Below are 57301 nucleotides of genomic sequence, written 5' to 3'. Positions count from 1 at the left end.
TTACCGAGCATCTGATTCCTGTTTTCCGGCGCCGACTCTCCGGTGTTGATGCTTTGCCGCAACTGGCCGTGCTTGGCCTGCTGTCCGGTTTGATAACCGGGGGCGTGATCCTGGTTTTTCGGCTGGCTATCGAATGGCCGCTCGAGCATTTCCTGCCCGGGGATGGTTCAGAATCCTTCGAACAACTGGACCTGATTACCCGCGGGCTCCTGCCCCTGGCTGGCGCCCTCGGTCTGGGGCTGCTGATGCATCGTCTGGCCACCCATGACCGCAAGGTCGGGATTGTGCATGTGATGGAGCGCCTGAACTACCACCAGGGCTACATTTCCATGCGCAGCGCGATCGTGCAGTTCATCTCGGGCGTTGCCACCGTGGTCAGTGGTCAGTCGGCGGGTCGTGAGGGGCCTGCCGTGCACCTGGGAGCGGCTTTTTCCAGCCTGATGGGCCAGTGGATGCGGCTTCCGAACAACAGCATCCGGACACTGGTGGCCTGCGGTTGTGCGGCCGCCATTTCAGCCTCTTTCAACACGCCGATCTCCGGCGTCATCTTCGCCATGGAAGTGGTGATGATGGAATACACCATTGCGGGTTTTACACCGATCATCCTGGCCTCTGTCAGTGCTGCCATCGTTACCCAGGCGGTCTATGGCACAGAGCCGGCCTTTAACGTGCCGGCGCTGACCATGAACTCGCTAACGGAAATTCCCTGGATACTCGCCATAGCGGTGATTATCGGCATTTCGGCCGCGCTGTTTATCCAGCTGGTTGACACTATGGGCAAGCATCACCATCGCCCCGTTCTGTTGCGCATCACGTTTGCGGGTCTTCTGATGGTGCCATTCGCCATTTTTATTCCGGAAACCATGGGTATCGGTTACGACACCGTCAACGAAACCATCAACGGCGAACTCGGGTTCTGGCTCCTGCTCGGAGCCGGCGCCGCCAAACTGGTGATTACATCGCTCTCCATCGGGCTGGGCATGCCAAGTGGCGTGATCGGCCCCACCCTGTTTATGGGGGCAACCCTGGGCGGCGCCATGGGGCTGATTGGCGCCCAGATCATGCCGGAGCAAGCTTCCTCTGTTGGCTTCTACGCCATGCTCGGCATGGGAGCCATGATGGGCGCCGTACTGCAGGCGCCACTCGCGGCCCTGATGGCATTGATGGAGCTCACGCGTAACCCCAACATCATCCTCCCGGGCATGCTGATCATCACCACCTCGAGCCTGGTGACCAGCGAGGCGTTCGGGAAGAGGTCACTGTTCCTGACCATTCTCAAGAACCAGGGGCTTAGCTATCAGAATTCCCCGGTGATTCAGGCGCTGCGGCGGGTATCGGTTGGCGCAATCATGGATCGCAGTATATTGCGCACCGAACGGCACCTGACAGTGGAAGAAGCCCGGAAAGTACTGAAATCCGAGCCAAAGTGGCTGGTGGTTGAGGGCAGCAGCGGGCCGACCGCCCTGTTGCCGGCCGTGGATCTCGCCCGATATCTGGAGGACACCGAAAAGCTGGTGTCCGAGGAAGAGATCGAACCGCCGGAGTCCATTGACCTGATGGACATACCTGCGAACCGTCGCGACGTGGCCCCCGTGCAATACCAGGCCACCCTGGAGGAGGCATTAAACGAGTTCGATGCAACCAATGCCGAGGCCCTCTACGTACAACGTCACGTCGCGCCAATGATCCAGCGGGTATACGGCGTGGTGCTGAAAGCCGATATCGAGAGTTACTACCAATACCGACGGAGCTGACGAATGCTGTGGGTGAAAGCCTTCCATATTATTTCACTGGTGTGCTGGTTCGCCGGCATTTTCTATCTGCCCAGACTGTTCGTCTACCACGCGGCCTGCGAGGACGAGCCCGGTCGTGAACGCTTCAAGATCATGGAGCGCAAGCTTTACCGGGGCATTACCACCCCTTCAATGGTCGCCACCGTCGTCTTCGGTGTCTGGCTGATCAGTTACAATGCCTCCGGCTATTTCAGCCAGGGCTGGATGCATGCCAAGCTGTTTCTGGTGGCCATTCTGATCGTTTACCATTTCTATTGCGGGCACCTTGTAAAGGTCTTCCGGGACGACCGGAACACCAGAAGCCACGTATTCTACCGGTGGTTCAACGAACTGCCGGTGCTGATTCTTCTGGCCGTTGTAATCCTGGCTGTTGTCAAACCGTTTTGAGGAGCTGAGTCATCAAACGCTACACCCGACCACAGGTTCTGATTCTTTCCGGCCTTGATCCGTCCGGCGGCGCCGGCATTCAGGCCGACATCCAGGCCGTCACCTCCCTTGGCTGCCATCCCTTGCCGGTTCTTACCTGCCTCACCGTGCAGGACACCCGTAACGTGTATGGCGCCGAGCCCGTATCGGCTGACCTGATCCGAAAACAACTCCAGTGTCTCGCCGATGATTCCCCGATTCATGCCATCAAAACCGGTGCCTTGGGCAATGCTGCGGTGGTGGATGTGCTCGTGGATTTCATCCGTGAACATCCGGGCATTCCCGTGATCACCGACCCGGTGATCAAGGCCGCAGGCGGCGGTGATCTGGCCGACGACGAACTGGTCAGCGCGATGAAGGAGAAGCTCTTTCCCGTGGCTGAAATGATCACGCCCAATGGCGTCGAACTGGCCATGCTCGGCAACAGTGAGGACGCCGATCAGGCCGCCGACAATCTGCTGAAGGGCGGCTGCGAATCCGTCCTGGCCACTGGTGGACACGGCACCGGCATTCACATTATCAACACGCTCTATAACCACGCCCCTGAGCCCATGCGCTGGGAAATTGAACGAATCGGTGGTGAGTACCATGGCACCGGCTGCACCCTGGCAGCGGCCATTTCTGCCGGCAGGGCCTCCGGGCTGTCGCCCCGCGCCGCCATTTCCCAGGCCCAGAACTACGTTCATCGCGCCATACTCCACGCCCTGGAAGTCGGTAAAGGCCAGCCGGTGCCGGATCGAGGTATTCTGTGGGAGCGATGAGTAAAGGGCTGCGCCCGGGGCTCTACGCCATTACCGACAGCGTACTGACACCACCCGAGACACTGATCGAATCGGTTGAGGCTGCGCTTCGGGGCGGCGCGGTCATGGTACAATACCGCGAAAAGAGCGCGCCGATGGCTGAACGGATTTCCCAGGCGGTCAGTTTGCAGGCTGTATGCCGAAATGCGGGCGTTCCGTTGCTGATCAACGACGATCCCGATCTCGCAAAACGGGTCGGGGCTGCCGGCGTACACATGGGTCAGACGGACGGCTCAGTGGCAGCGGCCCGCCGCCTTCTCGGTGATGAGGCCATAATCGGCATAACCTGTCACGCCGATCTCGCACTTGCACAGGCTGCTCTGGGAGCGGGCGCGGACTATCTGGCGTTCGGGCGATTTTATACGTCGTCGACCAAACCCGGCGCCCCGGCAGCGCCTCCCGGTGTCCTGACCGACGCGAAGCGTTTCGGCCTCCCGATCACCGCCATCGGCGGGGTAACCACAGACAACGGCGAACCTCTTATCCGTGCCGGGGCCGACATGCTCGCCGTGGTAGGCGGCCTTTTTGGCGGCGACACACATGACATTGAGATGCGAGCCAAAGCGTTCGAGCGCCTGTTCGCAAGCCATCATCCACTTTTTTCACTTCCGGAATAACAGGAGCCCAGATCCATGACGCACTCCGAAACCCTGTTCGAGCAGGCCCAGAAATACATCCCCGGTGGCGTGAATTCTCCGGTCCGGGCCTTTCGAGGCGTTGGCGGCACGCCGATCTTCTTCAAGCACGCCCAGGGCGCCTATCTTTACGACGAAGACGATCAGCGCTACATCGATTACATCGGCTCCTGGGGCCCCATGATTCTTGGCCACGGTGACCAGCGCATCAAAGACGCCCTGCATGCGCAGGTTGATCTGGGCGTTGGCTATGGTGCGCCGACCGCCCTCGAAACCGAGATGGCCAAGAAGGTGTGCGAACTCGTGCCATCCATCGAACTGGTCCGCATGGTGAATTCAGGTACCGAGGCCACCATGAGCACTGTCCGCCTGGCGAGGGGCTACACCGGTCGCGACAAGATCGTGAAGTTCGAGGGCTGCTACCATGGCCACGTGGATTCACTGCTGGTCAAAGCAGGCTCCGGCGCCCTCACCCTGGGCGTGCCGAATTCCCCGGGCATCCCCGCCAGCCTGGCTGAGCATACCATCACGCTGACCTACAACGACATGGACAGCGTTCGCGAATGCTTCCGGGAGATGGGCGACCAGATCGCCGCGATTATCGTAGAGCCGGTCGCTGGCAATATGAACTGCATTCCACCGGTCCCCGGCTTCCTCGAGGGGTTGCGGGAAGTGTGCGACGAGCACGGCACCGTGCTGATCTTCGACGAAGTAATGACCGGGTTCCGGGTTTCCCTCGGCGGCGCGCAGGGGATGTATGGCGTAACCCCGGACCTCACCGCACTGGGCAAGGTGATTGGTGGCGGGCTTCCGGTCGGCGCCTTTGGCGGCAAACGGGAAATCATGGAACACATCTCACCATTGGGACCGGTTTACCAGGCAGGCACCCTGAGCGGTAACCCCCTGGCCATGTGCGCCGGCCTGACGACACTGAACGCAATCTCCGAGCCCGGTTTCCACGACCGGCTGACCGAGAAAACCAATGCCGTTCGCGACGGCCTGAAAGAAGCCGCTGACGCCACTGGCATCCCGTTGACGGTCCAGAGTGCCGGGGCCATGTTCGGATTCTTCTTCACCGAGGAAAGCTCTGTTACCCGCTTTGACCAGGTGATGGGCTGTGATGTCGAACGGTTCAAGAAGTTCTTCCAGGGCATGCTTAAAGAAGGCGTATACCTGGCACCATCCGCCTTTGAGGCTGGCTTTACGACAGCGGCACTGTCCGAACAGGACATCGCCGATACGGTAGCGGCGGCCAAAAAGGTCATGGCCACGCTCTGATACTTCCGCTGTCCCCATCGCTGCCCCGCAGGTCAGAACATGTCCTGCGGGGCCACCGATGTGATGGGCATCACAGTTCCACGGCGAACACCCCTGCCTGGCCTCTTGTGCCGTTGACTTACCATCCAGCCTGATCAAATGTTGATCTAATCTCTACCGAGATGCTCTGACGGCACCAATCTAACAAACACAAAAATCAAGTCAGCGCACGGAAGCACTCGGTCTGCCTACAGGCAGATGCAGTACGAGCAGGAAGTCTCTGGAGCAACCCGTTAGGTTGAGCCGCAGTTTGAATAACAAACACAACATCAAACTGTAGGAACGACAATGAAACTCTGGATCCAAGCAATGGCCCTGGCCCTGACTGTGGCCTGGTCGGCCCCCTCCGCCGCCTGGTGGTGGGACTCTACCCCTTCAAACTATACGGACACTCGCTACCCGGTTGTGCTGGTGCATGGCATGTTCGGCTTTGATTCGATTGCCGGCGTGGACTACTGGTACGGCGTCGCCGAGGATCTCCGCAAATACGGCGCCGATGTCTACACCACTCAGGTGCCCGCCCTGGACAGCACCATTGCTCGCGGTGAAGCGCTTCTGCCGCAGGTACAGGCGATCGCCGCGGTGCACGGCAAGGTCAATCTGATTGGCCACAGCCACGGGGGCCCCACGGCCCGTTACATCGCCAGGGTGCGGCCAGATCTGGTCGCCTCAGTGACGTCCGTCGGCTCGCCCCATAAAGGCTCGCCGGTCGCCGACCTTATCTACGGCTCCCCTGCCGAAAGCCTGGCGGCCAGTCTGGGGAATGCATTGGGCGGGCTTATCGATCTGCTGTCCGGTGGCGGTTATAACCAGGACCTGCGGTCAAGCCTGGAATCCCTCACCACTCAGGGCAGCGCCGAATTCAACAACTTTGCCCCTGCCGGGATTCCAACCACCGCTTGCGGTGAAGGCGCCTACTCGGCAAATGGTGTCCGCTTCTACTCCTGGGGTGGCACCGGTGTTCTGACCAACGTACTGGATCCGTCCGACGCGTTGTTGGGCACCACCAGCCTCGCCTTCGGCTTCAGCCAGAACGACGGTCTGGTAGGCCGCTGCAGCAGCCGGTTTGGCAAGGTTATCCGGGATAATTACTTCATGAACCATCTGGATGAAGTGAATCAGGCGTTGGGCCTGCATAGCCTCTTCGAAACTGATCCAAAAGCGGTTTTCAAACAACACGCCAACCGACTGAGAAACGCAGGACTGTAACGGGTAGCCGGCCTTCTGGCTTTGCCTTGCAGAGCTAGAAGGCCCCTTCCAGGGTGAACATCAGCGTCTGGCGCTGATAGTCATACTGCGACAGACTGCTTCTGTTATCCCGAACCAGCCACTCCCCCCGGGCCAGCCAACGGCTGTCCAGGGACTTCTCCGCCAGCAACCCGATCTCGAGGCGGTTATCTGTTCTGCGACCGCTCTCGCCTTCCCCGGACACCAACTGATGGGCGTCCCGGTATCGACTGTGGCGAACAGAGCCCGTTGTTCCGAATACGATATCTGGCCGCCAGCGGTAGCGACCGGCAAACTCCAGTGTGTGGTGGGTAGGTGAGACACTGATAAACTCACTGGTTGTTTGCAGATCCCGCCGGTCATTGATTTCCAGTGAGTAGTCGCCGTCCAATCGCCAGGGTCCCAGGTACTTCCGCGCATGAACGCGTGCCCGATACCACTGTCCGTCATAGGCCTCGAAGCCTGAACCACCATTCACGGTAGCCGCCGCCAGGGCGATTCCGCACTGATCCGGGGCTACGGGTAGCGAACACTCACGCCAACGATAAAACCCCTCGATGCCGTATCGGGTTTCAAGGGATTCGCTGCCAAACCAGGACTTCACCAACGACACCAGAGCGCCGCGTTCACCTGCAGCTAGGGTCTCAGACCAGGCCAGTCGTCCCTGCAACACCTGAGTGTCGTATTCTTCATCGGACGGATGTTCCCGGGAGTAGGCGGCAGCATCGAGGGCAAGCCGTGAGCGGGTACCGACTGGCCGCTCGTAGGTTCCGGCAGCCAGCGCCTCGAGGAAGCTCCCACCCTCACTCGACGCCGTATCCTCGGGCAGGCCGGCAATATTGGAATCGTAACCGCCAGAGATACCCAGATAGCCGCGAATGGAGGGCTGGCGGGCCAACCGGGGCGATCCACCATCCAGTATATTCAGTTGCGCCCGGGCCAGTGCCCGGATTTTATCCGGAGCGCTCTCGGCCGAGGCCTGCTCGAACCAGCGACGGGCTTCGGCAGACTCCTCCGTGGCAAGCGCGACCAGACCGAGGTTATAACGCGCCAGGGCGCCATTGGAGCCGTCGAGCAAGGAACGGAAGGCAGATTCAGCGGCGCCGTAATCGCCCAGCTGATAGCAGACAACACCGAGGTTATAGAAAAGCGAGGGAGATCTCAGGCCAGCATCAACGGCTCTCTGGAAGCGCTGTTTCGCGGCGTTCAGGTCTCCTGCTTCAAAGGCTTCAACGCCGGCACGGAAATCCTCCATGCCGGCTTTCGTTTCAGCCGCCTGAAGAATCATCGTGGGAATTAACAACAGGATCAGGGACAGGGCGCGCCAAAATACCAGCAAACAGGTTTCTCCGGGTTAATCCACGCAGGGGAGGCCCGGTTACGTACCCGGCTTCAGCGATCCAGCCCTGGTGCATCCGGCAGCTCTGGGCGTTCCGGCCGCTCCGGTAACTCAGGCTTACCCTTGATCAGCTCCCGGGATTGCCTGGCTTTTTCGGACATGGACTCACCAAACTCGCGCCCCCTTTCTCGGGCTTCACTCGCCGTATCCAGCCCTCGAGAGCCAGACTCACCCGGATTCTCGGGTTTTTCGATAGCGCGGGGCAACTCGATTTCCCGCACGACCGAATCGGTGAGTTCTGCGTCGTCAGTCACCATACGCATGGTAACATCCAGATCATCATTAGCCAGTGTTGTTGCCGGGACCCAAAACCCCAACATCAGCAATCCGACCAGCCTGGCACTCAATAAGAACCTGCAACCTGTCATGATTCGGGATCCTCGACCGGGCGTTGTGGATATTCGGGAATCGGGGCCCGAAAGGTTTTCTGGCGATCTCCGGTGTCCAGTCGGGCCACCAACTCACCGGCACCGGGAAAGAGGAGCTTCAGGGGCAGCGACAAAACGTTCTCCCCGGCATTCAGGCTCACCTGCCAGCTAAGCTCCCGATGCCCTGGCCAGGAAGCCAGTTCCACATTCGGTGGCAGCTCAAGGGTAAGCGTAACGTTTTCCAGAGCCTCGCCCGAACGGAAGGCAAGGCGCACGGTTTTCTCAACAGGTTCGGCAATCCCGTTTGCCGACTCTTCAGCGGCACTCTCCGAGGACGCCGAGGACGCGACAACAGGCTGGGCGCTGTCAGTCGCATCATCGGGCTGGAACAGAAAGCCCAGGCCGATACCCAGGGCAAGAGCCGCCGCAATGGCACCACCCAGTGCCCCGTGACTCCATCCGGACTCCGGTCTGGCTTCGCCTCGGACAGAGGACAAAACACGGCTTTGAAAATCAGGGGAAGGCCCAGGGACTCTGAATTGCTCCTGCAACGCCCGGTTCAGAGACCGCTCCGAGGCAAGCCTCTCTCTGCACGACGTGCAGGCAGCAACGTGCTCCTGCACCCGGTCACGGGCGGGGGCGGAAAGCTCATTGTTGATGTAGGCGGGTAGATCCACCCGGATTTCATTGCAGGACATTGTCTTCACCTCACTCCCCCACACGTCCGGCCGGCTCGGTTGGTTCCAGCTCCCGCTGCAATTTCTTTCGCAGGGCGGCCCGACACCTGTGCAATCGCGATTTCACGGTTCCCAACGGGATGTCCAGCACCGCCGCGATGTCTTCCTGGCGCCAGCCGTCCACATCATGAAGCAACAAAAGAGTTCGCTGATCGGGCGTCAGAGTCATCATGACCCGATCCAATGCCGGTCCAAGGCGCGACTGCTCCAGTTGCAGATCCGGGCCAACACTGTCGGATTCGAGGCTGTCCAGCCAATCGGCCTGGCTTTCACTGCCGACCAGCTCCGTCAACGGGCGGTCACTCTGTCGGTTCTTACGCCGCACCTGATCAATAAACTGCCTGTAGAGCACCCGATTCAGCCAGGGCCTTAGCTGGTCAACGCTTTCCAGCTCATCAAGCTTTGGGAATAGCTTGACCACCACATCCTCAACCAGATCCTCAGCATCCTGTTGCTGACCCGCCAGACGGTAAGCAAACCGGTACATCGCATCCAGATGGGGCCGCACCAGAGCGTCAAAACGCCGGGACTTCGAGGGCTTGAAAGGAAAAATTGCCAAAGCCGTTGTTTACCTGCGTGGGTTCATGCCAGCGGCGCAGTCTATCTCAAGTCGCCGGGCCGATGCATTGGCCGCGTTCCCGATCTGACGATTCAACGGTTGCCCGGACATTAGGGAACGTTAACAAAATTTCCGGAACTCTGCCCTCTACCGCAGCGTGAGGGTGGAGTCAGGTAGCGATGTTGCTTCGCTATGAGTCCAGCAAATAAACCTTGGAGGTTTATATGAAACGTTCGGTTCAACTTATTGCCATTTCAACTCTTGCTGCGGGCATGGCGGCCTGTGGTGGGAGTGGTAGCGACAGTTCAGCGTCCTCGGGCACCGGAACAGTGTCCTTTGGTATTACCGACGCCCCGGCCATGGACCTGAGCAATGTCACCATTGCTTTCACGGAAATTCGTTTAAAACCCGAGGAAGGACAATGGGTGGAATTTCCCCTTGAAGGCTTCGAACAGGTGAATCTGCTGGATCTTCAGGGTGGCCTGAGCGAACCTCTGATTACAGATGAAGAAGTACCTGCCGGCACATACACCGAGCTTCGACTGATTGTCGACACGGATAACTCGTTTGTGAAGCGCGAATCTACAGGCGACAGCGAGTACTCACTGGCAGTTCCGTCTGGCGAGCAAAGTGGCCTCAAGCTTAAGGGTGAATTCCTGGTGGCCGCAGACACAACCACCAACTTCACCATCGACTTTGACGTGCGCAAGTCCATCGTTAACCCGCAGGGTAATGCCCTGGCCGACTATATGCTGAAACCGTCCCTGAGACTGGTCAACAACCTTGAGGTTGGCTCTATCAGTGGCCAGGTCGATGTTGCCCAGATAACGTCCACCCGTATGGCGGATGAGAATCTGGCTGATTGTCAGTACACCGGTGCTGTTTACGTCTTCTCTGGTGAGAATGCCGAAACCTCAGACCTGAACGTCAACAATGAGGAAGGCAACCCTCTAATGATTGTGCCGGTTAAGCTCGATGATGAATCTAGCCTCTACAGCTATACGGCAGCATTCCTGCCAGAGGGTAACTACACCATCAGTTACAGCTGTCAGGAGGACAACAACGAGGAGGATGACAACCTTGACTTCGAGGGAACACAGAGCCTTGAGGTTGTTGCCAACCAGACAACCGAAGCCGAGCTGATTCCTCTCGTCGAATAAGCACCTGTCCTGGCAGTCGGTCGCTGAACAACAGGGACCGACTGCCAGGCAAGAAACAGTTAGAGTGCGGCGGCCCTTTCCTCCGCCTGATCCGCACCAGCCACATTACCTCGAGCCCGGCGAATATCCGCCAGCAACAGCCAGCCGGCTCTCTGCAGCCGAATATCACTTCCCGCCAGGGACAACCCCTTCAGGGTGAACTGCTCCGCTGAGCCCAACTGATTACCCGCCACATAGGCCTCGGACAACTTGAAATACACCTCCGCAGATCGGGGGGCGATCCGCTGTGCCCGTTCGAGGCGTGCGATAGCGCCAGAGACGTTACCTTGGGCCAACAGCTGATCGGCCTCACGTACCAGGCTGAGCGCCGCCGGTGAGAGCCCATCCCCGGTTTCCCGATAGCTAGGGGAGCTGGACCGGGCCGGTTCCCGGGTTTCCGGAGCCGCCTCTGGCTGTTCGCTCTTGCGCCACACGGGGGCTTCGCTTTCTTCGCTATCAGTACTGGTTCTGGGTGGTTCGGGCGCCTTGGCCGGCTCACTGCCGATCGGCACGTAGATTCCGCCTCCTGGCCCGGAAGCACAACCAGCCACGGACAGCAGCGTGGCGATCAGGGCAGTCCTTAACGAAAGTCGGTCAATCATTGAAACAGTCCTTCAAACCAACCCCGGATTCGACGTTCCAGAGTTCCGGAGCATGAAATTGTCTGCGTGGGTTCACTGCCAGCAATGTAGGGCAGCAGGCGGGCATTGTCGCAGTATTCGTCTGTGAGTGCCTGCCGCTCCGAATTCACCCAGTGATAACTGACCCCGTCGGGTACCACCGGCGAGAAGCCGTGCTGGGGAACCTGCGCCATAAACCTCGACCACACCGGCAGAGCGCCACTGGCCCCGGTCAGTGAAGTTGGCCCGTTATCATCCCGCCCAACCCAGGCCACCGCAAGCAGGTCGCCACTGAACCCGGCAAACCAGGAGTCCCTACCATCATCGGTGGTGCCGGTCTTGCCGGCAAGACTGAGCTCTTCAGGCACGGTGTAATAGGCAGAGCGTCCTGTCCCCTCCTGCATGGTTTCCTGCATGGCGTATTGCACCAGGTGCACGGCGGCGGGATCGGCCACTTGCTCAACTTCAAGACTGTAACGGGATAGCGCCTCACCGCCGGCGTCCGTGACTTCACGGATCGTGCGCAGCGGCGTATTGAAGCCGGATGTCGCCAGCCCCTGATAGATCTGCGCCACGGTCACCGGGCTCATGGAAACCGAGCCCAGAAGCATCGACGGGTAACGGGAAATCGGGGTATCGACGCCGAACGCTGTCAGCGTCTCCTGCACCCGATCCACTCCGATATCCAGCCCGACACGCACGGCAGGCAGGTTGTAAGAGTGGGACAGGGCCTTGTGCAGGGGTACTTCGCCCCGCTCCTCGCCATCGTAGTTCTTGGGCTGCCAGCGTTTGCCATCGTCGAATTCCAGGGTAAAGCTCTTATCAAGCACCGGTGTGGTCAGGGTATACCTCTCCGGCTCCTGCAACGCCGACAGATAGATAAACGGCTTGATCAACGATCCGATGGGACGGTTGGCATCCAGTGCCCGGTTGAACCCGGCAAATTGCGGGTCGCGGCCACCCACAAGCGCCAGCACTTCCCCGGAATCCTTCGCAGTGACTACCAGGGTGGCTTCCAGCGCCTCGGCATTCTGCCCACCGCCCAGCCTCGGGAGGGTATCGGTTACCGCATACTCTGCCGCGTACTGAATCGCCGGGTTCAGGGTCGTGAAAATCCGCAAACCTTCACTGCGCAGATCCTCTTCCTTGTAATCGCGGGCAAGGTGTCGCCGGACCAGATCGATGTAGGCCGGGTACCGATTTTCCGAATACGACGGGCGCTCACTGACGCCCAGCGGCAATCCACGAGCCCTGGACGCGCGCCCCGGCTCAATGAGGCCGGCCTGTTCCATTTCAGAAATCACCAGATTCCGCCGCTCGGTTGCGCGCTCCGGGTGGCGGCGCGGATTGTAGTAACTGGGGCCTTTGACCATGCCCACCAGCAACGCGATCTGGTGCACATCCAGATCCTTGAGGGATTCGCCAAAATAGAACTGGCTGGCAAGACCGAAACCATGAATGCTGCGCGTACCGGCTTGTCCGAGGTAGACCTCGTTCAGATAGGTTTCGAGGATATCGTCTTTTTCATAGTGCAACTCCAGGAGCACCGACATCAGGGCTTCGTTGGCCTTTCTCACCAGCGTCTGCTCTCGAGTCAGGAAGAAGTTTTTCACCAATTGCTGGGTCAGCGTGCTGCCACCCTGAACGATGCGCCCGGCCTGGATGTTGGCAAGCATGGCCCGGCCAATAGAAAGTGGCGCGATGCCGAAATGGTCGTAGAAATTTCGATCCTCCACCGCCATCAGAGTGGTGGGCAACAGGGCCGGCACTTCATCCAGCTGAACCAGCACCCGGTCCTCCTTGTGCGCCGGGTAGATGCCGCCAATCTGCGCCGGCTCAAGCCGCACAATCGGGGCATTATCGCCTTCAATCACCGAAAAGCCCTGAACCCGATCGCCAGATATCATCAGTGAGATCCTGCGCCTGGGTTCATCGCCGTCCGGGAAGGAAAAGCCCCGGGTACTGATCACAAAGCGATTGCCCGTGCGCTGGTAACTGCCGGATTTCCTGCCGTCACCCTTACGGAAACCGGAGAGGCTCAGTTCCCTCTCCAGGGCACCGGCACTGACGCTGGCGCCATCGAAAAGCTCCAGAGGGCGCGCGTAAACCCGGGACGGAACCTCGAAACGCCGGCCCTCGAAACGGGAGGTCACCACGGCATCGAGGTAAACCATCCAGCCAGCCAGCAAAACGAGACCGATGGCACATAACCGGAACATAAAACGCCAGAACCACGGCCGGCGACCGTTGTTGGAGGAACGTCTGGAGGGCTTTCGCCTGGGGCTGGAAGATGCTTTGGATTTTTTCATGCCGCGATTATAACGAAGGGAGCGGTGAGGAAGGCAGGCCATCCGTGTGTTATTTCTGTAATCTGCCCGTTATGATAGAGCAAGAAAAATCAATGGGTTCAGGGAACGCGAGGAGAGCACGGTGAGTGAGACATCCCCAGGCAATCTGATTCTGGCCATGCAGAATCCAGACCTGTACGACCATCCTGTCGATGGTTTCCAGGTTATCGAAACTCACATCTCACAGGTGATCCTGACCGGTGACTACGCCTACAAGATCAAGAAGCCCATGGATTTCGGCTTCCTGAACTTCTCCACCCTCGATCGCCGAAAGCATTTCTGCGAGGAGGAGCTCAGGCTCAATCGGCGACTGGCCGACAAACTGTATCTGGAGGTGGTACCCATCACCGGCACGCCCGACAACCCCATCCTCGGTGGGGAGGGAGAAGCCTTCGAATACGCCATCAAGATGCGTCAGTTCGGCCAGGAGCATCTCTTCGATCGCCTGCAGGAACAGGCAAAGCTGACGCCAGAACCACTCACGGACCTGGCCCGTCAGGTCGCGGCCTTCCATGAGCAGCTACCGCCTGTGCCGGACGACAAGCCGCTTGGCACTCCGGAAGCCGTGTTCGCCGCCATGCAGGAGAATTTCGACCAGATCCGGCCGATGATTGACGATTCGCATCTGCTCATGCAACTGGACAACCTCCAGGCCTGGACCGAATCCACCTTCGAGCGCCACCGGGAGCTGATTGCCCGTCGTCGCGAAAGCGGCATGGTGCGGGAATGCCATGGCGACCTCCATCTCGCCAATATCACCCGCTTCGAGGACGCGGTAACGGTTTTCGACTGCATTGAGTTCAACGAACCGTTCCGATGGATCGACGTGATCAACGATCTCGCGTTCCTGTTGATGGATCTGGAGTCCCGTGGGGAAAGCGCCCTTGCCAACCAGGTGCTCAATACGTACCTGGAATACCGCGACGACTTCGAAGCTCTGCCTTTGTTGCCGCTGTATAAGGCATACCGGGCTATGGTGCGCGCCAAGATAGCCCTGTTTACCATGGGGAACCCGGGGCTCACCGATGCGGAAAAAGCCGACCTGATGCAGCGCTATCGAGCCTACGCCCAGCTGGCCGAGGATTACGGCACTATTCCGAATCACTATCTGCTGGCAACCACCGGGCTGTCCGCCAGCGGCAAGACCTGCGTCAGCGCCGCCATGGCCAATGAACTGGGGCTGATACGCCTGCGCTCCGATGTCGAGCGCAAGCGCCTGCACGGACTGGCCCCACTCGACAGCTCCCGCTCACCGACCGGTGGCAATCTGTACACCGAGGAAGCGACAGAGAAAACCTATCAGCGGCTGGCGGAGCTTGCCAGTCACGTTCTGGCCGCCGGTTTCCCGGTGATTGTGGACGCCGCCAGCCTGAAACAGAAAGAGCGGGCCCTGCTGGCATCGATAGCCGAAGATCAGGGTGTGCCCTTTGCCCTGATCCATTGCGAGGCGCCGGAAGATCTGCGCCGGGAGTGGATCCGCAATCGCAAGGGCGATGCCTCCGAGGCAACCGAGGAATTGCTGGACGCACAGCAAACCTGGTTTGAACCGTTAACCGCGGAGGAGAAGAGCCACACCATCCACCTGCACACTGACCAGGAGCATGTGGCAGAGGCGGTGGCCGACCGGATCCGCCAACATCTGGGCATCCCCGGCGGCAAGGCCGACTAAGAACAACAACTGGCTCCCACTGGCGAGCGCGAGGTTCGATATGGACGATAAAAGCGAACACGAAGTACATCAGATCAGTCACCCGCTCTACGATATTCTTCGTAGCGAAGACATGCAGGCGTTCAATGCTGAAAAGGCAAAGCTTGCAGAGTTACCCAGTTTCGCCCATGGCGATTTCCGGGGTCTGGATCTCAGGGGAATGGATGCCAAGGGGCTGGATTTCCGCCACGCCTACTTCCGGGGCGCCGACCTGCGAGGTGTCGACTTCTCGAAATCCCGAATGGAAGGCTCCAGTATTGCCAGCGCCAAGATTTCCGGCTGCTATTTTCCGCATCGTCTGGACGCCGATGAGATCGTCATGTCCCTGAATCACGGGACCCGCATGCGATACACGATCTTGCCGAAATGAGCAGCGTCACGCATTCCTGGCAGCCCGTCTGTCCGGCCCCCGAGCTGACACCGGGCCAATTCTTGGAATTCCGGCTCCGGGAGAAGGCCCGGGAGCCGGCAGGCATGCCGCTGACCGGGTTCCTGTTTCTGGACGGTGGCACGCCCCGCGCCTACCTGAACATCTGCCCGCATCTGGGCGTTGAACTGAACTGGATGCCCGGCCGGTTCATGGATTCCGACAACCTGTTTATCCAGTGTTCCACCCACGGCGCCCTGTTCAAGCCCTCAGACGGCGAATGCATTGCCGGGCCCTGCCAGGGCGATGCGCTCACCCAGCTGGACCTGCGGGAGCGGGACGGCCAGATTGAGGTCAGACTTCCAGAATAACGGGCACCGATTCGGTCAGGGTCAACACACCTGTTGGCGTGCCGTCGCTCTCGCTCAGATCGGCACGATAGGCGATCACTTCCACGCCAGCATCGCAGGCCTCCCGCAGTAACTCACCGTATTTTCGATCAATATGGTCCGCCGGGCGAACGGTTTGAATGCCGGTGTGATTCACCACGAAAAACAGCACCGCGCGATCGCCCTGCTCAACCTGGGCAATCAGCTCCCGCAGATGCTTCTGGCCGCGCACGGTCACCGCATCGGGGAAAAAACCCTGAGCATCTTCCGCCAGCGTGACATTCTTGACCTCCACCCAGGCATCGGCCGCGGTGTCATGGCCGGAAAGCAGCAGGTCGATCCGGCTCTTCTCCGAACCATACTTAACCTCGGCGCGGCACTCGGAATAGCCGGCCAGCTCCACCACGGTGCCAGCTTGTACGGCCGCCCGAGCCTGGCTGTTCGGCCGGGCGGTGTTCACGCAGGCCAGTTGCCCGGGCGAGGTTTCCACCAACTCCCAGGTGTACTGGAGTTTGCGCTTGGGGTTATCGCTACGGCTAAGCCAGACTCGCGCGTCCTCCGGCTGACAGCCCAGCATGGAGCCGGTGTTCGGACAATGGGCCGTAATTTCTGAACCATCCGGCAGACGCACGTCTGCCAGAAAGCGTTTGTAGCGGCGGATAAGCCGGCCTTCAACCAGCGGTTCTGGAAACTTCATGTGATCTCCGTACAAAAGTCGATGTCACAAGGCTGGCACCCCCGTGACTAATCTGCTATTTTCCGCAAATTCCCGTTTCAGGACGAATGCTTCATCCAGGGTACAACCGCGCAGCCACGGGGGCTCACGCGGAGGGAAGCAAACCGTTCTTGTGAAGTACAAACAAGAGGCCGGGTTCAATGGCAACTACTGCAGAACAACCACGCGAACGTTTTACCAACTTCACCCCCTATGAAATGAAGAAGGGTGAAGAGTACATGAGTGCGGAAATGCTCCAGCACTTCAAAGATCTGCTGCTGCAATGGAAGCAGGAGCTGATGGAAGAAGTCGACCGCACCATGCACCACATGCAGGAAGACGCCGCAAATTACGCGGATCCCAGCGATCGCGCAACCCAGGAGGAAGAATTCAGCCTGGAGCTGCGTACCCGCGACCGCGAGCGGAAGCTGATCAAGAAGATTGACCAGACCATCGACCGCATCGACAAAGACGACTATGGCTTCTGCGATCAGTGTGGCGTGGAAATCGGTATCCGCCGCCTGGAAGCTCGACCAACAGCCACCCTGTGCATCGACTGCAAGACACTGGCCGAGATTCGCGAACGCCAGACCGGCATCTGAGCCTGCTACGCAACAGCTGCCGGTTGGGGCTTTTCCCAGCCCCGCCGGCTGACTGACCGCCATGAACAACCCTCAATACCGGGGCCGGTTTGCGCCCTCTCCGACAGGCCCGCTGCACTTTGGCTCCCTCGTTACCGCACTTGCCAGCTTTCTGGAAGCCCGCAGCCAGGGCGGCCAGTGGTTTATCCGCATTGAAGACCTGGATCCTCTGAGAGAGCCGCCGGAGGCGACCGGCCAGATCATTGCCAGCCTTGACGCCCACGGGCTGTTTCCCGACGAGCCGGTACGCTTTCAATCCAGACGTCACGACGCCTATCAGCACGCCGTTAACCGGCTGCTTGAAAGCGGCTACGCGTATCGCTGCCAGTGCTCGCGCAAGGAATTGCAGGCCAATGAGGGGCGCCACCCGAACCAGTGCCGCACTCGCACAGAAATTGACGGTGACCGGCCATTCGCAATCCGCTTTGCCCTCGAAGACGAAGACTGCCACTGGCAGGACCAGCTGCTGGGACCCCAGCACCAGACGGTGCAAGCAGAGCTTGACGATCCGGTCATCCTCCGCAAGGAGGGGTTCTACGCCTATCAACTGGCGGTGGTGGTCGATGACATTGATCAGGGCATCACGGACGTGGTGCGTGGTTCGGATCTCCTCGACATGACGGCGCAGCAGCAACAGATTTATCGTGCCCTGGGTGCTCTTCCTCCACGCTGGCTTCACATCCCGGTCATACTCAACGAGCAGGGTCAGAAGCTGAGCAAGCAGACCCATGCGCCAGCTCTTGATGATGACAAGCCTGTCGACAACCTGTTCATGGCGCTCGTTGCCCTTGGTCAGAACCCGCCTGCCAACCTTGCCAGCGGTTCGCTGGATTCGCTGCTGGAGTGGGGCCGGAGTTACTGGCGACGGGGCGCCATCCACCTGACATCCCGGTGAGGGACATGGTATAAAGCCCTTCTCACACCTCAGCGCGGATAGCATGCCTGATGTATATCTACCGTCTGGTCTTCCTGTTGGTACTGGCCATCTATATCTTTTCGCCCAACATCCTTGACTGGTGGACTTCGCCGGGAAACGTCTGGTACAGCCCCTACCTTATCTGGGCCGGGCTGATCGCCATCGGTTTCTGGCTTGAATGGCGGCGGGACCCCAATGAGTTTTAGTCCCTCCGGCCTGCTGCTCGCCAGCCTCCTGTATCTGATTCTGCTGTTCGGCATCGCCTGGTTTACCGAAAAAGGCATGGTCCCCCGGCGCTGGGTTCGCCACCCCCTGGTTTATGTGCTCAGCCTGGGTGTCTATGCCGGCATATGGGCGGTCTACGGCGCGGTTGGTATGGCCGCCGAATCCGGCTACGGCTTTCTGGCTTACTATCTCGGCATCAGCGGCGCTTTCCTGCTGGCGCCTGTGCTTCTGAACCCGGTCATGAGGATCGGACGCGCCTATCAGCTCACGTCCCTCGCCGATCTGTTTGCCTACCGCTACCGAAGCCAGTGGGCTGGCACCCTGGTCACCCTCTGCTCCGGCGGGGCCATTCTGGCCTTGCTGAGCATGCAGATACAGGCCGTCGCCACCTCTGCCAGCATTCTTGCGCCGGACACATCGCCTGCGGTAATCAGCGTGATGTTCAGCTTGATCGTGGTGCTTTTCGCCATGCTATTCGGGGCAAGGCGCGACCAGAACTCGGAAAACCATCAGGGGCTGGTGCTGGCCATTGCTTTTGATTCGCTGGTGAAACTTGTGGCATTGCTGGTGCTCGGGGGCGTCATTCTCTTCGGGGTCTTTGACGGCATGAGCGGACTGGAAAGCTGGCTGGACAACCGGACGTCGCCGGCCACAACCATGACCCTGAGTATTGACGACGGCAGTTGGCGGGCACTAATGCTGATGTCCTTTGCCGCTGCTCTGGTACTGCCACACATGTACCACATGACCTTCAGCGAAAACCCCTCGCCCAAGGCCCTGGCAAAAGCCAGCTGGGGCCTGCCACTCTACCTGTTGCTGCTCGGCCTGCCGGTGCCCCTGATTCTCTGGGGAGGCCAGGAGCTGGCGGTGACCACAGGGCCCGGATTCTTTGCCATCGGGGCAGCCCAGGCCATGGAAAGCCCGGCACTGACACTGCTGATGTACATTGCCGGCCTGTCAGCAGCCAGCGGCCTGATGATCGTCAGCACCCTGGCACTGGCGGGCATGGCGCTGAACCACGTGGTGTTGCCCCTGAAAACCCCGAAAGACCAGGGCGATATCTACCGGTGGCTGCAGTGGATCAAGCGCCTGCTCATCGCCGTGATCATTTTCCTGGCGCTGCTGTTTCATGAAGTTGTCGGCAAAAACCTCGACCTGTCCATTCTCGGCGCCATTTCCCTCTCCGGCACTTTGCAACTGCTGCCCGGCGCCCTGGGCGTGATTTACTGGCCCGAGGGCAATCGCCGCGGCCTGATCGCCGGCCTTGTTGTCGGGCTGGCCATCTGGGTGGTGACGCTCGTGCTGCCATTCTCGCACACGGCCAATCTGCTGGCCTGGCTGGATGCGCCACTGATACCGGACTACAGCAACTGGCATATCTTCACGTTCGTAAGCCTGACTGCCAACATTACCGTGTTTGCGCTGATTTCCATCCTCAGCACCAGCACCAGTGAGGAGAACAGCGCAGCCCAGGCCTGCTCACTGGGCGCACTGTCCCGTCCGCAACGCCGTGAATTGCTGGCCACGTCCTCCAGTGACTTTGTGAGACAGTTAGCGGAGCCGCTGGGCTACGGTGTGGCGCGGCGAGAAGTGGAGCGGGCACTGGGCCAGTTGAAACTGCCCAATGTGGAGTATCGGCCTTACCAGCTCAGGCGACTGCGCGACCAGGTGGAAATAAACCTGTCTGGCCTGCTCGGCCCCTCCGTAGCCAGGGACATGGTCAAGCGCCATCTCGGCTTCAAGCCCATGGCCCAGGGCGGCACTGCCCAGGACATCCGCTATGTAGAACGCGCCCTCGGCGACTACCAGAACCGATTGACCGGCCTGGCCGGCGAGCTGGACAACCTGCGCCGGCATTACCGCCAGACCCTTCAGAACCTGCCGATTCCTGCCTGCTCCGTGGGCGAGGACGGTGAAATCCTGATGTGGAACCACGCCATGGAGGCGCTCACCGGCATCACCGCCGATGACGTGGTCGGTGCCAGGCTGATGGCACTGCCCGAGCACTGGCACCTGCTGCTTGATGACTTCAACCGTGGCCCGGACCTCCATCGCTACAAGCATCGCCTGGACCTGCGTGGCAAACCCCACTGGCTGAACCTCCACAAAGCAGCCCTGAGCGGACCGGACCACACCGAAGGTGGCAGCATTATCCTGGTCGAGGACCAGACCGAAACCCGGCTACTTGAGGACGAACTGATGCACAGCGAACGGCTGGCATCGGTGGGAAGGCTCGCCGCCGGTGTCGCCCACGAGATCGGGAACCCGGTCACCGGTATCTCATCCCTGGCCCAGAACCTGAAACTGGAAACCGACAACCCGGACATCCTGGACACCGCTGACCAGATCCAGCAGCAGACCCGGCGCATCTCTACCATTTTGCAGTCGCTGATGAACTTTGCCCGCACCGGCAATCATGCCCAGGCCAACCGGTACGAGCCGGTAGCGATTCATCGCTGTGTGGAAGAATCGATCAACCTGCTGTCGCTCAGCGACAAGGGCCTGGGGATTCACTATGTCAACGACTGCCCGCCCTCTTTGCAGGTTCTGGGAGATGAGCAGCGTCTGGTCCAGGTATTCGTCAACCTGCTGGCGAACGCCCGCGATGCCTCACCGGAAGGCGGTACCATCCGGGTCAGTGGAAAGGGCGATGGCTACTCCGCTATCATCGAGGTGGTTGATGAGGGCTCCGGTATTCCCGGGGATCAACTCGATCATATCTTCGAGCCGTTTTACACCACCAAGGCCCCCAACAAGGGAACCGGTCTTGGCCTGTCGCTGGTGTACAGCATTATTGAAGAGCACTATGGCAACGTTCAGGTGGAAAGCCCGGCTAATGCCGACACCGGCCGCGGAACCTGCGTGAGGCTGAGATTGCCAGCCTACGAACCGGAAACCGGCACTATTGCCATCAGCCAGAACCAAAGGTCTTGAGACTGTTATGCCTCGCATTCTGATCGTGGAAGACGAAGACATTATTCGCTCGGCAGTGCGCAAACTGTTGTTGCATGCCGGCTATGAGGTCGCCGATGCGGCCTCCGTTGAGGAAGCCGAGCAGAACCACGAACCCGATCAGTTCGATCTGATCATTTCCGACCTGCGCCTGCCAGGCGCAGCGGGCACCGAACTGATCAATCGCGCACCCAACACGCCGGTGCTGATCATGACCAGCTATGCCAGCCTGAGATCAGCGGTGGACTCCATGAAAATGGGCGCCGTTGAGTACATCGCCAAACCGTTTGATCACGATGAAATGCTGGCCGCGGTCGAAAACATTCTGGCCCGGAAACCCGCCGGCCGGAACTCGGGTGACGACTCGGCACCAGCCCTGGAAACGCCGGAAAGCAGCGATCCTGCCAACATCATGTTCGGCCAGTGTGAGCCGATGCAGCGGGTGTTCACGCTGATCCGTAAAGTAGCACCGACAGAAACCACTGTCCTGATCCAGGGCGAATCAGGAACCGGCAAGGAGTTGGCGGCCCGCGCCCTGCACCTGCTCAGCCCCCGCGCTGCCAAGCCGCTGATTTCGGTCAACTGCGCGGCCATCCCCGAAAGCCTGATTGAATCGGAACTGTTCGGCCATGAAAAGGGCGCTTTCACCGGTGCGGTATCGGCCAGGACCGGCCTGATCGAGGCCGCCGATGGCGGCAGCCTGTTTCTGGACGAAATCGGCGAACTGCCGGCCGAAGCCCAGGCACGCCTGCTACGGGTTCTTCAAGAAAGCGAGATCCGGAAAGTCGGCTCCACCCAGAGCCGTACCGTCAACGTGCGGATGATTGCCGCCACCCACCGAAACCTCAAGGCCATGACGCGTACCGGGGAATTCCGGGAAGACCTCTACTACCGGTTGAACGTCATGCAGATCCGTATCCCGCCGCTGCGTGAGCGCCAGAGCGATATTCTGGGACTGGCCCGCCGCTTCCTGAAGCGCCAGGGCGAGAGAATGGGCAAGCCCGATCTCAATCTAAGCCCCGAGGCCATGCGCGCCCTCGAACGCCATCGCTGGCCGGGAAACGTACGGGAACTGGAGAACGCCATTGAGCGCGCAACCATCCTGTGTGACGGCGACGTGATCACGCCCTCATTGCTGGACCTGGACAGCGAAGGCAGCGACGAATACATCCCCGAGACTCTCGTGGACGGCAACAACGAGCAGACACATACTCGGGAGGTGGACGCGTCCAACGATCTCTCCCTCGAAGATTACTTCCAGCATTTTGTTCTCGAGAACCAGGACCGCATGAGCGAGACAGAATTGGCCCAGAAACTGGGCATCAGCCGAAAATCGCTCTGGGAACGTCGCCAGCGTCTCGGCATACCCCGGAAAAAATCCTCTGGCAACTGAGTCCGGCATAGTATGAATCCGGGCTCAGTTGTTACCCCATGTTCCTGTCGGTAACACTCCTCACGAAAGTAACGTGACCTCAGTAACACTTAGGTTGAATACGGGGTAACACTTATGGCCTACAAAATCGTAAGACTCTGTTAATAAACGAAATTCAAAAACTGGCACATGGACTGCAACCTATTTGGCGCACAACAACAAAAACAAGAGTGACAAAGCAGCGCCAACAACAAGAACAAAAAGCTGCAGGATGCGTTCGGTAACAAAAACAACAACAGAACGTAAGCGAACTGAGTGTTTTGGGTACTTTGCTTTTTAGTGGTCCCACGGCACGTGCGAGTTGTAGATGTAGAGAAGAATCACCTTCCAGGTGACGCTGCAGCTACCCAAGGCCCGCTCGATGTCTCTGACCGCTCTGTGTATTCAAAGCTTTCCGTTTGCACTGCTGAGATGCCCCTGAAGTGGGGATATGCAGTGGGGTACAAAAACCAAGAAAAATCCCGGCAAAAACAAAAACAATGCAGATCGTCAACGCTTTGAGGGCGGATTCGTGAAAACGGATCCGCCTTTTGATTATCTGGGCTCCGAAACGGTAATCCACGGCAAACGTGTGCAAATCCTGCTCAAACCGTTAAACTCTCGGTTTTTGCTCATCGCAACCACGGATTTCAATGCCTAAACGACTTGTCGACAAACTCCGTTCCTTCATGCCCGGCAACGGAAAAAAGAAAGCCCGCACCTACCAGCGACGGGAAATCCCCAGGGACCAGCACAACGTCTCCCGCTCGGTTATCAGCGAACCCGCCAAGAAAGTTCTGCATCGCCTGAACAAATCGGGCTATGAAGCATACCTCGTGGGCGGCGGCGTAAGAGACATCCTGCTGGGCGGCAAGCCCAAGGATTTCGACATCGCGACCAATGCCACCCCCGAGGAAGTGCACGACCTGTTCCGGAACTCCCGGTTGATCGGACGGCGATTCCGGATTGTCCACGTGGTGTTTGGCCGCGAGGTCATCGAGGTGACCACCTTCAGGGGCAACGCTGCCGAAGCAGACACCGACACCGATGATGACGATCGCAGGACCAGTGAACACGGCCTGCTTCTGCGTGACAACGTTTACGGCAACCAGGAAGAAGACGCCCTGCGTCGGGACTTCACCGTCAATGCGCTTTACTACTGCATCCGCGACTTTACCGTAATCGACTTTGCCAACGGTATCGAGGATCTGCGCAACCGCCAGCTGCGACTGATTGGCGATCCCGAGACGCGGTACCGGGAAGACCCAGTGCGCATGCTTCGCGCTATCCGTTTTGCCGCCAAACTCGGCTTTGACATTGAACCGGAGACCGAGGCCCCGATCGGGGACCTGGCCCCTCTGTTAACCCATATTCCACCAGCCCGCCTGTTTGATGAAGTGCTCAAACTGTTTTCCGCAGGCCATGGCGAAGCCACTTACGACCTTCTGACCCGTTACAATCTGCTGGAGCCTCTGTTCCCGGAGACGGTCAGGGCCATTGAGTCGGGTGAGCCGGACGAGCTGATCCGCCAGGCCCTGAGAAACACGGATGCCCGGATTGCCCAGGGCAAATCGGTCACGCCCTATTTCCTGTTTGCCGCCATGCTTTGGCCGGCACTTCAGGCAGAGTGGCATCGCAGGCAGGACAACGGTGACCCGGTCCAGCCGGCATTGCACGGCGCCATTGGAAAGGTGATTGGCCGTCAGGTGCAGGCAACCTCGATTCCGAAACGATTCTCTGGCCCGATGAAGGAGATCTGGGAACTTCAGATGCGACTGCCCCGACGCCAGGGCAAGCGGGCCTTTGCCACCATGACTCATCCACGGTTCCGGGCCGCTTACGATTTCCTGCTGGTTCGCGAGGCGTCTGGTGAGATTGAGCCCGGGCTTGGCCAATGGTGGACCGAGTTCCAGCAGGAAGATGAACGGGGCCAGGAGCGAATGCTCTCACAACTGAGCACCGACGCCCCCAAGAAGCGGCGGCGCCGCCGCAAACCGGTCAAACGCCCAGCCCAGTAATGATGACAGACGTCTTTATCGGTCTTGGCAGCAATCTGAAAGACCCTGCAGCCCAATTGGCCCGGGCAGTCTCGGCCCTGGCCAACCTGCCGGAGACGGTACTGGTGGCCCAATCGCCCTTTTATGCCAGCCGCCCGGTCGGCCCCCAGGACCAGCCTGACTTCGTCAACGGCGCGGTATGGCTCAGAACCTCCCTGCTACCACACCAACTGCTTGACGAACTGCAGAACGTCGAACAACAGCATGGCCGGGAGAGACTTCGCCACTGGGGACCCCGAACGCTTGATCTGGACATACTGATCTTCGGCGATCAGATGTTGGACGACGAGCGCCTCACCGTACCTCATCGGGAACTGCGGAACCGGGACTTTGCGCTCCAGCCTCTGCTGGACCTGAAGGCCGGCCTGACTCTGCCCGACGGCACACCGATTGCCAAACTGCGTAGCCAATGCCCCGACAACGGCTTGCGCAAGCTTCCACCGGCGGATTACCCTTAACACTTCAATGCCGATACCCCGGCACGCCCAGGCCCATCCACCCAAAAGGCAAGGATTCTATGGCTGTTACCATCAATACCCTGCGTGAGTTCAAGCAGAAGGGCGAAGCCTTCGCTGCCCTTACCTCCTATGACGCCACCTTTTCCCAGGTGGTCAGTGAAGCGGGCGTTCACGTAATCCTTATCGGCGACTCCCTCGGGATGGTGCTTCAGGGGCATGACAGCACCCTGCCGGTGACCATGGACCAGATGGTGTATCACGTCAGCTGCGTGGCCAAAGGAAACCGTGGGTCCCTGATCATGGCCGACATGCCCTTCATGAGCTACGGCACGGTCGAGTCTGCCCTGGAGAACGCAGCGGAACTGATGCGCGCGGGCGCGCACATGGTAAAACTCGAGGGCACGGACTGGATGAAAGAAACCATTACCGCTCTGACTGAGCGCGCCGTGCCCGTATGCGCACATCTGGGCCTCACGCCGCAGTTCGTCAATAAATTTGGCGGCTACAAGGTCCAGGGCCGTGACGAGAAAGCTGCGGAGATGATGATTGAGCACGCCTGCGAGCTGGAAGCCGCCGGCGCCGATGCCATCCTGCTGGAGTGCGTTCCCGCGCCGCTGGCGGCACGCATCTCCCAGGCCGTCAAAGCACCGGTCATCGGGATAGGTGCCGGGCCAGACACCGACGGACAGATTCTGGTATTGCACGATATGCTGGGCATTACCACTGGCCGTAAGCCACGATTCGTCAAGAACTTCCTGGCAGAAACAGATTCGGTACAGGAAGCCCTCCAGGCCTACGTGAAAGCCGTAGGCGAGCGCTCATTCCCCGCTGAGGAGCATACGTTCAAGGCATGAGAACCGTACATTCTTTGAAAGAATTGAGAACCATCCTCCGCGGCTACCGGCAGCAGGGCAAAACCATCGGCCTGGTACCCACCATGGGCAACCTGCACGAGGGCCATATCTCCCTCGTGCGCAAAGCAGCGGAGATGGCGGATGTGGTGGTTACCAGCATCTTCGTGAACCCGATGCAGTTCGGAGCCGGCGAAGATCTCGAGACCTACCCGAGAACCCTGGCTGAAGACCAGGACAAGCTCGCCTCGGCCGGTAACACACTGGTATTCGCGCCCTCCGCCGAGGAAATCTATCCGGAAGGGCTGGCAAGTCAGACCCAGGTGGTCGTGCCGGATGTCAGCGACGGCCACTGTGGCGCCAGTCGCCCGGGTCACTTTGAGGGCGTAGCCACGGTGGTCACCATGCTGTTCAATATGGTGCAGCCGGACTTCGCTGTATTCGGCGAGAAGGATTTTCAGCAACTGGCCGTGATCCGGAAAATGGTCCGGGATCTGATGATCCCTGTGGATGTGGTGGGCGGCCCCACGGTGAGAGAGGACGACGGCCTGGCGAAAAGCTCGCGCAATGGTTACCTGACGCCCGAGGAACGGCAAATTGCGCCAGCGGTCTACCAGACGCTGCAGGCCACTGCCGCCAAGATCACCGATGGTCGTACAGACTTCCAGGCCCTGGAAAGCGAAGCTGAGCAGAGTCTCGGGGACGCAGGGCTCAGGCCGGACTACTTCAATATAGTCAACAGTCAGACACTCAAACCGGCCACGGCTGAGGATCGGGAGATTACCATCCTGACGGCAGCTTTCCTGGGCACCACCCGCTTGATCGATAACCTGTCCCTGACCCGATAAGCCAACAGAAAAGGAACCTCTGATGCCCGCACATCCTGAAGTACTGACCTCGAAACCCGAATGGCAGACACTGAAGGAGCAACGGCAACGCCTGGACGGCGTTCTCATGAAGGACCTGTTCAACCAGGATCCCGGGCGGGCAAAGCGTTATTTCATTGAAGGCGCAGGGCTGTCACTGGATTTTTCCAAGAATCGGATCACTGACGACGTGCTCGACACGCTTCTGGCGCTGGCCCGCAGCTGCAACCTGGAAGCACGGCGGGAGGCCTTGCTCAGCGGAAAGAGAGTCAACGTTACCGAAGATCGCCCTGCCCTGCACACGGCATTGCGCAACCCGGGAACCGACGCCATCACCGTTGACGGCGAAGACGTGGTCGCCGAGGTGCAGCGCACCCTGCAACGCATGGAAACCCTGGTGGAGGAGGTGTTGGGCCAACACCGCACCGGGTACACCGGCAAGCCTTTCACCGATGTGGTAAGCATCGGTATCGGCGGCTCCTATCTGGGCCCGAAGCTGGTGGGCGAAGCGCTTCAACCCTACGCCCAGGCCCGCGTTCGCTGCCATTACGTGGCCAACATTGACGGCACCGAGATTTGCGAGGCACTGCGCCAGGTCAATCCGGAAACCACTCTGTTCCTGATCCAGTCCAAGTCATTCCGCACCCAGGAAACCCTCGAGAACAGCAAAGTCGCGAAACAGTGGTTTCTTGATCATTGCGGGGATGAACAGGCGGTTTCGCAGCATTTCATGGCCGTAACGGCCAATGTGCCGGCGGCGCAGGACTTCGGCATCGATCCGGAGAACGTCTTCCCGATGTGGGACTGGGTCGGCGGCCGTTATTCACTGTGGTCAGCCATCGGCCTGCCCATTGCCTTTAGCGTTGGCATGGCCAACTTCCGGGCCCTGCTGGCCGGCGCCCATGCCATGGACCAGCACTTTCGTGAAGCGCCGCTGGCAAAGAATCTGCCGGTGGTGATGGCCATGCTGGGCATCTGGTACAACAATTTCTGGGGTGCCGAGACCCATGCGATCCTGCCCTACGATCACTACCTGCGCAGCCTGCCAGACCACCTCCAGCAGCTGGATATGGAAAGCAACGGCAAGAGCGTTACGCAAGCGGGCGCCCCACTCGCCTGGCAGTCCGGCCCGGTCATCTGGGGCGGCGTCGGTGCCAATGGCCAGCACGCCTATCACCAGCTGATCCACCAGGGCACCCGCCTGATTCCGGCGGACTTCATCATACCTCTGAAAACCCACAATCCGGTGGCCACCCATCACGCCGACCTGTTTGCCAACTGCCTCAGCCAGTCCAGGGCCATGATGGCCGGAAAATCACTGGAAGAAGCCAGGACCGAGCTGAAAGCCGAAGGACGGGATGAAAGCGAGATTGAACAGCTTGCGCCACACAAGGTGATCCCTGGCAACAAGCCAAGTAACACGCTGACCATGGAGAAGGTGACACCCGAGACTGTGGGCGCGTTGATCGCTCTCTACGAGCACCGCACCTTTGTGCAGGGGGTTATCTGGGACGTGGATTCGTTTGACCAATGGGGTGTGGAACTCGGCAAGCAACTGGGTAAAGGCATCCTGCCGCGGCTATTGGGCGAGGAAGATGGCACCCAGGCCAGCGACAGTTCGACCGATCACCTCATCGAGCTGTTCCGCTCAACCGGCAGCGTGTGAAATCTGCCGACCCTGCCAGCTGAAGCCCACCGGCCAGAGCTTCTGGCCGGTGTCGTACTCCCGCCATAGCTGGCCATAGGTTTTGCCGCACACCGGGTGCTCTGCTTGAGGCGCTATGTCGGCCAGTGGCCGAAGCACGAAAGCGTTTTTCAGGATTTCACCCCTTGGCAGTTCAACGCCATCGATGCGCCCGACGGCACTGCCATAGGTGAGAATATCGAGGTCCAGCGTTCGCGCACTAAATTTAGGCACGTCCCGACGCCGGCCGTTGTCCGCCTCCAACTGTTTGAAACGCTTCGAAAGCTCGGCAACCGACAGGGACGTATCCACGCCCACTACGAGGTTCAGGAAGGGCGAGCCATCAAACCCGACCGCTTCGCTGTCGTAGACCGGGGAGATGATCAGCTCGCCAAACCATGCCGAGAGCGCATCGAGCGCTGCCCTGACGTAGCGTTCCCTGTCGACATTGCTGCCAATACTGATGTAAACCCGAACGGCCGCTGCCATCACCGGACTCCCCTCTCGATTTGCACACCCACCGCCTGTGCCGTAGGTACGGCCCCCGGCTTGCGTATCGCCAACCGAAGCCACGTGATGCCAAATTCATCCTGCAAGGCTTTGGCGAGCACCTCAGCGCCGTGCTCAAGCAGTTGCGGCCTGAGTGCCTGCAGACAGGTCTCCACCCGAGCACTGACGGCCGCATAATCCAGGGCATCGGCGACATCGTCTGTTCGACCCGGCACCCGGTTATCCCAGGCCATTTCCAGATCGATCACCAGGTCCTGGGTGACTTCCCGCTCCCAGTCATAAACGCCGACCACAGTTTCCACAACGAGGCCTTCGATCAATACAGTGTCTGCCAAGGGTACTCCGGAGTTCTTCCACTCTTTGGTGATTGAATAACGCACAACCAGGGGATACTGTGAAGAGCATGGCCCGCGTTTTCAGGGCGGGCATTTTCGCACATATTGGTTGTATACGTCTTTGCTTCCGAGCCCACAGCATGTTTCCCAGTGATCCGGTTTTAACGGTTTTACTCTGCGCCGCCGCTTACCTGGCAGGCTCCGTGCTGTTTGCCCTGCCGGTCTGCCAACTCTGGAAACTCCCGGACCCACGGGCGCAGGGTTCGGGCAATCCCGGCGCCACGAATGTCTACCGAACCGGCGGGTGGCCGCCAGCGCTACTCACGCTTGCGCTGGATGCCGCGAAAGGCTGGTTACCCGTTTGGCTGGCCCATGCCGCCGGTCTTTCCGTAATGGTTCAGGCTGTCGTTGCCCTGTTCGCCGTCACCGGCCACATGATCCCGATCTTCTATCGATTCAAGGGTGGAAAAGGGGTCGCGACAGCGCTCGGGGCCGGTCTTGCGCTGGCGCCGGTCACAACGCTGATGATGGCCGCTATCTGGATGCTGGTGATCTGGCGCTGGCGAATATCCGCCCTCGCCTCACTGATAGCCATTGTCTGCGGCCCGCTGATCAGCGCCTTCCTTGAACCGGAAACCCTGCCACTGTTCGGCCTGCTCGCACTTTTGATCGTGGTTCGCCACCGCAACAACCTCATCCGGCTCGCCCAGGGACGGGAAGCCGGACTTTAACGATCAGTCCACCAGACCGGTTGAACGAGTTTCGTTAATGGGCGGCAGCGTGTTCATTGGCCACCGGGGCACTGCCACAATCCGCTCGCCGTCCTGCTGGCCGGCCTTCATGCGCTGGGCACCGGCGTAGGCGATCATTGCACCGTTATCCGTACAGAATTCCGGCCGGGCGTAGAAAACGTGGGCTTTGAGTTTGTCGGCCATTTTTTCCAGGCCCGCCCGTAACCGTTTATTGGCGCTCACCCCTCCGGCTATGACCAGCCGCTTGCAGCCTGTGTGTTCCAGGGCCCGGCGGCATTTGATAGTGAGCGTATCGACCACGGCGGCCTCGAACGCCAGGGCAATATCCGCCCGGGTCTGGTCCGTCAGCCCCTCCGCCTCACGAGCAGCATTCACGGTATTGAGCGTGAAGGTTTTCAGGCCGCTGAAGCTGAAATCCAGGCCGGGACGGTCTGTCATCGGCCTCGGGAACCGATAACGGCCCTCTGTGCCTTTTTCCGCCAGCGCTGCCACCCGCGGGCCACCTGGGTAGTCCAGACCGAGCATCTTGGCGGTCTTGTCGAAGGCCTCACCAGCGGCGTCGTCTACTGATTCTCCCAGCATTTCGTATTCGCCAATACCATCAACCCTTACCAACTGGGTATGGCCACCCGAAACAAGCAGTGCAACGAAGGGAAACGCGGGTGGATTATCCTCCAGCATGGGCGCCAGAAGGTGGCCCTCCATGTGATGCACACCGAGCACCGGCACTCCAAGGGCAAACCCCAGCGAATGGGCAACCGCGCCCCCAACCATGAGCGCGCCGACCAGGCCCGGACCCGCGGTGTAGGCAATTCCCTCTATATCGGCGCGACCTTTACCGGCATCCGAAAGCACCTGATCGCACAGGGGCAGGAGCTTGCGAACGTGGTCCCGGGACGCCAGTTCAGGGACGACACCCCCGTAATCAGCATGCATGTCGATCTGGCTGAACAGGGCGTGCCCCAGCAGGCCCCCTTCGGTGTCGTAAAGCGCAACGCCAGTCTCGTCGCAAGAGGTTTCGATACCTAGAATCAGCATAATTTCGGGCCACATTGGTTGGCGGAAATGAAAACGACGCGCATTTTAGCAGAAACCCGAAACCCACTGGCAGATTCATCGAACAAACATTGACCTTGCCATAACGCAGGCGCTATCATTGCCGCCCTAAAATATGCACTGGTCGAGTTTTAGCCAATCTGACCAGGGATCGAGAACCGGTCTGGCCTCGCCAGACGGACAAAATTGAAACCGAATCTATCAGGTAGGTGATTTTCGAATGCCAGCTGTTAAAGTGAAAGAGAATGAACCGTTTGACGTAGCACTGCGTCGCTTCAAGCGTTCCTGCGAGAAAGCGGGTGTACTTTCCGAAGTACGTCGTCGTGAGCACTACGAGAAGCCGACCGCTGTTCGTAAGCGCAAAGCAGCCGCTGCCGTTAAGCGTCATCTCAAGAAGCTTCAGCGGGAACAGCGCAAGTTCGAGCGTCTGTACTAAGTTTTATCTGACGCCGCTTGACTGCAAAGCACTGATTGCCTGTACAGCCGCAGGCTGCACAGAGCGACTCAAAAATGCCGCCGAGGCCTGGCTTCGGCGGCATTTTTGGCTATTGGCCAACTCCGATGAAGGCCTGATGTGGAGCCCCCATGAGCGGACTGATCCCTCAACAGTTTGTTGAAAACCTGCTGGATCGTATCGACCTGGCGGAACTGATCGGTTCACGCATTACGCTCAAGAAGGCCGGCGCTAACTACAAGGCCTGCTGCCCGTTCCACGACGAGAAAACACCCTCGTTCAATGTCCGGCCAGACAAGGGCTTTTACCATTGTTTCGGGTGCGGCGCCCATGGCGATGCCATCAGCTTTGTCAGGGAGTTTGAAGGCTTGGGTTTTACGGAGGCGGTAGAGGAACTGGCCAAGCGGGTTGGTCTCGAAGTGCCCTACGACCGGGCCGCAAAGCAGGAAATCCAGCAGGCGCGAACGCTAACCGATGCACTGGACTTTGCCAGTCGCTTCTATCAATCAGCGCTCAAAGGCCAGCAAGGTGCCTACGCCCGGGACTACCTGCAACAACGGGGTCTGGATAACGCCATCATCGAGCAGTACCAGGTGGGCTATGCGCCCTCCACCGGCACGGCGCTGTTTGATGTTGCCAGCAAGGACCTGCAGGGTCCGCTGATAGAAACCGGCACGGTTTCCGACAAGTACGGCAAACCCAGGGACCTGTTCCGCAACCGGGTGATGTTCCCGATTCGCAATAGCCGGGGCAGAACCGTGGCATTCGGCGGCCGCACCCTGGGCGACGACAAGGCGAAATACATCAACTCCCCGGAGTCGGATGTGTTTCACAAGAGCCGCGAGATTTACGGGCTTTTCGAGGCCAAGCAGGCCATCCGGCAGCTGGACAAGCTGCTGGTGGTTGAAGGCTACATGGATGTGATCGCCCTTGCCCAGCACGGCATTCACTATGCTGTTGCGACGCTGGGCACAGCAACGAACCAGGACAGTCTCACAGCGCTATTGAAGCAGGTCAGACACATCGTGTTCTGCTTTGACGGCGACCAGGCGGGCTTCCGGGCTGCGGACAGGGCCATGGAAAACGCACTGGAACTGATGGCCGATGGCCTTCACCTCCAGTTCCTGATGCTGCCCCAGGGCGAGGACCCGGACACCCTCGTGCGCAAGGAAGGGCCGGAAGCGTTCCAGAAGCGCATTGAAGGGGCAACGCCCCTATCCCGCTATCTGTTTGACCGGCAGAGTGAAGGGCTGGACCTGCAACTGCCAGAGCATCGGGGCGAATTGCGAGCCAGGGTCGAACCGCTGCTCAACAAGATGCCCAGAAGCACCCTCCGGGATGCCATGTGGCACGAGATGCTCCGCCTTTGTGGTGGCCGGAACCAGTGGCAGAGCCGCCAGCAGGGGCAGAAAGGGCGCTGGAACGGCGAGCGACGGGATCGGGTTTCCGAAGATCGGATCGATGTAAAACTCAGCAAGGACAGCATTCTGTGCCTTGCCCTGCTGGAAGCACCAGACCTGGCCACCGAGGTCACCGAGCTGGCCCGCAGCTCCCGGCAATTCAATCAGGCCCGGAGTTTTGCCGAATGGATTCTGGCAAACGACATCCGGGACAGGAAAACCCTGGTGCGCACGCTGGCACTGGACTCGGGCGCTCGTGAGCGCTTCTACCACCTGTTTGACGGGATCGAACATATCCCTGCGCGGGAAAGCACACTGGCCGCCGCCCGTGAGCTTCTGAGCCCGAACGAAGAGGCATCCCGCCAGCAGCGGCTTGCCACACTATTGAGAAATCTGTCGAACCTCACAAGCGAGGAACGACAGGAGCTGAGAGCCCTGAGCAGCGGCACCGGGGACTAGCAGCACTTGAAACTTGACGCACTGATCACCATCTAACCTTTGAGCCTAGGCTCCTTGGTGGCAGAGCAACTAAGCGACAGCTATAATGGCTGTTTAACTTTTTTCCTTCTAAAAGCGAGTTTACAGGGTGTCTATGTCAGGCAATTCGCAAAAATCACGTTTGAAAGACCTCATTGCACGAGGCAAGGAACAAGGTTACCTGACTTACGCCGAGGTAAACGACCACCTCCCGGAAGACATCGCCGATCCGGATCAGGTCGAAGACATCATTCGCATGATTAACGACATGGGTATCCAGGTGTGCGAAGAAACACCAGACGCCGATACCCTGCTGATGACCGAGGGCGACTCCACCGCTGACGAAGCCGCCGCCGCTGAAGCCGCTGCCGCTCTGGCCGCTGTTGAGACCGACGCGGGCCGCACTACGGATCCTGTTCGCATGTACATGCGCGAAATGGGCACCGTCGAGCTGCTGACTCGCGAGGGCGAAATCGTCATTGCCAAGCGCATCGAAGAAGGCATTCGCGATGTGATGGCCGCCGTTGCCCACTTCCCGGGCACCGCTGGCACCGTTATCCAGGCCTACGACCGCATTCTCGAAAACGAAGGCCGTATCAGCGACATCGTAACCGGCTTCCTGGATCCGGACGACGCCGAGCCGTTCATGGGTGAGGACACCACACCCGAAAGCTCTGATGATTCCGACTCGGATTCAGACGATGACGACGATTCCTCGGAAGAAGAAACCGATAACGGCCCGGATCCGGAAGAGACCCGACTCCGGTTCGAACTGCTCAACGAAAAGCTGGAGGCCGCCAACAAGGCCCTGGCCAAGCACGGTCGGTCCGACAAGAAGACCCAGGAAGCCCTGAACGAGCTGGGTCAGGTTTTCGCACCGTTCAAACTCGCCAACAAGGCCTTTGACGAGCTGGTGAACGTGGTTCGCTCCACCAACGACCTGGTTCGTGAGAACGAGCGCGCGATCATGCAGATCTGTGTTCGCGAGTGCAAAATGCCCCGCAAGGACTTCATCAAGTCGTTCCCGGGCAACGAGACCAACCTGGATTGGGCCGACAAAATTGCCAAGAGCAAGAAGCCTTACGCAGCGCCCTTGGCCGAGCGTATCGACGAAGTCGTTCGCCTGCAGAAGCGGATCCAGAACGTACAGACTGAAGTGGATCTGGACGTTGCCGACATCAAGGAAATCAACCGTCGGGTTTCCATCGGTGAAGCCAAGGCCCGCCGCGCCAAGAAAGAGATGGTCGAGGCCAACCTGCGTCTGGTTATTTCCATTGCCAAGAAATACACCAATCGCGGCCTGCAGTTCCTGGACCTGATCCAGGAGGGCAATATCGGCCTGATGAAGGCCGTCGACAAGTTCGAGTACCGTCGGGGCTACAAGTTCTCGACCTACGCCACCTGGTGGATTCGTCAGGCCATCACCCGCTCTATCGCGGACCAGGCCCGCACCATCCGTATTCCGGTGCACATGATCGAGACCATCAACAAGCTCAACCGCATCTCCCGCCAAATGTTGCAGGAGATGGGTCGCGAACCCACGCCAGAAGAACTGGGCGAGCGCATGGAAATGCCCGAGGACAAGATCCGCAAGGTATTGAAGATCGCCAAAGAGCCGATCTCCATGGAGACTCCGATTGGCGACGACGAAGACAGCCATCTGGGCGACTTCATCGAAGATATCCAGGCCCTCTCCCCGGTGGATTCCGCCACCGCCGAAGGTCTGCGCGAAGCCACCCGCTCGGTACTGGCCGGCCTCACCGCCCGCGAGTCCAAGGTTCTCCGGATGCGCTTCGGTATCGAGATGAACACCGACCACACCCTGGAAGAAGTCGGCAAACAGTTTGACGTTACCCGTGAGCGGATCCGTCAGATCGAAGCCAAGGCCCTGCGCAAACTGCGCCATCCTTCACGCTCCGATCACCTGCGTGGCTTCATCGACGATCAGGGCAATCAGGGATAATTTCCCAAACAGTAGCGGGCGCCACACCTCACCGGTATAATGGCGCCCGCTTTGTTTCCCCCCAGGAAACACCTTTCAAAACAGCATTCGCTGAACGGGCCTATAGCTCAGTTGGTTAGAGCAGGGGACTCATAATCCCTTGGTCGCTGGTTCGAGTCCAGCTGGGCCCACCATTCCCTGTGTTTGTTTTCAGTCCAATAAATGGTCAAGCCGTGACAATCGCTTGTCGATACATGGTTCTGCCGCCCTTCATTTTCGTCAAAAAAGCCAACGTCCCCCAAAGACAAGCCGAATACACTACCTCCTGAACAAAAATACCAGCCGTCCTTTCGCGGCCCGAGTATAAAAACAACGAAGTAATGGAGTGTATCAATGGCTTTTTCCTCCCGTTCCCGGTCAAGGGCACTTTCTCTTGCTATCGCCACCGCCTCTGTCGGTTTCTCCGTTTCCGTTCATGCCAGCATGGGCAACATCGGCACCACTTATGGCGTAATGCCCGTGGATGTTGCTACTGCCCAGTCACTGTCCATGTTCAATGACCAGGTGTCAGCCACCTATTACAACCCCGCCTACCTCACGAAAGACGAGCGGGGGGAACTGACTGCGGGCATTCTGCACGCCGAGCAGGAGTTGCGCTCTGCCAACCCGAATGCCAACGGCGACATTCTGGCCAACTCACCGAGCCAGCACGTGCTGATCGGCATGAAAACCAATCTGGGTTCGTTGACTCGTTTCAAGCATCCGATCTATCTGGGGTTCATTGCCGGGGTCGAGAAATACGGTAAGGAAATGCTGGCGTTCGATTCGCAGACCACGGAGAACGGGCAGTTTCTCAAGTATGGCAAGGAGCCATTGTTCCTGAACATTGGTGGTGCAACGCCACTCTGGCGCGGAATCTCGGCCGGGGCGTCGGTGCGGGTCACACTGGATGCCCAGGCAAATCTTGACGCTGTGTCGACTCTGGGTGGTGAAACCAGCCGCGAGCGCCTTGCAGTCAATGCCGAACCTTCGCTCAAAACGATTCTTGGCACCAACATCGATCTTGGAAGCACCTTTTGCCCTGAAAGCGACTGTTTCCTGAACGGCTGGGAAACAGCATTCACCTATCGCACCAAATCGGCAGCCTCCACGTCGGTGGACTCCAACATCATTGTTACCCAGACCATTCCTGATCCCGGCCTCAGCCTGGCGGTATCGACCATTGATTCCTTCCAGCCGGAAACCTTCGGCTTTGGCGCTCAATACAAGGGCGAAAACTGGCGCGTTGGTGGCAGCTTGGAGCAGCAAAACTGGTCCGAGCTGGAAAACGAATTTTCCTCCGATACGATCAAGGACCAGCAGTCCGTTGCACCGGGCAGCCGGATCAAATTCGACGACGTGCTCGTTCCACGAATCGGCGCCGAGTATGCCCTCAACAAGAACTTTTCCGTGCGGGGCGGCGTTGCCTATGAAGAATCACCGCTCAAGTCTACCCGCAACCCCGAGATCAACTACCTCGATACCGACAAGATTGTCGTGGGCCTCGGCCTGAGCGCCACGTATGACCGCACCCGTCTGCTGGCCTACCCCGTCCGCCTGGACATCGGTTACCAGTACCAGCAACTGCAGGAGCGCGATTTCACACTGGTGGATTTTGACGGCAACGAAACGCCGGTTACTGCAGACGGCGACGTTCACGTTGTCAGCGGCTCCATCACCCTGAAGTTTTAAGGAGGGCACGCCATGAAGTACAACAACACACTGGCACTGATACCCGCCCTGTTACTGGCCGCCTGTGGTGGCGACGAACAGACCATGAATGAGAAAGTCTCCCCCGGCTCGGTGGTGTATTCCTACCCTGCCGATGGGCAGGCAGATGTCAGCCCGAAAGCCGACATTGTTCTGCGCTTCAGCCATGCGTTGACCGATGAGGATGCAGATCTCCAAAACAAAATTCTGCTGCAATCTCAGGAACAGTCACTGCCCTTTTCTATCAGCCGGATTGACGGCGGTAAAAGCCTCATGCTGTCGCCCTCGTCGGAACTCGACACGCTCGGCGACTACACGGTGACGTTCAGCGAACCGCTGGCTGCGGAGGGCGGTCGCCAGATCGACACCCCCAACGCGGTCGGCGATGCCGGCATCCAGTTCGAGACTCGGGGAAGTTTCTCCGGACCAGCAAGCATAACCAACTCGGCCGCGGATTTTGATATCGCCTGGCAGGTTCCGGCAAACAACAGCCCGTTTGAGGCCATGAACTTCTCCACATTCCGCCTGGCCATGACCCACCCGATCCATCCAGACTGGAAGGCTCTCGGCGGTTCCATCCAGCTGCTGGATGGCAGCGGAGAGATTGTTCCAGCGATGGTTCTGGTAAAAGGCAACCGGATAACGGTGGACCCTTGTCTGGTCGAGGATCCCAGGAACTGTGGCAGCAAGGACGATGTCCTGGACACCAGCCAGACCTATACCCTGCGTCTGGAAAACCTGGCCAGCCTGACCTCGCCCGAAGCGGGCCGGTTCAGTGAGGAGATCGCATTCACGCCCCGCGAGACAGGCCCGACGGTCGTACTTCAGCAGTCTGCTGTTGATTCCGGGCTGGCCGCAGGTATTGCGGAGCAAGACGTCACCCGATCCGTCCTGAACGGCCAGGTCATTAACGGCGTCACGCTCAACTCGGTGCTTCAGGGAGAAGCAGGCCCCTCCCAACAGACCGGCGATCTGTTTGCAGAGCTGGCTTATGCGCCGGCATTCGAGGCTGATGAGGCGCTTCCGTTGCGTATCGCCCGGGGCAGCGTGCTGAACAGTACCAGTCTGGATGTTCTGGTGGGCGGCACGGTTCCTGTGCTGGACGCCGCTACCGGCCAACTTCAGACCACCGGCAACATCAAGGTCACCATGTTGTCAGACGCATCCGGCTACCTGAGCCCCAACCCCTACACCGATAACATTAACGCGCCCAGACATATCACGCTGTTTATGGATGTCTCCATGAACACCGAAAATGCCCAGCCCAACGCTGCACTCTCTCAGGATCTGATGGGGGTCGAGTTGCGCGGCATCGCGCTGGTCCAGGATGGCGTATTGACCATCGATGCCATCGGAATGGTGGAACCAAACCTTCTCGGCCAGGAGTACACTGACTCGACCATCGCGTTCCACCTTCAGGCGGCCACCGATGCCGATTCGGTTCTGGATGCCGAGCTACTCCGCGAGCTGGACAGCACTTCGCCCAGCCTGGTCAGCTGGATGCCCGGACCGGACAACGCCGTTCCCGATACGCGCCAGTCCATGCAGCGCCCCGGGGATCCGGTCATTCTGTTCTTTGATGAGCCCCTTGCCGCGGACTCCATTGATACCGGAATTTCACTGTTCGCGGATGGTGTTCCTGTTGAGACACTTGAGACACAACTGGACGGAACTGCCGTTATCCTGAATCCGGGCGATGGTCTGCGCCATGGCGTTGACTACGAAGTCGTCATCGATGGTTTGACCGATCTGGCAGGCAACCCAGCCACCGTGGCACCGTTACAGTTTTCACTGGATGATATTGGCGGCTCCACTGTAACCCGGCGCCCTGCCCTGGCCCTGACCACATATCCAGGCTACCCGTGCGAAACCGATCATAGTCTGCTGGATCTCTCCGCCGGCGTACTGGGACAGTGCTATTCCGATGGTGGTGTGGGTGACACTCTACCGGTCAGCACCATGCCGTCAGATCGTCCCATTACCGTTGTCTTCTCCAAGTCCATGGACCTGAATTCCATTATTCAGGGAGACACCTTCATCGTTGAGAAAGTGAGGCAGGAACCCAATGGTTCGGTCACGGTTGTGGAAAGCAACGTACCTGGACGGCTTGAAAAGAATCTCCAGCGGATCCGGTTCTACCCGGACCAGCCCTGGGAAGCCGACGCACACTATCGGTACACCCTGAAGTCATCGGAGGATGCAGGAAGCTGCTCGACTGGAAGCTACACCTCAATTTGCGATTCCGATGGCCTTGCGCTGAAAACCGACCTGCTTGAAGGGCTTGATGACGGAGGTGGCAACAACGGACCGGACGACATGGTGATCTATTTCACCGGAACCGAGCCTCTGGACAGCGTTTTCACGCCTCTGCGAAACCTGCCAGTTCGCGACACCAATGCCAACTTCATTGTGGACTGTGACTCCAACACCAACCCGGACTGTCTTGAGCCGTTTGACCATCAGGGCAGCGACGCTGAGGGCTGGGCCGCTTCAGCCAATTCAACGAAACTGAGGGTTCGCAATAACGAAGCATCAGCCTCTCCGCCCGTGATTGTGGCCAGTACCGCCGATGCGCGGGTTGGCTGCGAGACCGGCGAGCGTTGCCCCAAAGATAAGTTCATCTACCAGACCTACGCCCTCAACACGGAAGTTATTGGCCCTGGCGTTTATGAGCCAACCGGCGATGAGGGGATTCTGGTGAACCTGTATCCCACGCAGTTGGCGACCACATCGATCAGTGTGTTCACAGAGCTTCGGGTTTTTGGATTTATCCCACTCCAGGAGGAGTCCATTACCAATACCCAGGTCCTCCGCATGCGCTATGCCAAGGACGACCCGGCGTGTTCCGGCCCGGGCTGCAGCCGCTCTGGCCTGATACCCGGGGTTATAACAGAGGGTGAAAATGGCCAGCCGGTCTTCAAGACCCGGGCCGAATTGATGCTCGATGCGCCCGATATGGAAATCCCGCTGGGGGGCCGCCACGACCTGTACGGTCGGGAGTTTGTGCTTGAACTGGAGGGCAATATTACCTTCTTCGATGACGGCCGGATGCAGATTGAGCAACGCAATTCAAACCTGGTCGACATTAATGTCCGGGCGCGGGCGCTTGGGGTGCCTGGCGGCGAAATCGTGACGATTGATCTGCCGCTACAAATCCCCGAACAGGGCGTTTACCTCAACTTCATATCCAACCCGGTCAAAGAGATCCCGACAGAGCATTAAAAATGCTCTGAAACCATTGCAAGGGGCCAGCCTTCGGGTTGGCCCTTTTTGCACAGGGTACAAGCGGTGGTTATTTCCCCATCCAAGCCATTTGCTGCTAATCTGGTTGCAGATTGAAACTGCTATAGCAAAACAACAACCCTTCAGGAGAGCCCCTTCATGGAAAACGGCACCCACTATCGTACCTGTCACCTTTGCGAGGCCATGTGCGGTGTCGCGATCGAAATGAAGGACGGCCGGATTGCTTCCATCAAGGGCGATGAGAATGATCCGCTCAGCCGGGGGCATATCTGTCCGAAGGCGGTTGCGCTTCAGGATCTGCACGAAGATCCGGACCGCCTGAAAAAGCCCATACGCAAAACCGGGACCGGCTGGCAGGAAATGGAGTGGGCAGAGGCGTTTGACCTGGTCGCCGAAAAGCTCCACCAGACCCGCCAGGACCACGGCCGCAACAGCATCGGCGTTTACCTCGGCAACCCGAACGTACACAACCATGGCTCTCTGGTTGCCACCATGCCATTGCTGCGGGCCATCGGAACCCAGAACCGGTTTTCAGCAACGTCCAACGATCAGCTGCCTCACATGCTCGCCAGTCTCGAGATGTTCGGGCATCAGGTTCTGTTTCCCATTCCCGATATCGATCACACGGATCTGTTTATCTGCATTGGCGCTAATCCCATGGCGTCCAATGGCAGCCTGATGACGGTTCCGGACTTCCGCGGGCGACTCAAGGCCCTGAAGCAGCGCGGCGGCAAGATGGTTGTGGTGGACCCCCGCCGCACCGAGACCGCCAAGCTTGCCGACGAATTCCACTTCGTCCGGCCCGGAAGCGATGCCCTTCTGATGATGGCCATGGTGCATACATTGTTTGAAGAAGAGCTTGTGGATCCCGGCCCGGCGGAAAGGCTGGTGAAAGACGCAGACCTTCTACGCCTGGCCGCTCTCAGCTTCACCCCGGAAGCGGTCAGCGCCCACACTGGCATTTCCGCGGAGGACATTCGCGCCCTCACCCGACAGCTCGCCACCACGCGAAAGGCGGCTCTTTACACGCGCATGGGGACAAGCACCCAGACCTTTGGCGGTGTGGCAACCTGGCTGGCCTATTGCCTCAACATCCTGACCGGGAAACTGGACCTGCCCGGCGGCGTTCTGTTCTCGCAGCCGGCAATTGATCTGGTAGAGCTTGGCGCCATGGCCGGTCAGAAAGGTCACTTCGGCAAGCGCCACAGCCGCGTGAAGGGGCTGCCTGAATTCGGCGGAGAATACCCGGCCAGCACCATGGCCGATGAGATGTTAACTCCCGGCGATGGGCAGATCAGGGCCTTTGTCACTGTTGCCGGCAACCCGGTGCTCTCCAGCCCCAACGGGCGGCGTCTTGAGGAGGCTCTGGGCGGGCTCGATTTCATGGTCTCGGTGGATTACTACCTCAACGAAACAACCCGGCATGCGGATATCATCCTGCCTCCGACCGCGGCGCTGGAACGGAGCCACTACGATCTGATTTTCAGCATGTTTGCGGTGCGCAATTTCGCCAAGTACAGCGAAGCACTGTTCGATGCCGGCCCGGGTGCCCGCCATGACTGGCAGATTCTACTGGAACTGGCCCACCGGCTGGAAAAGCTCCGGAAAGGTGGGCAACTGGCCCTGCGGGCGGAGCTCGGCTGGCGCGCCTTCAAGCAGATTGGGCCAGACCCGATCCTTGATCTACTCTTGCGATCCGGCCCCTATGGCGCTGATGCCGGGCGTGCGCGGGGCTTGCTGCAGCCTGCGGTCGATCTGGTGATGGATATCCTGCCGAAACGACACCCGCTTCGTGGACTGGCCAAGCTCAGCCCCCTGAACCGCCACTGGCAGGAGCTACCGAAAGGGCTTTCCCTGAGTGCCCTGAAGGACAACCCGAACGGCGTCGATCTGGGCCCTCTCCAGCCGTCCCTGCCAGAACGCCTGTTTACCCGCGACGGCAAGATCAACCTTGCGCCAAGGCGCTACCTGGACGACCTTGGCAGGCTGCATGAGGCCCTGGCTGCACCGGCCGGCGACTCTCTTCAACTGATTGGCCGGCGCCACGTCCGGAGCAACAACTCGTGGATGCACAACAGTCAGCGGCTGGTTAAGGGCAAGGACCGGTGCACCCTGATGATTCATCCCAAAGATGCCAGCCGCCTGGGTTTGCAGGCCGCTGACTCGGCAGAAATATCTTCGGAATCCAGGCAGATTGTCTTGCCGGTGGAGATTACCGAGGACGTCATGCCCGGCGTGGTATCCATTCCCCATGGCTGGGGCCATGACCGCGAGGGTACTGGTCAGTCAGTGGCAGCTGCCCATGCCGGTGCCAGCATCAACGACTTGCTCAGCGACGGTCGAATTGATCCGCTCTCTGGCACTTCCGTATTGAATGGACAGCCCGTTGCTGTCAAAGTCTGGCGCCTGGAGCGTCAACGCAAACGGGCCTGATTCATAAAAGGAGCCGAAAATGCCCCAGTGGCTGCAGTGGAGTCTGATTATTGCTGGTCTCATCGCCATCGTTCTGCTGGCGGTCTTCATCCGGCGTCAGATGGGGTTGCTTTCGGAAAATCGCAAACGACAGGCCAAAGCCGAGGCGTTCCAGACCAACCGCAGACAAGACATGATCCGCAGTGTTCATGTTATTGCGATGGCGGTTGAAGAGGATCAGATCGAATACTCGGAAGCCTGTCTGAGACTCAAGGGACTGCTCGATCACATTGCTCCGGAGTTGCTGGAGCAATCACCTTTCAGAGTATTCCAGGAAGTGCATGACCAGTTGCAGCACATGCCCACGCACCGGGCACGGCAAGCAACGGAGACAAAGTTCGTGGACAAGATGGACAAGGAACGTTTCGAGGTGGAACAGAAGCATGCCGATGCAATTCGCCGAGCCGCAACCGCTATCCGACACCATTCCTTTTCAGGTTAGCGTCAGCCATTCAAGCATCCAGGGAACTGGTCAGACCTTATTTTTGTAACAATTTGTAACCAGACGGTCGGCAAAAAGGATAATTTAGCTCATCAAATCAAAAGGTTCTGACGCGCTGAAAAACTGACACGGCGATCATTCCTTCCAGGTTACAAGTGTTGACTTTTCTTTTCTCTATCAGGGTCTAAATTGAAAACAGGGAGGCACCTTTCATCTGCGGCAGGTGCCACCTAACGTTGTTTTCTCCTGATAAGTTTGGACGACTCTGCAATAAAGCGGGTGAGCTTGCCGGCCTCTGGGCCGGCTTTTTTGAGTCAAAATATGGGGAATGCTGACCTTACTGGCTCATCATGCCGGCCATGGCCATAACGCTGTCCTTGCTGTTCACCAGCTCGTCGAACTGCTCTTCAACCTGTTCCCGATTCAGCCCCAACTCGTCATAAAATGCCTGGCTGACGTCTTCCCCCGCACCCAAAGCCACGCCACGGGCGGTCAACAGCTGCCGGCCCAACCAGAGCAACCGGGCATAAACGCTATGGCTGCCATCGTAAGACGGGTTTTTCTGATAACGGATCGCCAGGGTAACCTCGTCCGGCATGCCCCAGTTTTCCATCAACTGGGCCGCAATCTGTTCGCGGGTGATACCAAGAAAATAATGCTCGGTGACTGAGGAATCGATATCCGGGTTCACCTCAAGGGAACGGCACACCAGCTTGAAATGGGGAGGAAAAACCTGGGCAAGCACCAGGTGGCCAAAGTTGTGGAGGAGACCGCCAAGATAGGCAAGGCCGAACACCGGCCGCTCGCCCCGGGGCATCATGCTGGCCAGGATGCCGGCTGACTGGGCCTGCCAGATCGCCTGCTGCCAGTAATCCACGTACCCGTCCGGATGATCCTGTGGCTGTTTGAGCGCCCGCCCGAGGGAAAGCCCCATTGCAAGGTTCATCACCAGATCAAACCCAAGTACCCGGGAGACGGCGTCGTGCACAGACTTCACCTGGCCCGCTGCCGCATAGAACGACGACGAGGCCCAGCTTACCACCTGCGCTGCGAGGCTTGGATCGCTCTCCACAATATCCACCAAATCGCCCATGACGGCGTTAGGATTAACCCGAAGATGGATAATCCTCTGGGCGGTTTCCGGCAACGGCGGCAGCTCCAGGGTGTCTTCAAGCCGTTGCTGTATTCTCAGGCTGGTAAACTTTTTAATGGCGGAATGAAACTGCTCCCGGTCCTTGCCGTGGTCATCGAGGTTAACCTTGATGGACTCCGGAGCAACGGCCAGGGAGCGCCTGTCCGCGTTGGCCGTCAGGGCCCGGAAGTCCTCTGCAGGCATGACCATCGCCAGATTCTGCTCGCCCAGTTCCAGGGCAACCGAGGGCAGCTCATCCACGCGTTCATCGACCACGGTTGGCCAGCCTGTCAGTGATGGCAATGCCGGGAGTGCCTTGAGGCCAGCCCTCTCCCGAACCCGCAGCTGCTCGCGACGCTTCATCAGGCGCAGGTCCCGGCCCAGTTGCTTGTTCAACTGTTCCAGGTCAATCAGATCGTCGCGGCGGCAGATTACCTGAAGGTTCCCTTGCTCATCATTGAGCAGAACCATTCGCAACAGTTCTGTCCGGCTCGCCTGGCCTGCATCCCTAAGCGATACACCAGCTGCGGTCTCGCCCAGGGCCTGCTGAACTGCGACAGGTAATTCCATAAAGTTCTCCCGAATATTGCTGCTTTCCGTCGGATAATCCGAGTGAGAAAATCACATTAAGTTCAGTATAGGGCAAAGAAATGGCCCTGACGTTGACTGAACTCTATTTCCAAAGCGATTTCATACGCTTTCGAAGGCTCATTGGACGCCTTCACACGTCGCCATAGCGCGCCCGGTCGCCGAGCCATCGGCGAACCAGAGCCCGGACAATTTCCGGGTGGACCATCAGGCCCGGTGCCATTTTCCGAACTGGTTCAATCCAGCCCTTGTCGCGTTCGAAGTCCGCCAGACGAAATTGCATCATACCGGTTTGCCGGGTACCCAATACTTCGCCCGGCCCCCGAATCTCCAGGTCTTTCTCGGCAATAAAGAAGCCATCCTGGCTGTCCCTGAGCGCCTGCAGGCGGGCCTTGCCATTGGCAGACAGGGGCGGGTGATACATCAACACACAAAAACTCGCCTGCTCCCCCCGGCCAACCCGACCGCGAAGCTGATGCAACTGGGCCAGGCCCAAGCGCTCAGGGTTCTCAATGATGATCAGCGAGGCATTAGGTACGTCAACGCCCACTTCAATGACCGTTGTGGCCACCAGCAGGTCCAGCTCGCCAACTTTGAACTGCTCCATCACCGCCGCCTTTTCCTGAGCCTTCAGCCGGCCATGCACCAGCCCCACTTTCAGGTCCGGCAATCGCTCGGCAAGCTCCTGGGCAGTCACCTCCGCAGCTTGACACTGCAGAGCCTCGGATTCCTCGATCAGCGTGCAAACCCAATAGGCCTGTCGACCTTCCCGGCAGGCGCCCCGAACCCGCTCAATCACGTCTTCCCTGCGGCTGTCGGGAATCACGATGGTTTCGATCGGCTTCCGTCCTGGAGGCAGCTCATCAATCACCGAGGTGTCCAGATCGGCATAGGCGCTCATGGCAAGCGTACGGGGAATGGGTGTTGCGGTCATGATCAACTGATGAGGTGCCAGTGAGCCACCGACACCCTTTTCCCGCAAGGCCAGCCTCTGGTGGACGCCGAAACGATGCTGTTCATCGACGATGACCAGGGCAAGACGATGGAACCTGACGTCGTCCTGAAACAGGGCATGGGTGCCGATCACCACGGCGGCATCCCCTGACTGGACCGCTTCCAGCGTTTCCGTCCGGGTCTTTCCTTTTACCTTCCCGGATAGCCACGCGAGACGGATGCCCAGAGGCTCCAGCCATGCCCGGAAATTCTGAAAATGCTGTTCGGCAAGGATTTCGGTGGGCGCCATCAGGGCTACTTGTGCACCGGCGCCAATAGCCTGCAACGCCGCCAATGCCGCGACGACGGTCTTGCCCGAGCCAACATCGCCCTGAACAAGCCGGAGCATCGGCAGTGGCTGGCTCAGGTCCTGACGGATGTCGGCCAGCACATGGCGCTGGGCACCGGTGAGTGCAAAGGGCAGGGAATCCAGGAAACGCTCGGGCAAATCCCCCGTGGGCAGGAGCGGGAGCGCTTCACGAGCCTGAATCTGTTCACGCACTTGGAGCAAGCTCAGCTGATGGGCCAGCAGTTCTTCCATCACCAGGCGCTGTTGCGCCGGATGGCGTCCTTCCATAAGCAGGTTGACCGGCGCGCTGGCTGGCGGGGAATGCACCAGCTGGACGGCTTCGGTGATTCCGGGCAGCTGATACTCGGCCAGCAGGTTCCCGGGCAACCAGTCACGGATCGGGAACCGGTCAAGATAGCCCAGAGCCTGCTGGCAGAGCGAGCGGACGCGAGGCTGCTGGATGCCCTCTGTCAGCGGGTAAACCGGGGTCAGGGTCGCATCACCTTCCGCTGGCATGGGCGGCGGATTGATCTGGTACTCCGGGTGGTAGAACTCATAACCTGCGCGCCCGGGCCGGACTTCGCCGAAGCAGCGAACCCTGGCGCCCTCGCTCAACTGGTTTTTCTGGGCCGCGTTGAAATGAAAAAAGCGCATCACCAGAAACCCGCTGTTATCCCGGAGAGTTACTTGCAAACTGCGTCTGCGACCCATGATCAGGTCCGCTTTCATAACCTCCCCTTCCACCACGGCCACATCACCGATGCGAAGACTTCCCATGGGTATTACCCGGGTTCTGTCTTCGTATCGGTGAGGCAGGTGAAACAGCAGGTCCTGCAGGGAGGTAATACCCAGCTTGGCGAGCTTTTCTGCCAGGGCGTTTCCTACGCCCTTGAGCTGGGTGACCGGTATGTCATCCAGTGACGTCATAGTCAGGCTCAGGCGCTTTCGGCCACAACCGGTGTGTCTGTTTTCGCCTTTTCGATTACCCGGCACTGGCTGGCAGCCAGGGAGAGCACATCAATAGCCTTGGGCCGCGGGAACGTAACCCGCCAGGCCAGAGCCACTGTGCGGAACGGCACCGGGGACGCAAACGGTCGAACGGCCAGAATGTCCTCGTGGTACTGCATGGCGGTGGCCGCCGAGAGTGGTAAAACTGTGATGCCCAGGCCGGAAGCGACCATATGGCGAATGGTTTCCAGGGAACTGCCTTCGGTCACCAGCGCCGGTGAACCGTTGTTTGCCCGGTGGGTTACGGCTTCTACCAGGGGTGGGCAGGATTCCAGAACCTGATCCCGGAAACAGTGGCCGGGCCCGAGCAATAGCAATTGCTCCTTGGCCAACTCGTCGGCAGTCAACTGCTCCTTGCTGGCCAGCGGATGTCCCGCGGGCAGCAACACAACGAACGGTTCGTCATAGAGCGGCAGGGTAACCACTTCCGGCTCCTCGAACGGCAGGGCAATAATAATGGCATCGAGCTCGGACTGCCGGAGTTTCTGCCTCAGGTTGGCGGTATAGTTCTCTTCGATATAGAGCGGCATTTCCGGGGCCGCCCGCCTCAATTCGGGGAGCAGGTGCGGGAACAGATAGGGACCGATGGTGTAGATCGCACCGACCTTCAGAGGCGAATTGAGCTGGTTCTTGCCATCCTGAGCCATGTCTTTGATCAGGCCGACCTGATCGAGCACCCGCTGGGCCTGCTCGATAATGCGCAGACCGGTTTCGGTCACGCGGATGCTGCTTTTGCTTCGCTCGAACAGAGGGATACCGAGCTCGTCTTCCAGCTTTTTCACAGCAACACTGAGCGTTGGCTGGCTGACATGGCAACGCTCTGCAGCCCGGCCAAAATGCCTTTCGCGGGCCAGCGTAACGACGTATCGTAACTCGGTGAGAGTCATGGTGAGCTCCGGTCAGATAGATGCGGGTCGAAGTTTCACGAATTTATGAGGTAAAGCATAAGGATTGAAATTGTCTATGGCAATCACTGAAAGTCGTAAGACGCCCCGAATTCTCGTTGCCGGTTGCGGCAAACTCGGTGGCGCCATTGCCAGCCGGCTGACAACCTCGGCCACCGTGTTTGGCCTGCGGCGAAATCCCGGGCTTGTTCCCGAGGGCGTTCACGGCATTGGCGCCGATCTGACCAGGCCTGAGACCCTGGCCCGCAAACTTCCAGCTGATCTCGATATCATCCTCTATTGCCTGACGCCCTCCAGCTACGACCAGCAGGGCTATCGCGATGCCTATGTGACTGGCCTGGAAAATTTGTTGGCGGCCGTCGGCAGTCAGTCTCTGAAGCACCTTTTCTTTGTGAGCAGCAGCAGTGTCTATTCACAGGATGACGACAGCTGGGTAGATGAATCCAGCCCCACAGAACCGGCCCGGTTCAGCGGCGAGCAGGTCCTGGCCGGTGAACAGACCGCATTGGAAAGCGGCCATCCGGCGACAATCATTCGATACAGCGGCATTTACGGGCCTTCACGGCGTCGTTTTCTCGAGGAGGTACAGGAGGGGCGCATGAATCCGGCGAAGCCAGCACCGTTCAGTAACCGGATTCACGAGGAGGATGCAGCGGAGGCGGCTGCCCACCTTGTGAAGCTGGCACTTTCGGGAGCGTCACTGGAGACCTGCTACCTTGCCAGCGATTGCGAGCCGGTAAGACTTGATGAGGTAGTAGATTGGGTGCGGCAGCAAACGCCCTGCGCCGATCCGCAGCCTGATGCCCGGAAAGGTGGCCGGGCCGGGAGCAAACGCTGCAGCAACAAGCGACTGCTGGGCACCGGCTTCCAGTTCCGCTACCCGGATTTCCGTGCCGGCTACCGCGCCATGATTGACCAGGGATGAGCCTTCGGCATTAAAAAAGGCGGCCAAGGCCGCCTTTTCTCAATTCAGGTGTTTTCAGGTCTTAGCTGAGCACCATCACCGCTTCCATTTCAATGGGCACTCCCTTGGGCAGCGCCGCGACACCTACCGCCGCTCGGGCCGGATACGGTTCCTGGAAATAGGTGGCCATGATCTCGTTGACCGTGGCGAAATTGGCCAGGTCTGTCATGTAGATGTTCAGTTTCACAATGTCCTTCAGCTCGCCACCGGCGGCCTCGCAAACGGCCTTGAGGTTATCGAATACCTGCCGGGTCTTGGCAGAGAAATCGCCGGCGACCACTTCCATGGTTTCCGGCACCAGCGGAATCTGGCCAGACAGGTACACGGTATCCCCTGCCTTTACCGCCTGGGAGTATGTGCCGATCGCCTGGGGCGCATTCTCGGTCTGAATTACGGATTTGTTGGTCATGACCCTTGGTTTCCTCTCTTCCAAAACGCCAATCCTCGCCCTTGCGTGGCGCGCCTGTCAACCGGGCTTTGGTCGGGGTCAGTGCCGCACACGGCTGATGTGGGTAATCGCACGAATGTTGCGGATCCGGCGCATCACCCGGGCCAGGTGCCGGCGACCATTAACGTGTACCACGAGACTGACAACGCCAAAGCGGGCGTTCTGCTCTTCCACGTTAATGCGCTCGATGTTGCCGTCCGCCATGGCAACCGCATTGGCCATCTCGGCAATCACACCGCGCTGGCGCTCCAGCTCTACCCGGAGCTCCACGGAAAATTCGTCGGTAATGTCCTTGGCCCATTTAAGATGCGTGAGGCGAGCCCGCCCCTCATCGTCCTCGGGCAACCGGGAGCAGGTATCGGAATGAATCACCATACCTTTGCCGGAATCCATCACCCCAACCACCGGGTCTCCCGGAATCGGCTTGCAACAGCTGGCGAACCGGACCAGAAGGCCTTCCGTGCCCCGAATGGTCACCGGGCTATGATTGCCACCCTCGATATCCCTGGGAGCCTCAATGGCTTCGGCAACCTCTGAGCCGCTCGCAAGCTGACGAGCCACCAGATAGGCCATCCGGTTGCCGAGCCCGATGTCACTGATCAGATCATCAAAACTGTTCACCTGATTGTGGTTCACCACGGCTTGCTTCTGGGCGTCGCTGATTTCGGACAGTTTCGCACCAAACCCCTTCAGGGATTTCTTCAGCAGGGTGCGACCGAGCTCCAGCGATTCCGCACGCTTCTGGCTCTTGAGCACGTGCCGGATACTGCTCCGGGCCTTGCCGGTCACCACGAAACTGAGCCAGGCCGGGTTGGGGCGGGCGCCGGGCGCAGTGATGATTTCCACGGTCTGGCCACTCTGCAGAGGCTGGCTGAGGGAACCCAGGTTGCGGTTGATTCGACAGGCTACGGTGGCGTTGCCGATGTCCGTGTGGATGGCATAGGCAAAGTCCACCGGCGTCGCCCCGCTTGGCAACTCCATGATGCGGCCTTTCGGGGTGAAAACGTATATCTCGTCCGGGAACAGGTCTACCTTTACATGCTCGATAAACTCCATAGAGTCATCGGCCCGTTCCCGCATTTCCATCAGCCCCTTCACCCAGCGGTCGACCCGGGCCTGGTTGGCGCTGGTCACGCTGCTGGGTTCATTCTTGTACATCCAGTGCGCCGCAATCCCGTTATTGGCGATATGCTCCATCTCCTCGGTGCGGATCTGGATCTCGATGTTCACGTGCATCCCGAACAGAGTGGTGTGGATGGACTGGTAGCCATTGGCCTTGGGCATGGCTATGTAATCCTTGAAGCGGCCCGGAAGGGGTTTGTAGAGGCTGTGTACGGCACCAAGGATCCGGTAGCAGTCGTCTTCGGTATCGGTGATGATCCGGAACGCGTAAACGTCCATGATTTCATGGAAGGATTTCTGCTTGAACTTCATCTTGTTGTAGATGCTGTTCAGGTGTTTTTCCCGGCCCAGAATCCGCCCCGGCAGGCCGCGCTCTTCAAGCTTCTCCTGCAATTTGCCACGAATATCCTCGATGATTTCGCGGTGGCTGCCCCTGAGCTTGTCCACCGCTTTTGAAATGTATTTCGAACGCATCGGATACAGCGAGGTAAACCCCAGATCCTCGAGCTCGGTGCAGATCGAATGCATACCCAGGCGGTTCGCTATGGGGGCGTAGATATCGAGGGTCTCGGTGGCAATGCGCTGGCGCTTCTCATAGGGCATGGGGCCCAGGGTGCGCATATTGTGAAGGCGGTCCGCCAGCTTCACCAGGATTACCCGAATATCTCTGGCCATGGCCAGAGTCATCTTCTGGAAGTTTTCAGCCTGGGCTTCCGCCCGGGACCGGAATTCGATCTGGGTAAGCTTGCTGACGCCATCCACCAGTTCCGCAACATCGTCACCGAACTGCTCCGCCAGCGCATCCTTGGGAATGCCGGTGTCTTCGATCACATCGTGAAGCATCGCCGCCATCAGGCTCTGATGGTCCAGACGGAGATCGGCGAGAATATGGGCGACAGCCAGGGGGTGAGTGATGTACCGGTCGCCGCTTTTACGCATCTGGCCCTCGTGGGCCTGCTCGGCATAATAATAGGCGCGTCGCACCTGATTGATGCGAGTGGTATCCAGATAGGAACTTAGCTCTCGAGCCAGCCCTTCAACCGTAGCCTCTGCCGACACCGCGCCTCCACGACTTCATGAAATTCAGGGACAAAAAAACCCGAATGCACGCATCCGGGTCCTTCCAGAGTCCTTCCAGCAACGTTCTATAGCTACACTATAAAACCGCGGGGACAGATTTCAATGCTTCTCGCTTGCGGACAGATACTTATATACCCGGGTCCGCAGCTGGATCACTCGTCGTCTTCTTCCTTGAGGAGATCACGAGTAATCTTGCCTTCGGCAATTTCGCGCAGAGCGATAACCGTGGGCTTATCATTTTCTTCAGCCACCATCGGCTCGGCACCCTTGGTGGCGAGCTGACGGGCACGCTTGGTTGCCAGCATTACCAGCTGGAAGCGGTTATCAACGTTTTCCAGACAATCTTCAACGGTAACTCGTGCCATAACTTCCCCGACTCATAAAATGACTGTTTCAGCAGACCGCACAGTTTACTGTGGCCGGTTCAATTTGTATACAGGAAAACCCCGTATCACGCCGGGCCGGACAATCCCGCCAGCAACGCTCGATGCCTTGGCTGCTGCACTTCCATGCGAAGGCGCTGGGCCCGGACAATCGCGAGCAGATCTCCGAGGGCGGCTTCGAAGTCGTCATTGACCACCAGAAAGTCGAACTCCACTGCGTGACGGCACTCTTCCTCAGCCTCGGCCAGGCGCCGCTCCACGACCTCCGGCGCATCGGTACCACGCCCGACCAGTCGCTCGCGCAGCACTTCCGGCGACGGTGGCACGATGAAAATACTGACACACTCGGGAATAAGCCGTCGCACCTGTGCAGCACCCTGCCAGTCGATCTCCAGGATCACATCCTGGCCTGTTGCCAGAGTTTCCCGAACCCATGCCTGGGAAGTGCCGTAGTAATTGCCGAAGACATCGGCGTGCTCCAGAAAGTCGCCCTCGCCAATCATCGCCTCGAACACGGTCCGGCTGACAAAGTGATAGTTCACCCCGTTCTGTTCGCCCTCCCGCATGGAGCGGGTCGTGTGCGAGACGGAAACACCGAGCTTCTCGTCATTGCGGAGCATTTCCGCCACAAGGCTGGTCTTGCCGGCACCGGATGGCGCGGAGATAACGTACAGAGTACCCTGCTCAACTGCCTGACTCATAACCCGAGAACTCCAAACCTGGACACGGCGGCCGCGTATTCCGGCCAGTAAAGCACGAAATTATACGGACTTTGGCAAAACACCGCACCCCACAAGGGCGTCAGCTGATACCATTTGCCTATCCACTGTTCAGCGACCGCAAGAACCCATGCGAACCACCATCGACATCACCGTGAAGCAGCCCGGCAAAGCCATCGACGCCCTGAGCGAGGCGGCCCCCGGGCTTTCGCGTCAGAAAATCAAGGACGCCATGACCAAAGGCGCCTGCTGGTGGACTCACAAAGGCAAACGCCTTCGGCTACGCCGTGCCACAAAGGAGCTGAAACCGGGTATCCGACTACAGCTTTACTACGACGAGAAGGTGCTTGAGAGGAAACCGGAAAAGCCGATTCTCCTGGAGAATGCGGGGCGCTACACCGTCTGGTTCAAACCTCATGGGCTACTGGCCCAGGGCTCCCAGTGGGGCGACCATTGCAGCTTGCTTCGCCTGGCCGAAATCCAGCTTGAGCAACCATGCCACCTGATCCACAGGCTCGACGCCGACGCTGCCGGGCTGATGCTGATCGCCCATGATTCGAAAGCGGCCGGCGCCCTTTCCCAGTGTTTTTCGGGGCGGACCATGACCAAACACTACAAGGCGCGAGTGGCCGGCCTTATGGACGCTCGGGAGCAGCTCGTTGATGCGCCCGTCGAGGGCAAGGCGGCCGTCAGCCGTATATCAACGCTCGAGCTGGACGAAACCGGGGAAACTTCGCTGTTGGAAGTCAGTATCGAAACCGGACGAAAACACCAGATTCGCCGGCATCTGGCGGGCCTCGGCCATCCGATCATCGGTGATCGCCTTTACGGGCGACCGGCCGGCGCACCCTTGCAGCTTCTCGCCTTTTTCCTGGAATTCGACTGCCCCCTGAACAAGCGCAAGATGACGTTCGAACTGCCGGCGGAACTGAGCGACCTCACACTGAATTGACCACCGGCGTAGAGCTCCGGCTTATTCCAGATTCTGCACCTGCTCTCGCATCTGCTCGATCAGAACCTTGAGATCCACTGCAGTACGGGTAACGCCGGCATCAATGCTCTTGCTGCTCAGGGTGTTGGCCTCTCGATTGAGCTCCTGCATGAGAAAATCCAGCCGCCGACCAATGGCATCTTCGCTTTTCAGAGTATCGGACACCTCACCGATATGGGCATCCAGCCGGTCCAGCTCCTCGGCCACATCGCTTTTCTGAGCCAGCATCACCATCTCTTGGGCAACCCGCTCGGCATCCAGTTCCACTTTGGCTTTTTCGAACCGATCTCGCAGCGCTTTCTCCTGCGCCTCGAGCAATTCCGGCATACGCCTACGGACGTCGGCAACGAGGTCACCCATGGTTTTCAGGCGATCTTCGAACAATGGCCGCAGGCGCTCCCCCTCCCGCTCGCGCACCGATGCAAGTTCGGCCACGGTTTGCTCGAACAGTCCGACGGCAGCCTCTTTTGCAGGGCTATAATCCTGTTCCGGCACTGACAGCACGCCCGGCCATCTGAGTATGTCCAGGGCATTGATGTGGGCCGGATTATCCAGAATCCGGTTGATGTGGTTGGCCGCCTCATTCACCGCCTGGGCCATGTCTTCGCTGATCTCGAAACTTTGCGAGCCTTTCTCTGCCGACTGCAAGCGCATGGAGACATCCACCTTGCCCCGCTTCAACTGCTTTCTCAGTTCCTCCCGGAACCGGTTCTCCAGCTCACGGAACGCTTCCGGCAGGCGGAAGGAGGGTTCGAGATACCGGTGATTCACAGTCCGGATTTCACAGGTCAACGTTCCCCAGTCTCCCTGGACGTCCTTGCGGGCAAATGCAGTCATACTTCGGATCATGTCAGCTCCGCTTCGATAAAGTTGTATCGATGAAGTTTAACAGGCTCTTAACAGCAACGGCGAACCGGACAAAAGGCCAACCCCAACGTGATATACTGACCGGCCTTTTCGACAAACGTTCGCCCGGGACTCGCTCCCGGACATTCAAAACTGACTTCAGGAAACACTATGCGTCCAAGCGGCAGAACGCCCGAACAACCCAGAGATGTTCGAATCACCCGCAACTACACCCGTCACGCCGAAGGCTCTGTGCTGGTGGAATTCGGGGACACAAAAGTCATCTGCACTGCCTCCGTCGAAAACAAGGTCCCTCCGTTTCTGAGGGGTGAAGGCAAGGGCTGGATCACCGCCGAATATGGCATGCTGCCCCGCTCTACCGGCAGCCGAATGGGCCGTGAAGCTGCCCGCGGCAAGCAGGGTGGCCGGACCGTCGAAATCCAGCGCCTGATTGGCCGCTCCCTGCGTGCAGCGGTGGATCTGACCGCTCTCGGTGAACACTCCATCACCATTGACTGCGATGTCATCCAGGCCGATGGCGGCACCCGCACCGCAGCCATCACCGGCGGCTGCGTGGCACTGGTTGATGCCCTGAACCACCTGGTTGCTGACAAGCGCCTCAAGAAATCTCCGCTCAAGCAGATGGTCGCCGCGCTTTCAGTCGGTGTTTACAAAGGCACCCCAGTGGTAGATCTGGACTACCCGGAAGACTCCGAAGCCGAAACCGACATGAACGTCATCATGACCGACCAGGGCGGCTTCATTGAAATCCAGGGAACAGCGGAAGGAGCTCCGTTCGACCAGTCAGAATTGGACAGCATGCTGACTCTGGCCAAACAGGGTATTGAGCAGTTGTTTGAGATTCAGAAGGCGGCGCTGGAAGGCTGAATTTGAGTCTGGCGCCCGCGTGTCCGGAGGGGGAAGCCTTTCCGGGACACGCTACAAACACATCCATGTGCGCTCGACTCCGGCCTTCCCTGGCCGGAGACGGTCCCGGAAAGGCTTCCCCCTCCAAACCCGCTACTATTCCGGTAAGATCTCGCCTCAGAAGCCGATTTCGATGTCGTAATCCATGATCACCGGGGCGTGATCAGAGAAGCGGGTTGAGTCGTCGATCCAGCCATCTTCGATGGTCTTGCGGATCCCCGGTGTCAGCAGCTGGTAATCCACCCGGATGCCGGCATTCTTGCGGGAGCCCTCGGCCTGCTCGGGCCACCAGGTGAACTGGCTGCTCTGCTTGTTGATCTCCCGGAAGCCGTCAACGCAGCCCATCTCATCGAACAGACGATCCAGCCAGGCACGCTCGTGGGGCAGGAAACCGGAGAAATCCAGTTTGTGGTACAGCGGGCTGGCGTCGGTTACGTGATGAGCAGTCTGCAGGTTGGCGCAGAAAATGAACTGACGGCGCTTACGAAGGGTCTTTTGCATGTGCAGACCGAAGGACTCCATGAATTCGTCCTTGTGGTCGAGAACCGTCAGGTCGTCCTCGCCAATCAGCTCGTCCTCACGACCCAGCGCACAGGGCGCCAGGACGCAGGCAACCGAGACCTTGTCAAAATCGGCCTGAATGAACCGGCCTTCCCGATCGGCCTGTTCGTTGGCAAATCCATACATGATGGCCTTCGGGAAATGACGGGTGTATATGCCGACACCGCCATCTTCATTCTTTTCGCCATCAATAAAGTAGGCCTCGTAACCTTCCGGAATCAGGTTATAGTCCTCAATCTCGTAGGCCCGCATGCGATGGTCCTGGACGCAGACCACGTCAGCGTCCTGCTCCGCCAGCCAGTCGAAAAAACCTTTTTCAACAGCCTGGGCGAGGCCATTGACGCTGATTGATACTACCCGCATACGTGTTCCCTGATTCGGTTTGTGTGTATGATACCGTTTTTACGAGCTAATTAAAGATCAACACCCGCCAGAAGCCTTGTCATGCACGACTATCAGCAAAAATTTATCGAATTTGCCATCCGCCGGAATGTACTACGCTTTGGTGAGTTCACGCTCAAGTCGGGCCGAACCAGCCCCTACTTCTTCAATGCTGGACTTTTCAATACCGGGGACGACCTGCTTCAGTTAAGCAAGGCCTATGCCGCCGCGATCGCGCGCAGCGGCCTGGATTATGACATTATTTTCGGCCCTGCCTATAAGGGCATTCCGTTGGCCACCGTCACAGCAATGGCGTTGGCTACAGACGGTAACAGCAAACCCTTTGCGTTTAATCGTAAGGAAAAGAAAGATCATGGTGAGGGCGGCAACATTGTTGGCGCACCGTTGCAGGGCAAAGTACTGATTGTCGATGATGTGATCACCGCCGGTACCGCGATCCGGGA

52 protein-coding genes and 1 tRNA gene (2 of these 53 running past the window's edge) are annotated in these 57301 nt (G+C 59.0%); 34 read left to right on the top strand and 19 right to left on the bottom strand.

The window, feature by feature from the left end; all coding sequences use genetic code 11:
- The 6 genes from EDB94_RS00780 to EDB94_RS00755 all read left to right on the top strand — a co-directional run.
- Nucleotides 1–1754: the 3' portion of a chloride channel protein gene (locus tag EDB94_RS00780; RefSeq protein ID WP_014575938.1), read on the top strand. It extends 22 nt beyond the left edge of the window; 1754 of the gene's 1776 nt are visible here — the last part of the coding sequence; its start codon lies beyond the left edge, outside the window; it ends in the stop codon at nt 1752–1754.
- Nucleotides 1755–1757: 3 nt separating this feature from the next.
- A complete protein-coding gene (gene hemJ / locus EDB94_RS00775) occupies nt 1758–2180 on the top strand; it encodes a protoporphyrinogen oxidase HemJ (protein ID WP_008173152.1) in 423 nt (140 codons plus the stop codon).
- A gap of 41 nt (nt 2181–2221) precedes the next feature.
- Nucleotides 2222–2980: a hydroxymethylpyrimidine/phosphomethylpyrimidine kinase gene (locus EDB94_RS00770; protein WP_081449807.1), complete on the top strand. Its 759-nt coding sequence runs from the start codon at nt 2222–2224 to the stop codon at nt 2978–2980.
- On the top strand, nt 2977–3636 hold the full coding sequence (gene thiE / locus EDB94_RS00765; protein ID WP_008173154.1) for a thiamine phosphate synthase: 660 nt from the start codon (nt 2977–2979) through the stop codon (nt 3634–3636). Before EDB94_RS00770 ends, thiE begins: the two co-directional genes overlap by 4 nt.
- A 15-nt stretch (nt 3637–3651) precedes the next feature.
- Complete coding sequence (gene hemL / locus EDB94_RS00760; protein WP_108019606.1) at nt 3652–4932, top strand: glutamate-1-semialdehyde 2,1-aminomutase; 1281 nt, start codon at nt 3652–3654, stop codon at nt 4930–4932.
- Between the two features lie 327 nt (nt 4933–5259).
- A complete protein-coding gene (locus tag EDB94_RS00755) occupies nt 5260–6180 on the top strand; it encodes a triacylglycerol lipase (RefSeq protein WP_041644915.1) in 921 nt (306 codons plus the stop codon).
- A gap of 34 nt (nt 6181–6214) precedes the next feature.
- On the opposite strand, the gene EDB94_RS00750 is transcribed toward EDB94_RS00755, so the two are convergent.
- The 4 genes from EDB94_RS00750 to EDB94_RS00735 are packed head-to-tail and all read right to left on the bottom strand — an operon-like array spanning nt 6215 to nt 9261.
- The gene (locus EDB94_RS00750; protein ID WP_108019604.1) at nt 6215–7537 is read right to left on the bottom strand and encodes a type IV pilus biogenesis/stability protein PilW; all 1323 of its coding nucleotides are present in this window, start codon (nt 7535–7537) and stop codon (nt 6215–6217) included.
- A gap of 53 nt (nt 7538–7590) precedes the next feature.
- Complete coding sequence (locus EDB94_RS00745; protein ID WP_092033775.1) at nt 7591–7965, bottom strand: hypothetical protein; 375 nt, start codon at nt 7963–7965, stop codon at nt 7591–7593.
- Nucleotides 7962–8663 (bottom strand): anti-sigma factor, encoded by a 702-nt coding sequence (locus EDB94_RS00740; protein WP_108019601.1) that lies wholly within the window; start codon nt 8661–8663, stop codon nt 7962–7964. The genes EDB94_RS00745 and EDB94_RS00740 overlap by 4 nt, the downstream gene beginning before the upstream one ends.
- Before the next feature lie 10 nt (nt 8664–8673).
- Nucleotides 8674–9261, bottom strand: coding sequence for an RNA polymerase sigma factor (locus EDB94_RS00735; RefSeq protein WP_181259080.1), 588 nt, complete (start codon nt 9259–9261; stop codon nt 8674–8676).
- 224 nt (nt 9262–9485) lie between these two features.
- On the opposite strand from EDB94_RS00735, the gene EDB94_RS00730 reads away from it, so the two are divergent.
- Nucleotides 9486–10421: a DUF4382 domain-containing protein gene (locus EDB94_RS00730; protein WP_108019599.1), complete on the top strand. Its 936-nt coding sequence runs from the start codon at nt 9486–9488 to the stop codon at nt 10419–10421.
- A 59-nt stretch (nt 10422–10480) separates the two neighbouring features.
- Here EDB94_RS00730 and EDB94_RS00725 read toward each other — a convergent pair whose 3' ends face one another.
- A complete protein-coding gene (locus EDB94_RS00725) occupies nt 10481–11062 on the bottom strand; it encodes a tetratricopeptide repeat protein (protein WP_108019597.1) in 582 nt (193 codons plus the stop codon).
- The gene (mrcB, locus tag EDB94_RS00720; protein WP_108019623.1) at nt 11059–13389 is read right to left on the bottom strand and encodes a penicillin-binding protein 1B; all 2331 of its coding nucleotides are present in this window, start codon (nt 13387–13389) and stop codon (nt 11059–11061) included. The genes EDB94_RS00725 and mrcB overlap by 4 nt, the downstream gene beginning before the upstream one ends.
- A gap of 157 nt (nt 13390–13546) precedes the next feature.
- Between mrcB and EDB94_RS00715 the strand changes: the two genes are divergently transcribed.
- The 3 genes from EDB94_RS00715 to EDB94_RS00705 are packed head-to-tail and all read left to right on the top strand — an operon-like array spanning nt 13547 to nt 15874.
- Nucleotides 13547–15097, top strand: coding sequence for an AAA family ATPase (locus EDB94_RS00715; protein ID WP_404935304.1), 1551 nt, complete (start codon nt 13547–13549; stop codon nt 15095–15097).
- 40 nt (nt 15098–15137) lie between these two features.
- Complete coding sequence (locus EDB94_RS00710; protein ID WP_014575923.1) at nt 15138–15506, top strand: pentapeptide repeat-containing protein; 369 nt, start codon at nt 15138–15140, stop codon at nt 15504–15506.
- A complete protein-coding gene (locus EDB94_RS00705; RefSeq protein WP_108019592.1) occupies nt 15503–15874 on the top strand; it encodes a Rieske 2Fe-2S domain-containing protein in 372 nt (123 codons plus the stop codon). The genes EDB94_RS00710 and EDB94_RS00705 overlap by 4 nt, the downstream gene beginning before the upstream one ends.
- On the opposite strand, the gene sfsA is transcribed toward EDB94_RS00705, so the two are convergent.
- On the bottom strand, nt 15858–16589 hold the full coding sequence (sfsA, locus tag EDB94_RS00700; RefSeq protein ID WP_108019590.1) for a DNA/RNA nuclease SfsA: 732 nt from the start codon (nt 16587–16589) through the stop codon (nt 15858–15860). The genes EDB94_RS00705 and sfsA overlap by 17 nt on opposite strands.
- 179 nt (nt 16590–16768) lie before the next feature.
- Here sfsA and dksA point away from each other — a divergent pair, with 179 nt between their 5' ends.
- The 11 genes from dksA (at nt 16769) to pgi (ending at nt 28650) form a co-directional block, all read left to right on the top strand.
- The gene (gene dksA, locus EDB94_RS00695; RefSeq protein ID WP_008173182.1) at nt 16769–17209 is read left to right on the top strand and encodes an RNA polymerase-binding protein DksA; all 441 of its coding nucleotides are present in this window, start codon (nt 16769–16771) and stop codon (nt 17207–17209) included.
- Between the two features lie 61 nt (nt 17210–17270).
- Nucleotides 17271–18143, top strand: coding sequence for a tRNA glutamyl-Q(34) synthetase GluQRS (gene gluQRS / locus EDB94_RS00690; protein ID WP_108019588.1), 873 nt, complete (start codon nt 17271–17273; stop codon nt 18141–18143).
- Between the two features lie 50 nt (nt 18144–18193).
- Complete coding sequence (locus EDB94_RS20650; RefSeq protein ID WP_008173184.1) at nt 18194–18370, top strand: hypothetical protein; 177 nt, start codon at nt 18194–18196, stop codon at nt 18368–18370.
- Entirely contained in the window at nt 18360–21323 is a 2964-nt protein-coding gene (locus tag EDB94_RS00685; protein ID WP_014575918.1) for an ATP-binding protein, read from the top strand. Before EDB94_RS20650 ends, EDB94_RS00685 begins: the two co-directional genes overlap by 11 nt.
- A 7-nt stretch (nt 21324–21330) precedes the next feature.
- Nucleotides 21331–22734 (top strand): sigma-54 dependent transcriptional regulator, encoded by a 1404-nt coding sequence (locus tag EDB94_RS00680; protein WP_008169641.1) that lies wholly within the window; start codon nt 21331–21333, stop codon nt 22732–22734.
- Between the two features lie 469 nt (nt 22735–23203).
- The gene (locus EDB94_RS00675) at nt 23204–23413 is read left to right on the top strand and encodes a hypothetical protein (RefSeq protein ID WP_008169646.1); all 210 of its coding nucleotides are present in this window, start codon (nt 23204–23206) and stop codon (nt 23411–23413) included.
- The gene (gene pcnB, locus EDB94_RS00670) at nt 23406–24770 is read left to right on the top strand and encodes a polynucleotide adenylyltransferase PcnB (protein WP_108019586.1); all 1365 of its coding nucleotides are present in this window, start codon (nt 23406–23408) and stop codon (nt 24768–24770) included. The genes EDB94_RS00675 and pcnB overlap by 8 nt, the downstream gene beginning before the upstream one ends.
- A complete protein-coding gene (gene folK / locus EDB94_RS00665; RefSeq protein WP_053114247.1) occupies nt 24770–25267 on the top strand; it encodes a 2-amino-4-hydroxy-6-hydroxymethyldihydropteridine diphosphokinase in 498 nt (165 codons plus the stop codon). The genes pcnB and folK (EDB94_RS00665) overlap by 1 nt, the downstream gene beginning before the upstream one ends.
- A gap of 59 nt (nt 25268–25326) precedes the next feature.
- The gene (gene panB / locus EDB94_RS00660; RefSeq protein ID WP_008169652.1) at nt 25327–26121 is read left to right on the top strand and encodes a 3-methyl-2-oxobutanoate hydroxymethyltransferase; all 795 of its coding nucleotides are present in this window, start codon (nt 25327–25329) and stop codon (nt 26119–26121) included.
- Nucleotides 26118–26966 carry a pantoate--beta-alanine ligase gene (gene panC, locus EDB94_RS00655; protein WP_053114245.1) on the top strand — a complete coding sequence of 283 codons (849 nt, stop codon included), beginning with the start codon at nt 26118–26120 and terminating at the stop codon, nt 26964–26966. Before panB ends, panC begins: the two co-directional genes overlap by 4 nt.
- Nucleotides 26967–26988: 22 nt before the next feature.
- Complete coding sequence (gene pgi, locus EDB94_RS00650) at nt 26989–28650, top strand: glucose-6-phosphate isomerase (RefSeq protein ID WP_108019584.1); 1662 nt, start codon at nt 26989–26991, stop codon at nt 28648–28650.
- Here pgi and folK (EDB94_RS00645) read toward each other — a convergent pair.
- Both folK (EDB94_RS00645) and folB read right to left on the bottom strand, forming a co-directional pair.
- The gene (folK, locus tag EDB94_RS00645) at nt 28633–29157 is read right to left on the bottom strand and encodes a 2-amino-4-hydroxy-6-hydroxymethyldihydropteridine diphosphokinase (protein ID WP_108019581.1); all 525 of its coding nucleotides are present in this window, start codon (nt 29155–29157) and stop codon (nt 28633–28635) included. The genes pgi and folK (EDB94_RS00645) overlap by 18 nt on opposite strands.
- The gene (folB, locus tag EDB94_RS00640; RefSeq protein ID WP_041644908.1) at nt 29157–29513 is read right to left on the bottom strand and encodes a dihydroneopterin aldolase; all 357 of its coding nucleotides are present in this window, start codon (nt 29511–29513) and stop codon (nt 29157–29159) included. Before folB ends, folK (EDB94_RS00645) begins: the two co-directional genes overlap by 1 nt.
- A gap of 140 nt (nt 29514–29653) precedes the next feature.
- Between folB and plsY the strand changes: the two genes are divergently transcribed.
- A complete protein-coding gene (gene plsY, locus EDB94_RS00635) occupies nt 29654–30244 on the top strand; it encodes a glycerol-3-phosphate 1-O-acyltransferase PlsY (protein WP_014575911.1) in 591 nt (196 codons plus the stop codon).
- Between the two features lie 3 nt (nt 30245–30247).
- On the opposite strand, the gene tsaD is transcribed toward plsY, so the two are convergent.
- The gene (gene tsaD / locus EDB94_RS00630) at nt 30248–31303 is read right to left on the bottom strand and encodes a tRNA (adenosine(37)-N6)-threonylcarbamoyltransferase complex transferase subunit TsaD (RefSeq protein WP_108019621.1); all 1056 of its coding nucleotides are present in this window, start codon (nt 31301–31303) and stop codon (nt 30248–30250) included.
- A 238-nt stretch (nt 31304–31541) separates the two neighbouring features.
- On the opposite strand from tsaD, the gene rpsU reads away from it, so the two are divergent.
- The 8 genes from rpsU (at nt 31542) to EDB94_RS00590 (ending at nt 43500) form a co-directional block, all read left to right on the top strand.
- On the top strand, nt 31542–31757 hold the full coding sequence (gene rpsU / locus EDB94_RS00625) for a 30S ribosomal protein S21 (protein ID WP_007153483.1): 216 nt from the start codon (nt 31542–31544) through the stop codon (nt 31755–31757).
- 149 nt (nt 31758–31906) lie between these two features.
- Nucleotides 31907–33634: a DNA primase gene (dnaG, locus tag EDB94_RS00620; RefSeq protein WP_108019579.1), complete on the top strand. Its 1728-nt coding sequence runs from the start codon at nt 31907–31909 to the stop codon at nt 33632–33634.
- A 133-nt stretch (nt 33635–33767) separates the two neighbouring features.
- A complete protein-coding gene (rpoD, locus tag EDB94_RS00615) occupies nt 33768–35615 on the top strand; it encodes an RNA polymerase sigma factor RpoD (protein ID WP_008169681.1) in 1848 nt (615 codons plus the stop codon).
- Between the two features lie 96 nt (nt 35616–35711).
- Nucleotides 35712–35788: transfer RNA gene (locus EDB94_RS00610), tRNA-Ile, on the top strand.
- Nucleotides 35789–35987: 199 nt separating this feature from the next.
- Nucleotides 35988–37325, top strand: coding sequence for an alkane uptake protein AupA (gene aupA / locus EDB94_RS00605; protein WP_108019577.1), 1338 nt, complete (start codon nt 35988–35990; stop codon nt 37323–37325).
- Nucleotides 37326–37337: 12 nt separating this feature from the next.
- Nucleotides 37338–40565 carry an Ig-like domain-containing protein gene (locus tag EDB94_RS00600; protein WP_108019575.1) on the top strand — a complete coding sequence of 1076 codons (3228 nt, stop codon included), beginning with the start codon at nt 37338–37340 and terminating at the stop codon, nt 40563–40565.
- Between the two features lie 159 nt (nt 40566–40724).
- Entirely contained in the window at nt 40725–43019 is a 2295-nt protein-coding gene (locus EDB94_RS00595) for a molybdopterin-dependent oxidoreductase (protein WP_108019573.1), read from the top strand.
- A 19-nt stretch (nt 43020–43038) separates the two neighbouring features.
- Nucleotides 43039–43500, top strand: a complete 462-nt coding sequence (locus EDB94_RS00590; protein ID WP_014575904.1) for a DUF2489 domain-containing protein — start codon at nt 43039–43041, stop codon at nt 43498–43500.
- 337 nt (nt 43501–43837) lie between these two features.
- On the opposite strand, the gene EDB94_RS00585 is transcribed toward EDB94_RS00590, so the two are convergent.
- The 3 genes from EDB94_RS00585 to EDB94_RS00575 all read right to left on the bottom strand — a co-directional run bounded on the left by EDB94_RS00585 (nt 43838) and on the right by EDB94_RS00575 (nt 48397).
- A complete protein-coding gene (locus EDB94_RS00585) occupies nt 43838–45202 on the bottom strand; it encodes an aminoacyl-tRNA deacylase and HDOD domain-containing protein (RefSeq protein WP_014575903.1) in 1365 nt (454 codons plus the stop codon).
- Between the two features lie 151 nt (nt 45203–45353).
- Nucleotides 45354–47429 carry an ATP-dependent DNA helicase RecG gene (gene recG / locus EDB94_RS00580; protein WP_014575902.1) on the bottom strand — a complete coding sequence of 692 codons (2076 nt, stop codon included), beginning with the start codon at nt 47427–47429 and terminating at the stop codon, nt 45354–45356.
- A gap of 8 nt (nt 47430–47437) precedes the next feature.
- Nucleotides 47438–48397 (bottom strand): hydrogen peroxide-inducible genes activator, encoded by a 960-nt coding sequence (locus EDB94_RS00575; protein ID WP_008169585.1) that lies wholly within the window; start codon nt 48395–48397, stop codon nt 47438–47440.
- Nucleotides 48398–48473: 76 nt separating this feature from the next.
- Here EDB94_RS00575 and EDB94_RS00570 point away from each other — a divergent pair, with 76 nt between their 5' ends.
- On the top strand, nt 48474–49340 hold the full coding sequence (locus tag EDB94_RS00570; RefSeq protein WP_014575901.1) for an NAD-dependent epimerase/dehydratase family protein: 867 nt from the start codon (nt 48474–48476) through the stop codon (nt 49338–49340).
- 61 nt (nt 49341–49401) lie between these two features.
- Here EDB94_RS00570 and EDB94_RS00565 read toward each other — a convergent pair whose 3' ends face one another.
- From EDB94_RS00565 to gmk, 4 genes are all read right to left on the bottom strand, one after another.
- Entirely contained in the window at nt 49402–49788 is a 387-nt protein-coding gene (locus tag EDB94_RS00565; protein WP_008169589.1) for a RidA family protein, read from the bottom strand.
- A gap of 78 nt (nt 49789–49866) precedes the next feature.
- Nucleotides 49867–52008 carry a bifunctional (p)ppGpp synthetase/guanosine-3',5'-bis(diphosphate) 3'-pyrophosphohydrolase gene (locus tag EDB94_RS00560; protein ID WP_014575900.1) on the bottom strand — a complete coding sequence of 714 codons (2142 nt, stop codon included), beginning with the start codon at nt 52006–52008 and terminating at the stop codon, nt 49867–49869.
- 173 nt (nt 52009–52181) lie between these two features.
- Nucleotides 52182–52394, bottom strand: coding sequence for a DNA-directed RNA polymerase subunit omega (gene rpoZ / locus EDB94_RS00555; RefSeq protein ID WP_008169593.1), 213 nt, complete (start codon nt 52392–52394; stop codon nt 52182–52184).
- A gap of 86 nt (nt 52395–52480) precedes the next feature.
- Complete coding sequence (gene gmk / locus EDB94_RS00550) at nt 52481–53113, bottom strand: guanylate kinase (protein ID WP_108019571.1); 633 nt, start codon at nt 53111–53113, stop codon at nt 52481–52483.
- Between the two features lie 148 nt (nt 53114–53261).
- On the opposite strand from gmk, the gene EDB94_RS00545 reads away from it, so the two are divergent.
- Nucleotides 53262–54083: an RluA family pseudouridine synthase gene (locus EDB94_RS00545; protein WP_108019569.1), complete on the top strand. Its 822-nt coding sequence runs from the start codon at nt 53262–53264 to the stop codon at nt 54081–54083.
- Nucleotides 54084–54104: 21 nt separating this feature from the next.
- On the opposite strand, the gene EDB94_RS00540 is transcribed toward EDB94_RS00545, so the two are convergent.
- Complete coding sequence (locus EDB94_RS00540) at nt 54105–54971, bottom strand: YicC/YloC family endoribonuclease (RefSeq protein ID WP_053114218.1); 867 nt, start codon at nt 54969–54971, stop codon at nt 54105–54107.
- Between the two features lie 168 nt (nt 54972–55139).
- Here EDB94_RS00540 and rph point away from each other — a divergent pair, with 168 nt between their 5' ends.
- Nucleotides 55140–55856: a ribonuclease PH gene (gene rph / locus EDB94_RS00535; protein WP_064228396.1), complete on the top strand. Its 717-nt coding sequence runs from the start codon at nt 55140–55142 to the stop codon at nt 55854–55856.
- A 156-nt stretch (nt 55857–56012) separates the two neighbouring features.
- On the opposite strand, the gene EDB94_RS00530 is transcribed toward rph, so the two are convergent.
- Nucleotides 56013–56819, bottom strand: coding sequence for an exodeoxyribonuclease III (locus EDB94_RS00530; RefSeq protein ID WP_108019567.1), 807 nt, complete (start codon nt 56817–56819; stop codon nt 56013–56015).
- A gap of 81 nt (nt 56820–56900) precedes the next feature.
- On the opposite strand from EDB94_RS00530, the gene pyrE reads away from it, so the two are divergent.
- Nucleotides 56901–57301 carry the 5' portion of an orotate phosphoribosyltransferase gene (pyrE, locus tag EDB94_RS00525; RefSeq protein ID WP_008174208.1) on the top strand. The gene runs 238 nt beyond the window's last position, so 401 of the gene's 639 nt are visible here — the first part of the coding sequence; its start codon is at nt 56901–56903; its stop codon lies beyond the right edge, outside the window.

The sequence above is a fragment of the Marinobacter sp. 3-2 genome (assembly GCF_003751355.1).
GTDB classification, from domain to species: Bacteria; Pseudomonadota; Gammaproteobacteria; order Pseudomonadales; family Oleiphilaceae; genus Marinobacter; species Marinobacter adhaerens.
Note: the sequence above shows the minus strand (reverse complement) of the source record. Positions and strands in the feature narration are given on the sequence as shown.

Excerpts from the sequence above, each read along its gene's own strand:
- folK (WP_053114247.1), top strand. The coding sequence starts at position 24,770 with ATGATGACAGACGTCTTTATCGGTCTTGGCAGCAATCTGAAAGACCCT.
- EDB94_RS00575 (WP_008169585.1), bottom strand. The coding sequence starts at position 48,397 with ATGACTCTCACCGAGTTACGATACGTCGTTACGCTGGCCCGCGAAAGG.
- recG (WP_014575902.1), bottom strand. The coding sequence starts at position 47,429 with ATGACGTCACTGGATGACATACCGGTCACCCAGCTCAAGGGCGTAGGA.
- dnaG (WP_108019579.1), top strand. The coding sequence starts at position 31,907 with ATGAGCGGACTGATCCCTCAACAGTTTGTTGAAAACCTGCTGGATCGT.
- EDB94_RS00685 (WP_014575918.1), top strand. The coding sequence starts at position 18,360 with ATGAGTTTTAGTCCCTCCGGCCTGCTGCTCGCCAGCCTCCTGTATCTG.
- aupA (WP_108019577.1), top strand. The coding sequence starts at position 35,988 with ATGGCTTTTTCCTCCCGTTCCCGGTCAAGGGCACTTTCTCTTGCTATC.
- panB (WP_008169652.1), top strand. The coding sequence starts at position 25,327 with ATGGCTGTTACCATCAATACCCTGCGTGAGTTCAAGCAGAAGGGCGAA.
- mrcB (WP_108019623.1), bottom strand. The coding sequence starts at position 13,389 with ATGAAAAAATCCAAAGCATCTTCCAGCCCCAGGCGAAAGCCCTCCAGA.
- EDB94_RS00600 (WP_108019575.1), top strand. The coding sequence starts at position 37,338 with ATGAAGTACAACAACACACTGGCACTGATACCCGCCCTGTTACTGGCC.
- plsY (WP_014575911.1), top strand. The coding sequence starts at position 29,654 with ATGTTTCCCAGTGATCCGGTTTTAACGGTTTTACTCTGCGCCGCCGCT.
- rpsU (WP_007153483.1), top strand. The coding sequence starts at position 31,542 with ATGCCAGCTGTTAAAGTGAAAGAGAATGAACCGTTTGACGTAGCACTG.
- panC (WP_053114245.1), top strand. The coding sequence starts at position 26,118 with ATGAGAACCGTACATTCTTTGAAAGAATTGAGAACCATCCTCCGCGGC.
- EDB94_RS00755 (WP_041644915.1), top strand. The coding sequence starts at position 5,260 with ATGAAACTCTGGATCCAAGCAATGGCCCTGGCCCTGACTGTGGCCTGG.
- rpoD (WP_008169681.1), top strand. The coding sequence starts at position 33,768 with ATGTCAGGCAATTCGCAAAAATCACGTTTGAAAGACCTCATTGCACGA.
- EDB94_RS00745 (WP_092033775.1), bottom strand. The coding sequence starts at position 7,965 with ATGACAGGTTGCAGGTTCTTATTGAGTGCCAGGCTGGTCGGATTGCTG.
- EDB94_RS00740 (WP_108019601.1), bottom strand. The coding sequence starts at position 8,663 with ATGTCCTGCAATGAAATCCGGGTGGATCTACCCGCCTACATCAACAAT.
- hemL (WP_108019606.1), top strand. The coding sequence starts at position 3,652 with ATGACGCACTCCGAAACCCTGTTCGAGCAGGCCCAGAAATACATCCCC.
- pcnB (WP_108019586.1), top strand. The coding sequence starts at position 23,406 with ATGCCTAAACGACTTGTCGACAAACTCCGTTCCTTCATGCCCGGCAAC.
- sfsA (WP_108019590.1), bottom strand. The coding sequence starts at position 16,589 with ATGAAGTTTCCAGAACCGCTGGTTGAAGGCCGGCTTATCCGCCGCTAC.
- gmk (WP_108019571.1), bottom strand. The coding sequence starts at position 53,113 with ATGAGTCAGGCAGTTGAGCAGGGTACTCTGTACGTTATCTCCGCGCCA.
- pgi (WP_108019584.1), top strand. The coding sequence starts at position 26,989 with ATGCCCGCACATCCTGAAGTACTGACCTCGAAACCCGAATGGCAGACA.
- EDB94_RS00590 (WP_014575904.1), top strand. The coding sequence starts at position 43,039 with ATGCCCCAGTGGCTGCAGTGGAGTCTGATTATTGCTGGTCTCATCGCC.
- rph (WP_064228396.1), top strand. The coding sequence starts at position 55,140 with ATGCGTCCAAGCGGCAGAACGCCCGAACAACCCAGAGATGTTCGAATC.
- EDB94_RS00705 (WP_108019592.1), top strand. The coding sequence starts at position 15,503 with ATGAGCAGCGTCACGCATTCCTGGCAGCCCGTCTGTCCGGCCCCCGAG.
- folK (WP_108019581.1), bottom strand. The coding sequence starts at position 29,157 with ATGGCAGCGGCCGTTCGGGTTTACATCAGTATTGGCAGCAATGTCGAC.
- EDB94_RS00725 (WP_108019597.1), bottom strand. The coding sequence starts at position 11,062 with ATGATTGACCGACTTTCGTTAAGGACTGCCCTGATCGCCACGCTGCTG.
- EDB94_RS00570 (WP_014575901.1), top strand. The coding sequence starts at position 48,474 with ATGGCAATCACTGAAAGTCGTAAGACGCCCCGAATTCTCGTTGCCGGT.
- EDB94_RS00565 (WP_008169589.1), bottom strand. The coding sequence starts at position 49,788 with ATGACCAACAAATCCGTAATTCAGACCGAGAATGCGCCCCAGGCGATC.
- EDB94_RS00595 (WP_108019573.1), top strand. The coding sequence starts at position 40,725 with ATGGAAAACGGCACCCACTATCGTACCTGTCACCTTTGCGAGGCCATG.
- dksA (WP_008173182.1), top strand. The coding sequence starts at position 16,769 with ATGGCAACTACTGCAGAACAACCACGCGAACGTTTTACCAACTTCACC.
- hemJ (WP_008173152.1), top strand. The coding sequence starts at position 1,758 with ATGCTGTGGGTGAAAGCCTTCCATATTATTTCACTGGTGTGCTGGTTC.
- EDB94_RS00545 (WP_108019569.1), top strand. The coding sequence starts at position 53,262 with ATGCGAACCACCATCGACATCACCGTGAAGCAGCCCGGCAAAGCCATC.
- EDB94_RS00585 (WP_014575903.1), bottom strand. The coding sequence starts at position 45,202 with ATGGAATTACCTGTCGCAGTTCAGCAGGCCCTGGGCGAGACCGCAGCT.
- EDB94_RS20650 (WP_008173184.1), top strand. The coding sequence starts at position 18,194 with ATGTATATCTACCGTCTGGTCTTCCTGTTGGTACTGGCCATCTATATC.
- EDB94_RS00680 (WP_008169641.1), top strand. The coding sequence starts at position 21,331 with ATGCCTCGCATTCTGATCGTGGAAGACGAAGACATTATTCGCTCGGCA.
- EDB94_RS00730 (WP_108019599.1), top strand. The coding sequence starts at position 9,486 with ATGAAACGTTCGGTTCAACTTATTGCCATTTCAACTCTTGCTGCGGGC.
- EDB94_RS00540 (WP_053114218.1), bottom strand. The coding sequence starts at position 54,971 with ATGATCCGAAGTATGACTGCATTTGCCCGCAAGGACGTCCAGGGAGAC.
- thiE (WP_008173154.1), top strand. The coding sequence starts at position 2,977 with ATGAGTAAAGGGCTGCGCCCGGGGCTCTACGCCATTACCGACAGCGTA.
- EDB94_RS00530 (WP_108019567.1), bottom strand. The coding sequence starts at position 56,819 with ATGCGGGTAGTATCAATCAGCGTCAATGGCCTCGCCCAGGCTGTTGAA.
- gluQRS (WP_108019588.1), top strand. The coding sequence starts at position 17,271 with ATGAACAACCCTCAATACCGGGGCCGGTTTGCGCCCTCTCCGACAGGC.
- EDB94_RS00715 (WP_404935304.1), top strand. The coding sequence starts at position 13,547 with ATGCAGAATCCAGACCTGTACGACCATCCTGTCGATGGTTTCCAGGTT.
- tsaD (WP_108019621.1), bottom strand. The coding sequence starts at position 31,303 with ATGCTGATTCTAGGTATCGAAACCTCTTGCGACGAGACTGGCGTTGCG.
- EDB94_RS00675 (WP_008169646.1), top strand. The coding sequence starts at position 23,204 with ATGCAGTGGGGTACAAAAACCAAGAAAAATCCCGGCAAAAACAAAAAC.
- EDB94_RS00710 (WP_014575923.1), top strand. The coding sequence starts at position 15,138 with ATGGACGATAAAAGCGAACACGAAGTACATCAGATCAGTCACCCGCTC.
- rpoZ (WP_008169593.1), bottom strand. The coding sequence starts at position 52,394 with ATGGCACGAGTTACCGTTGAAGATTGTCTGGAAAACGTTGATAACCGC.